The 57671-nt window shown below is 46.3% G+C and carries 30 protein-coding genes, 4 tRNA genes, 6 rRNA genes, 1 pseudogene and 1 riboswitch; of the genes and pseudogenes, 6 read left to right on the top strand and 35 right to left on the bottom strand.

The window, feature by feature from the left end; all coding sequences use genetic code 11:
• Positions 1-11 precede the first annotated feature (11 nt).
• The 18 genes and pseudogenes from tldD to H9L11_RS04740 all read right to left on the bottom strand — a co-directional run bounded on the left by tldD (position 12) and on the right by H9L11_RS04740 (position 24807).
• Entirely contained in the window at positions 12-1457 is a 1446-nt protein-coding gene (tldD, locus tag H9L11_RS04655) for a metalloprotease TldD (protein ID WP_005381134.1), read from the bottom strand.
• 11 nt (positions 1458-1468) lie between these two features.
• The gene (locus tag H9L11_RS04660; RefSeq protein WP_005381136.1) at positions 1469-2290 is read right to left on the bottom strand and encodes a carbon-nitrogen hydrolase family protein; all 822 of its coding nucleotides are present in this window, start codon (positions 2288-2290) and stop codon (positions 1469-1471) included.
• Positions 2291-2323: 33 nt separating this feature from the next.
• The gene (locus H9L11_RS04665) at positions 2324-6205 is read right to left on the bottom strand and encodes a YhdP family protein (protein ID WP_033907412.1); all 3882 of its coding nucleotides are present in this window, start codon (positions 6203-6205) and stop codon (positions 2324-2326) included.
• A gap of 12 nt (positions 6206-6217) precedes the next feature.
• Positions 6218-7687 carry a ribonuclease G gene (rng, locus tag H9L11_RS04670; RefSeq protein WP_005381138.1) on the bottom strand — a complete coding sequence of 490 codons (1470 nt, stop codon included), beginning with the start codon at positions 7685-7687 and terminating at the stop codon, positions 6218-6220.
• 18 nt (positions 7688-7705) lie between these two features.
• A complete protein-coding gene (locus H9L11_RS04675; RefSeq protein WP_005381139.1) occupies positions 7706-8275 on the bottom strand; it encodes a Maf family protein in 570 nt (189 codons plus the stop codon).
• Positions 8276-8279: 4 nt separating this feature from the next.
• Positions 8280-8768, bottom strand: a complete 489-nt coding sequence (gene mreD / locus H9L11_RS04680; protein ID WP_005381141.1) for a rod shape-determining protein MreD — start codon at positions 8766-8768, stop codon at positions 8280-8282.
• Entirely contained in the window at positions 8758-9654 is an 897-nt protein-coding gene (gene mreC / locus H9L11_RS04685) for a rod shape-determining protein MreC (RefSeq protein WP_005381142.1), read from the bottom strand. The genes mreD and mreC overlap by 11 nt, the downstream gene beginning before the upstream one ends.
• 150 nt (positions 9655-9804) lie before the next feature.
• Positions 9805-10848 carry a rod shape-determining protein gene (locus H9L11_RS04690; protein ID WP_005381144.1) on the bottom strand — a complete coding sequence of 348 codons (1044 nt, stop codon included), beginning with the start codon at positions 10846-10848 and terminating at the stop codon, positions 9805-9807.
• A 151-nt stretch (positions 10849-10999) separates the two neighbouring features.
• Complete coding sequence (locus H9L11_RS04695) at positions 11000-14515, bottom strand: DUF6701 domain-containing protein (RefSeq protein WP_205391014.1); 3516 nt, start codon at positions 14513-14515, stop codon at positions 11000-11002.
• 8 nt (positions 14516-14523) lie between these two features.
• Positions 14524-15948, bottom strand: a pseudogene (locus tag H9L11_RS04700) (ATPase, T2SS/T4P/T4SS family); the annotation flags it as partial.
• Complete coding sequence (locus H9L11_RS04705; RefSeq protein ID WP_173646021.1) at positions 15945-17039, bottom strand: tetratricopeptide repeat protein; 1095 nt, start codon at positions 17037-17039, stop codon at positions 15945-15947. The pseudogene H9L11_RS04700 and the gene H9L11_RS04705, both read right to left, overlap by 4 nt.
• The gene (locus tag H9L11_RS04710) at positions 17036-17881 is read right to left on the bottom strand and encodes an AAA family ATPase (RefSeq protein WP_205391015.1); all 846 of its coding nucleotides are present in this window, start codon (positions 17879-17881) and stop codon (positions 17036-17038) included. The genes H9L11_RS04705 and H9L11_RS04710 overlap by 4 nt, the downstream gene beginning before the upstream one ends.
• 44 nt (positions 17882-17925) lie before the next feature.
• A complete protein-coding gene (gene mshL / locus H9L11_RS04715; protein WP_205391016.1) occupies positions 17926-19566 on the bottom strand; it encodes a pilus (MSHA type) biogenesis protein MshL in 1641 nt (546 codons plus the stop codon).
• 20 nt (positions 19567-19586) lie between these two features.
• Positions 19587-19919 (bottom strand): hypothetical protein, encoded by a 333-nt coding sequence (locus H9L11_RS04720; protein WP_005381196.1) that lies wholly within the window; start codon positions 19917-19919, stop codon positions 19587-19589.
• On the bottom strand, positions 19912-20562 hold the full coding sequence (gene gspM, locus H9L11_RS04725) for a type II secretion system protein GspM (protein WP_170894159.1): 651 nt from the start codon (positions 20560-20562) through the stop codon (positions 19912-19914). Before gspM ends, H9L11_RS04720 begins: the two co-directional genes overlap by 8 nt.
• Positions 20559-22004: an MSHA biogenesis protein MshI gene (locus H9L11_RS04730; protein WP_167415479.1), complete on the bottom strand. Its 1446-nt coding sequence runs from the start codon at positions 22002-22004 to the stop codon at positions 20559-20561. Before H9L11_RS04730 ends, gspM begins: the two co-directional genes overlap by 4 nt.
• 11 nt (positions 22005-22015) lie before the next feature.
• Complete coding sequence (gene csrD, locus H9L11_RS04735) at positions 22016-24025, bottom strand: RNase E specificity factor CsrD (protein ID WP_191116183.1); 2010 nt, start codon at positions 24023-24025, stop codon at positions 22016-22018.
• A 242-nt stretch (positions 24026-24267) separates the two neighbouring features.
• Positions 24268-24807: a single-stranded DNA-binding protein gene (locus tag H9L11_RS04740; RefSeq protein ID WP_005381235.1), complete on the bottom strand. Its 540-nt coding sequence runs from the start codon at positions 24805-24807 to the stop codon at positions 24268-24270.
• A gap of 277 nt (positions 24808-25084) precedes the next feature.
• On the opposite strand from H9L11_RS04740, the gene H9L11_RS04745 reads away from it, so the two are divergent.
• The 4 genes from H9L11_RS04745 to H9L11_RS04760 all read left to right on the top strand — a co-directional run bounded on the left by H9L11_RS04745 (position 25085) and on the right by H9L11_RS04760 (position 31579).
• Complete coding sequence (locus H9L11_RS04745) at positions 25085-25729, top strand: LuxR C-terminal-related transcriptional regulator (RefSeq protein ID WP_005381237.1); 645 nt, start codon at positions 25085-25087, stop codon at positions 25727-25729.
• A gap of 159 nt (positions 25730-25888) precedes the next feature.
• Positions 25889-26761 (top strand): UTP--glucose-1-phosphate uridylyltransferase GalU, encoded by an 873-nt coding sequence (gene galU, locus H9L11_RS04750; protein WP_005381239.1) that lies wholly within the window; start codon positions 25889-25891, stop codon positions 26759-26761.
• 149 nt (positions 26762-26910) lie between these two features.
• Positions 26911-29733: an excinuclease ABC subunit UvrA gene (uvrA, locus tag H9L11_RS04755; RefSeq protein WP_033907424.1), complete on the top strand. Its 2823-nt coding sequence runs from the start codon at positions 26911-26913 to the stop codon at positions 29731-29733.
• A 67-nt stretch (positions 29734-29800) separates the two neighbouring features.
• Complete coding sequence (locus tag H9L11_RS04760; protein ID WP_171344983.1) at positions 29801-31579, top strand: PglL family O-oligosaccharyltransferase; 1779 nt, start codon at positions 29801-29803, stop codon at positions 31577-31579.
• Positions 31580-31641: 62 nt separating this feature from the next.
• Here H9L11_RS04760 and H9L11_RS04765 read toward each other — a convergent pair whose 3' ends face one another.
• Positions 31642-32763: an alanine--glyoxylate aminotransferase family protein gene (locus H9L11_RS04765; protein ID WP_005381245.1), complete on the bottom strand. Its 1122-nt coding sequence runs from the start codon at positions 32761-32763 to the stop codon at positions 31642-31644.
• A 220-nt stretch (positions 32764-32983) separates the two neighbouring features.
• Positions 32984-33162: riboswitch (Lysine riboswitch) on the top strand.
• Between the two features lie 101 nt (positions 33163-33263).
• Between H9L11_RS04765 and lysC the strand changes: the two genes are divergently transcribed.
• Positions 33264-34616 carry a lysine-sensitive aspartokinase 3 gene (gene lysC / locus H9L11_RS04770; protein WP_017821324.1) on the top strand — a complete coding sequence of 451 codons (1353 nt, stop codon included), beginning with the start codon at positions 33264-33266 and terminating at the stop codon, positions 34614-34616.
• A gap of 86 nt (positions 34617-34702) precedes the next feature.
• On the opposite strand, the gene metH is transcribed toward lysC, so the two are convergent.
• A complete protein-coding gene (metH, locus tag H9L11_RS04775; protein WP_205391017.1) occupies positions 34703-38383 on the bottom strand; it encodes a methionine synthase in 3681 nt (1226 codons plus the stop codon).
• A 191-nt stretch (positions 38384-38574) separates the two neighbouring features.
• Here metH and H9L11_RS04780 point away from each other — a divergent pair, with 191 nt between their 5' ends.
• Positions 38575-39906, top strand: a complete 1332-nt coding sequence (locus H9L11_RS04780) for a sodium:proton antiporter (protein WP_205391018.1) — start codon at positions 38575-38577, stop codon at positions 39904-39906.
• Between the two features lie 777 nt (positions 39907-40683).
• On the opposite strand, the gene H9L11_RS04785 is transcribed toward H9L11_RS04780, so the two are convergent.
• From H9L11_RS04785 to H9L11_RS04855, 15 genes are all read right to left on the bottom strand, one after another.
• A tRNA-Asp gene (locus H9L11_RS04785) sits at positions 40684-40760 on the bottom strand.
• Positions 40761-40837: 77 nt separating this feature from the next.
• Positions 40838-40954, bottom strand: a 5S ribosomal RNA gene (rrf, locus tag H9L11_RS04790).
• Between the two features lie 93 nt (positions 40955-41047).
• A 23S ribosomal RNA gene (locus tag H9L11_RS04795) occupies positions 41048-43938 on the bottom strand.
• Positions 43939-44239: 301 nt separating this feature from the next.
• Positions 44240-44315: transfer RNA gene (locus tag H9L11_RS04800), tRNA-Ala, on the bottom strand.
• 42 nt (positions 44316-44357) lie between these two features.
• Positions 44358-44434, bottom strand: a tRNA-Ile gene (locus tag H9L11_RS04805).
• 66 nt (positions 44435-44500) lie between these two features.
• Positions 44501-46052, bottom strand: a 16S ribosomal RNA gene (locus tag H9L11_RS04810).
• Between the two features lie 318 nt (positions 46053-46370).
• Positions 46371-46487, bottom strand: a 5S ribosomal RNA gene (gene rrf / locus H9L11_RS04815).
• Positions 46488-46581: 94 nt separating this feature from the next.
• Positions 46582-49471, bottom strand: a 23S ribosomal RNA gene (locus H9L11_RS04820).
• Positions 49472-49764: 293 nt separating this feature from the next.
• Positions 49765-49840, bottom strand: a tRNA-Glu gene (locus tag H9L11_RS04825).
• A gap of 90 nt (positions 49841-49930) precedes the next feature.
• Positions 49931-51483, bottom strand: a 16S ribosomal RNA gene (locus H9L11_RS04830).
• Together the 16S, 23S and 5S rRNA genes with 4 tRNA genes alongside form the textbook arrangement of a ribosomal RNA operon.
• A gap of 580 nt (positions 51484-52063) precedes the next feature.
• Positions 52064-52843, bottom strand: a complete 780-nt coding sequence (locus tag H9L11_RS04835; protein ID WP_005382748.1) for a phosphoadenylyl-sulfate reductase — start codon at positions 52841-52843, stop codon at positions 52064-52066.
• Complete coding sequence (gene cysI, locus H9L11_RS04840; RefSeq protein ID WP_033907310.1) at positions 52836-54572, bottom strand: assimilatory sulfite reductase (NADPH) hemoprotein subunit; 1737 nt, start codon at positions 54570-54572, stop codon at positions 52836-52838. The genes H9L11_RS04835 and cysI overlap by 8 nt, the downstream gene beginning before the upstream one ends.
• A complete protein-coding gene (locus H9L11_RS04845; RefSeq protein WP_033907309.1) occupies positions 54572-56443 on the bottom strand; it encodes an assimilatory sulfite reductase (NADPH) flavoprotein subunit in 1872 nt (623 codons plus the stop codon). Before H9L11_RS04845 ends, cysI begins: the two co-directional genes overlap by 1 nt.
• Positions 56444-56560: 117 nt before the next feature.
• Positions 56561-56791: a hypothetical protein gene (locus H9L11_RS04850; protein WP_005381264.1), complete on the bottom strand. Its 231-nt coding sequence runs from the start codon at positions 56789-56791 to the stop codon at positions 56561-56563.
• Positions 56792-56948: 157 nt separating this feature from the next.
• A complete protein-coding gene (locus tag H9L11_RS04855; RefSeq protein WP_205391019.1) occupies positions 56949-57608 on the bottom strand; it encodes a TIGR04219 family outer membrane beta-barrel protein in 660 nt (219 codons plus the stop codon).
• Positions 57609-57671 lie beyond the last annotated feature (63 nt).

Consider the following 57671-nt stretch of genomic DNA (forward strand, 5'->3'; position numbering starts at 1 on the left):
ATTCGACTGAGTTACTCAGTGCCACCCACTGTCAGTGAGTCCAGCTTCAAGGTCGGCTGACCAACACCAACTGGCACACTTTGACCTGCTTTACCACATACGCCAACGCCCTTGTCGATACTTAGGTCGTTACCGACCATAGAGACTTGCTGCATTGCTTCGATACCTGAGCCAATCAACGTCGCACCTTTAACAGGGCGCGTAATTTTACCGTTTTCAATCAAGTATGCTTCGGATGCAGAGAACACAAACTTACCCGAAGTAATGTCCACCTGGCCGCCACCAAAGTTTGGCGCATACAACCCTTTCTCGACCGTCGAGATTATTTCTTCTGGCGTATGTTCACCTGGTAGCATGTAGGTGTTGGTCATACGCGGCATTGGTAAATGTGCATAAGACTCACGACGACCGTTACCTGTTGGGTTCACACCCATTAACCGCGCGTTTAGCTTGTCTTGCATGTAACCTTTCAGCACACCATTTTCGATAAGCGTGTTGTACTGACCGTTTACCCCTTCATCATCCACATTCAGTGAACCACGAAGGTCTTTTAACGTGCCGTCATCGACGATGGTACACAGCGAAGACGTCACTTGTTGACCCATTTTGCCAGAGAAAACCGAAGATTCCTTCCGGTTAAAATCACCTTCTAGGCCATGACCTACCGCTTCGTGTAGCAACACGCCAGGCCAGCCAGAACCCAATACCACTGGCATCATGCCAGCTGGTGCTGCTTCTGCTTCAAGGTTGATTAACGCCATGCGAATCGCTTCGTCTGCGTAATGAAAAGCTTGTTTCACACCATTGCTTTCCGTTAAAAAGAAATCGTAACCGAAACGGCCGCCGCCACCAGCACTACCGCGTTCACGTCGTTCACCTTTTTGTGCGAGCACGCTAATAGACAAACGCACCAAAGGACGAATATCGCCTGCATAAGTACCGTCTGTTGCCGCAACAAGCATCTGCTCATGCACACCGCTGATGCTGATCGAAACTTCTTTAATCAATGGTTCTTTAGTGCGGATGTAAGCATCTAGAGATTTGAGTAATTCTGTTTTTTGCTGCTTTTCCCATTCAGCTAGTGGATTCACAGCCGCGTAGTACGCTTGGTTTTCGGTGCGTTTAAACGCTTGGACTTTGCCATTTTGCCCTTGCTGAGCAATACCGCGCGCCGCCATTGCACTCTGCTTCAGGCCTTCAGGCTGGATTTGATCAGAGTAGGCAAAGCCTGTTTTCTCGCCAGTTACTGCACGGACACCAACACCACAATCAATGTTAAAAGAGCCATCTTTGATGATGCTGTCTTCTAGAACCAGAGACTCATGCCAGCTGGACTGAAAGTAAATGTCCGCATAATCGATCTGGCGCGTCGCAATGCTGGCAAGCGTGTCAGCAATGTCTTGTTCTGTCAGACCATTTGGGGCAAGGAGTGCCTGTTCTATTTGGTTTGTGCTCATAGTTAGCTCTTTTATTTCCGTCTCAATTCATTTTGAAAGCGACTGTGTTGAGTCAGCGGCATATTCTGCCTTACTTGTTGGCTTTGTGACAAATCTATCTCAGTCACCAATAAACCTACTTCATCCTGAAGCTGTTTATGGATACGTCCCCAAGGGTCAACGACCATTGAGTGTCCCCATGTTTTTCGTCCACATGGATGCGTTCCAGTTTGTCCGCTTGCCAAAATCCAACATTGTGTCTCAATCGCTCTAGCTCGCAATAATACTTCCCAGTGAGCTTGCCCCGTCACAGCGGTAAACGCAGCGGGCACCACAATGATATCCGCCCCTTCTTGACGCAATACTTTATAAAGTTCTGGGAAACGTAAATCATAACAAATACTCAATCCAACACTGCCGATATCAGTTTCCGCAACGACTATTTGATTACCCGCCATAAACGTATCCGACTCACGATAACTACCATAACCATCGGCTACGTCGACATCAAACATATGCAGTTTGTCATAGTGAGCAATGCATTTACCGTGCGGCGGAAATACAAGTGTTGTGGTGGTGACACCTTTTGCGGTTTGAATGGGCATGCTTCCGACAATTAGCGTTAACTGGTTCTTTCTAGCGATTTCACAGAGCCGCTGTTGAATCATGCCACTGCCAAGTGGCTCTGCATGTTGATGATAAGCTTCGCGACTGGAAAATAGCACTGTATTTTCAGGAGTAAGAACAAGTTTGGCACCTTGCTTGCTCGCTAAAGCACACTGTTTTTCAATGAAGTCCAAATTCGCGTTAATATCCGGACCCGAAGTCATTTGAATAATGCCAACACGCTCCATGTGTTTCCTCCCTATTCCATTATATTCGGTGAGTTATTTGGCCTGTTCACGCAGTTTTTCTGGCAGCTTATATTCACCTTTACTTCGCGAAATTTCTTTCACCGTTGGTGAATCTAGTGGGCCTTTCACTTCATAATTGACTTGAGTGAAGACCTCAACCACCGGAGATATCACCGTAGAGATGGCCAAGACATACAAAGCAGTTTGAGGCGCAACGGCAAACGCGGTCAGCATTGGTAGGCCTGATGTGATGTCTGGTGTGAATTTCACTTCCGCATCAACCATTCTGCTGTTCATATTAGCGATGCCGCGGATTTGCATTTCCCCTGCTAACGCATCCATTACGATATCATTGGTGATAAACACACCGTCTTGGATTTTGCCCGTTCCCGTGATCGAGTTGAATGCCATGCCTTTATCGAATACGTCGGTAAAGTCGAGCTGCATCTTACGGATGATAGAATCCAAGCTAAACAAGCCTAACAAGCGTGCCGCACCACTAACTTCACTGATCACGCCTTTACCAAATTCCGTTGAGACGTTTCCTTGCAAGGTTTGTGTCTTCATTGACCAAGGTGCGCCGTCCCATTCCATATTGGCATTGATCTCAAATGGTGCTTGTTGAATGCCTGATGTAATACCAAAGCGCTCCATAAGATCGGTGTTGTTATCACCTTTCATTTTCATGGTTAAGTTGGAATGACTACTCTCTTTCGTCAGGTCCCACCAACCACTCATATCAATGCGGTTTTTGCCGCTACTAAAGGTGATATTTTTCCACTCCAAGCGGTTCTGGCGACGCTGCAAATCAACATTCACTTTGCCCACTTTGTAGCCTTGCAGCCAAAAATCATCAATGTTCAAAGTTAAGTTTGGCATCTCAGCGTGAAACTTGCGGTCAAAATTGGTAATCAAAGGTGCGTTTTGATCTTCACTCGCAAAGATTGAACTGCGCTCTTTGGTCATCTCTTCAAACCCTGGGATGTACAGATGCAAGTGCTCTAGAGAGACCGATAGATCATAGGGTTTCAGATAGTTAGCTTTCCCTTTAACCTCTTGACTGTCCACATCGAGTTGCCAACTCAAATTTTTCTTGCTTGCTGAAAAATCCACATCATGAAACTCAATCCCACCGAGCTGTAAGTTTGGCGTTTCAACTTCAATGCGTGTCGGCAATGGAATGGTCGGCGTTTTCATGCTTGCCAAAACAGACGATGAAGGCTTGCTCTCAGAGACCTGCGCAAGCTCAGCCCATTGGTCTAAATTCAGTTCTTCGACACGCACCGAAGCATCGTGCCCGACAATAGGACTAATCCGGAAGCCACCTTTGCCAACCATTAAATGAGTCGCAGTCAGAACCGGGACATCGCCAGCGATATCTATCTCAGTTTGATACTTCACATTTGGGATCTGTAGTCTTGCTGAAATACTCTCTTGGTTGCCGGATGCTTGCAGTTTCGCTTGCCCAGACTCACCAATTTTTTTCGCTAAAGGATAAGGATATTGACTAGCCAGACGATTTAGTTGCGCCAGCACTTCAAGCTGATAAGTGAAACCAACATCATTGAGTTGCAAGTCAATGTCCATTTGCCACGGCGCATGGCCAGAAACAAGGTTTAACCAACGCTCACCGACATAGGGTTTGAGAGGCTCGACATCCCAATCTCCTAATGTATTAATTGTCACGTTGTAGCCTTGCTCCGCACTCTCTCCATGGAAATCAAGAGAGATAGGCTGTTGTAATAATTCGGCCGACAAACCCGATGTGGTAACCACATCATTGTCGAAGGTGATGCGCCCTGTGGCGTTTTCAAGCGTCATTGGCGGCGCTTCAATATCAACACGATTTTCTGTTAAATCTGCATAACCCCAAGCGCGAGACTCTTTCTCAAAATCAAACGGTATGTTGAGTTGAAACTCAGAGTAAACGGGCCCACTCACTTGCAGCGCTGTCAATGCGGCACCGACTGAATCCACTAATGGCGTCGCCATCATGTAGTCACGGACTTCATTACCCGGCGCGCTTGCTTTCGCTTCAATCTCGATGTGTCCACCTTCTGCCAACTCAGGGATTCGCCCAGTGATACGCTTGGCATGAACGCCATTTAGTGTGGCTGATTTTGAATCCAAATACATGGCATCATTTTCAAACAGCAAGTCTAGCTGCAAATCCGTGATGGTTGGCCATGCCGTATCAAAGCTAAATTTCGCGTCTTTTAATCCAACCCAAGCTTGGAACATGCCATTATGTTCTTTGTAAGGAAAATCACCTAACTCGCCATACCACAACAATTTCGCTGTGTTCACTTTACCGCCCTGAATCGCGGTCGAAAGATAGTCGGTCAAGTCTTGTCCAAGTGCCAGAGTCGGTAGATAGCGCCATGTCTCACCCGCGTTGTAGAGATCCGCTTCGGCATAGAACGATAAAAATGGGCTTTGTTCTTTTGGAAAATCAAGACGGAATGCCCCCAAGACTTGAAGATCAGGCGTTGCTGCCGTCACTTTATCCGCCCACAAACGCCAACCCGCATCATCTTGCTGCCAGATAATATCGACTTCACCTTGTTTGATATTCAGCGGAGCTTGGAATACATCGCCGTACGGAAAGACATCATCAATGACGGTGACTCTTGCTTTAGCTTGATTCACATCCCCCGATACGCTGCCCTGTACGTGATGAAACCCGGGTAGGAGCTCCCATTGTGTCATCGCGAGTTCATCCAGTTCAGCCGAGTAGCGTAAGGTGTCTAAACCACCGTTCATTGACAATCGGACATCTTCGACCCGACCTTTCGGTGCTAGTTTGTTAATAAGGTCACTGGTCGACTCTGACTCTGGAGCCAGCTTAATGAGCGGAATGAGTGCTTCAATGTCGAGTTGAGAGAGATTAAGCATCCAGCCGTTTGGTTGCCAATCAAACGCGACGTCTAGCTCTGGCCAAGGGGTATTATCGGTTCTGATCTGAAGTGAGTGGCCATTTACTTTCCAGCCTTGTTTATCTGGTCGAAGATTGAAAATTCCAGACTCAATAAACAGCTCATGATGTCCATCTTCATTCCACACCAACTCGGAAGGCAGCAATTCAACATAAGCATCATGCGGTTGGCTATGTTTGAGCGTTAGCCAAGTATTTAAGCTGACTTTACCCGACTCTGCTCCTGACTCTTCTTGCATGTAAGTGGTCAGCCAAGGTGTGACCGAGACATCTTGAGCACTCACGTAAAACTCACCAGATACATCGCGCAACGAGCCATGATCTTTAAAGTTAGCGCTTACTAACAATGAGTTCAGGCGAACATCGGCAATGCTAACCGTGCCTTCGGCTACGTGACGTTTCCCTTGATTGCTCCAACGAAGCTGCTCAATATCTAAACGGCGAGTTTCACCAGACACCGACTTATACCAAATCCGTGAATCGCTAATAGTGAAGTCTTCGAACTGACGTAAAAGAAGTGAGTCGAGTTGGTCAATGAGTTTCACTTCGCTCTTATCCACTTCAGGCTTCGGATCTTGACGATGAGAAGTCGGCAGAATGTCTACCGTGTGAATGTCTAAAGCGAGGTTATGAATGGTAAGGTCTGCAACTACAGGTTTAAGTTGAAAAAGAGATTGAATAAGGTCGAACTCAATTTGGACTTCTTCAACAGCGAAGCGTGCATCTTGCACGTTTGGTAGATTTGCCTCTAAACCCAGTAACGCAATTGAGGGATGATTATTGCGCCACGTCCCTGCGACATTGGCAATAGAAACGTCAAAACCTGTGCCTTGTTTGACCCAGGTTTTGATCTCATCTTGGAAATGGTTAAGTTGCGGCAGTGTGACGCGAAGCGTGGTTACTAATATGGCTAATAACACCAATACAGTAACTAAACTCCACGCACAAAAACGCCCAAAACGGTTAACACCAGAATTCACAAATGTTCCAAATTACATCATTACGACGTCAAACTGTTCCTGAATGTACAGGGGTTCAGCCTGAACTCGCACTTGCTTGCCAATAAATACTTCGAGCTCAGCCAACGCATGAGACTCATCGCCCAATAGCGCTTCAGCAACAAACGGCGATGCGTACACGACAAAATTATCGGCGTCGTAAGCACGGTTCACACGAGTAATCTCGCGTAATATCTCAAAGCATACGGTTTCGACCGTTTTCACGCTGCCACGGCCTTCACAAGTAGGACAGCCAGAACACAAGATATGTTCAATACTTTCTCGCGTGCGCTTACGCGTCATTTCAACTAAGCCAAGCTGGGTAAAGCCGTTGATGTTGGTTTTTACTCGGTCTTTCGCCAGCGCCGTTTCCAGTGAGGTAAGTACTCGCTGACGATGCTCTTCGGATGCCATATCGATAAAATCAATAATGATGATACCGCCGAGGTTACGTAAACGTAGCTGACGCGCAATAGCTTGCGTTGCCTCTATATTGGTATTGAAGATAGTCTCTTCGAGATTACGACGACCAACAAATGCACCCGTGTTGATATCGATGGTGGTCATGGCTTCGGTTTGATCGATGATCAAATAGCCGCCCGATTTTAGCTCGACCTTGCGCTCTAAAGAACGCTGAATTTCGTTTTCGGTGTCGTACATGTCAAAGATTGGCTTGTCACCTTCGTAAAGCTCAAGCTTATCTGTTAACTCCGGTACATACTCAGAAGTGAATTCTTTCAGGTTTTCATATTCAAGGCGGGAGTCGACCATGATCTTATCGAGCTCTGTGCCAACAAAGTCACGCAGAATGCGTTGAGCTAAGCCGAGTTCACCGTAAAGTGTTGAACGCGTTTTGTATTTTGAGCGACGCTCCATGACTTTTAGCCACAAACGCTTTAGAAATGCCGCATCTTGAGAGAGCTCTTTTTCATCAGCGCCTTCTGCCGCGGTACGAATGATAAAACCACCGTGCTCATCGCAGTAATGGTTCACCACCTTTTTCAAACGCTCGCGCTCTTTTTCACTTTCAATACGCTGCGAAACACCGACATGGCTGGCCCCCGGCATAAAAACAAGATAACGCGAAGGTAAGGTGATATCCGTCGTTAAACGCGCACCTTTTGTGCCGAGCGGATCTTTGACCACTTGCACAACAATGTCTTGTCCCTGGCGTACCAGCTCAGAGATATCACGGACTTGAAACTGCTGTTTTTCGTTTTCTGCCACACATTCGGTATGAGGAACAATATCTGACGCATGTAAAAACGCCGCTTTATCTAAACCAATGTCGACGAAAGCCGCCTGCATGCCTGGTAACACTCGGCTTACTTTGCCTTTGTATATATTGCCCACAATACCGCGACGCGATTCGCGCTCGATATGTATTTCTTGTAGTACTCCACCTTCAATCATGGCCACACGAGTTTCACTCGGGGTCACGTTAAGCAGCAATTCTGCACTCATGTGCACACCTCAAAACAATTATAAAAATTCTTGAATTAGCTGATCGGTTTCGAACAAAGGTAAGCCTACTACAGCGTGATAACTGCCTTCGATTCGGGTGACAAATCGCCCTCCGAGTCCCTGAATACCATAACTTCCAGCTTTATCGCATGGCTCTCCTGACTGCCAATATTGTTCGATTTCTTCGTGAGTCAGTGGTTTGAACCACACGTCAGTGGTAACGACCACTGAATGTTGTTGTTCCGATGATACAACGCTCACCGCAGTCATCACTTGATGGCGACGACCCGATAAGTCAGTAAGCATACGCTTTGAATCTTCAAAACTTTTTGGTTTTTCTAGCACACGGTCATCGCATACTACGACCGTATCAGAGCCCAATACAACGGAATCAGGCTTAGCCAACGCTAAGCCTGCCTGAGCTTTTTCCAAAGAAAGACGCAACACGTAATCTCGTGCTTGCTCATGAGCCTGTTTGGCTTCCTCAATATCAGGCAATACGATCTCAAAATCATAACCCAGTTGAGCAAGCAGCTCTTTTCTTCTCGGAGAACCCGATGCGAGAACGAGAGATAAGCTTTTCTTCACCGCTTTACCTTACGTGCCATGCACGACGAACTCGTCGCATTAATAAAAACATCCATGGCCAAAGTATACAGTTTATTGCCGCCGTCCACAGAGATAATGGATTAAATACTACGTCCTGGTTCAAATATTCCCCACAGAATATCAAAACTTCCAATAACGCAGTAAAAAAGGCAATTAAAATCGACTGTTGCCACAAAGCCATGTTGCGAATCAACAGGAAATTCAGCGCCACGAGGTAGATAACGATCGACATCATCATGCCACGAATTCCAAGCGTTGAGCCGATCAAGATATCCCATAATAAGCCCAACACTAGCGCAGTTCCGACGTTCACTCGGTGCGGTAGTGCCAACACCCAATAACACGTAACAAGGAACAACCATGAAGGGCGTAACACATCTAACACACCTGGCCATGGAATGGTTTGCAGTACCAGCGCAACGAAGAAACTGACGCCAATCACCATTCGGCTACTCAATACATTATTGGCCATCGGTTACCTCTTGTTCTTGCTCTAACCCTTCATCTACATTGGACCGCAGTACTTTGTGTTGACGGTCTTCATTCGGCCAAATCAGCAGTAGGTAGCGTAAGCGATCAAACTCCACAACCGGCTCAGCCTTGATTGAAGCGAACTCTTGACGCGTATCGTGATCCACATTGGTAACCGTCGCGACTGGGTATCCCTCAGGGTAAATGCCACCTAAACCGGATGTCACCAATAAATCACCAACCTGAATATCTGTGCTGGTTGGAATGTGCTCCAGTTGGATTTCATCCATTTCACCATTGCCCGATGCGATCACTCGGATATCATTGCGGATCACCTGGACAGGAATTGCATTTTTCGCGTCCGTTAGCAGCAGAACACGTGCGTTGTGCGCTGCGACAAACGTGACCTGACCAACGATGCCTTTCTCATTGATAACAGGCTGACCAACGTAAACACCATCAATACGGCCTTTATCGATCACCACTTGATGACGATAAGGTGAAGTATCAACCGCCATTACTTCTGTCACGACTTTCTTTTCATCACGGACAAATGAAGATCCTAACAACTTACGTAAGCGTTGGTTTTCTTCTTTATATTGGTCGAGCAAGATAAGCTCGCTTTTCAGGCGTAGCACTTCTCGCTTTAAGCTGCGATTGCCTTCAACCAATGCCTGATGAGAATTAAAACGTTCAAATACTCCATCGAACATACTACGAGGTAAATTCGCTGCGTACTGAATCGGTGCAACCATACTGTTTAGTAGGTATCGAACGTTGGAAAACGTATCTAGACGACTATCGGCCAGCATTAAGCTCGCCGACACGATGACAGCAAAAAACAGACGTAATTGCAGAGACGGACCTCTGCCGAAAATCGGTTTCATCTTGTTTTTGACCTGATTGCTTCCATGATTATTGAGCCTTACTTGGCAACCTAAAAATACTTAACTAAATACTTTTAGGTATGGAGCATGTTTGAATTACAGAGAGAGCAGAAATGAAGGTGAAGCCCGACATGAGCTTCACCTAAACCTTTATTCTTCAGAGAACAGATCGCCACCGTGCATGTCGATCATTTCTAGAGCTTTACCGCCACCACGAGCCACACACGTTAGTGGATCTTCCGCGATAACCACAGGAATACCAGTTTCTTCCATTAGCAGACGGTCTAGGTCTTTTAGTAGTGCACCACCACCGGTTAGTACCATACCGTTTTCAGAAATGTCTGAAGCAAGCTCTGGTGGGCACTGTTCTAGTGCAACCATGACTGCTGATACGATGCCAGATAGCGGCTCTTGAAGCGCTTCTAGGATCTCGTTTGAGTTCAAGCTAAAGCTTCGTGGCACACCCTCTGCAAGGTTACGACCGCGAACTTCAATCTCTTGAACTTCATCACCTGGGTAAGCAGAACCGATTTCGTGTTTGATCTTTTCAGCCGTTGCTTCACCAATCAAGCTGCCGTAGTTACGACGTACGTAGTTGATCACAGCTTCATCAAAGCGGTCACCACCGATACGTACAGACGATGAGTAAACCACACCGTTTAGAGAGATAACGGCAACTTCAGTTGTACCACCACCGATATCGACCACCATTGAACCTGTCGGCTCAGATACGCGTAAACCAGCACCAATTGCCGCCGCCATTGGCTCGTCGATTAGGTAAACTTCACGGGCACCAGCACCAAGTGCTGATTCACGAATTGCGCGACGCTCAACTTGGGTAGAACCACAAGGAACACAAACAAGAACACGTGGGCTTGGCTTTAGGATGCTGTTATCGTGCACTTGCTTGATAAAGTGCTGAAGCATTTTTTCGGTTACGTAGAAGTCAGCGATTACGCCGTCTTTCATTGGGCGGATAGCGGAAATGTTGCCAGGTGTACGACCAAGCATCTGTTTTGCTGCGTGACCGACTGCAGCAACGCTTTTTGCAGAACCTACACGATCTTGACGAATAGCAACTACAGAAGGTTCATCAAGGACAATACCTTGCCCTTTTACGTAAATTAGAGTGTTGGCTGTACCTAAATCGATAGATAGATCGTTAGAAAACATGCCACGAAGTTTCTTAAACATACTCTTCGCTCATCCTGCAAAAATATAGAAGACAAAAATTGCTCTAAATGTACCAATGCCTCGCTGTCACAGCAAGGTATTGGTACACAAACATGAGCAGAAAGCCTCAATTTCTTGCAGTTTCCTAACTTAAGGGCAAAAACCTAAGTTGTTACTGTCCGGTTAACCCTGGCTCACCACGGTAAATCACGCGATCGTTACCACGATGAATACCAAAGGTGACGACGGAGGATGGGTTTTCTTCACCAGCTTTCTTATTGTCCCAGTTGTACTTGAGCCAAGGTAAGCCATTTTTTGAATCATCAAGATCTAACCAAACGCGTGTTTGCTGACGGTATGGTTCAGCTTGAGTTGCAGTAACAGATCGAGAAGAACCAGAAGACACTTCACCACCAGCTCCTAGTGTAACCGCTTTAGGATCAGCATCAGTACCTGTTGGCCAAATATGCCTTTCAGCGGCAGTGACACCTTTCACATCGGTTTGATTGTCATTAGGGTTGGCGATAAAGCGGCTACCATTCCAGTATTCGATTCTTAGAGGAATATGTAAGGTCGCCCCCTGATTTCCACCAACATCATCAAGAGCGATGCGACCAAAGCGCACATCCGGTTGTGCCAGCAACACTTGTGCCACGCTGGTAGTCAATTGTTCATTGCCGTTAACGCTACTTTTAAACCTGAATAATGTCGGGTCAACATAGCTACTGGTTTTACCACCAGAATTGCTCAGTGATAGGCTAATCGTGGTACTGGTAGATTTGTCCGCCACCACTTTCGAGTTAAACGGCCCATCGGGCAAAATTGGTTTGCTCCATTGAACCGAATTATCCCACTGCTTACGCCACACCGCGCCGCTCCAGTTTTTATCGCCGAGATCCGCATTCGCGATATTCAAGCGATCCGAATGTTCACCGGACAGATAGAAATCGGCTTTTAATCCACTAGCAAACAAACCGTAGTTTTGTGTCGCGCCGCCACTGGCATTATAGGCGGTCACAGCAAAGCTTACCGAATCGAAAGCCTGCCCCATGTAGGCCGACTCGCCCTGGTTATCCGGATAGTCCCAGTTGGTTTCCGTAACGTTAAAGTAAGCCGGATAGAAGCGACCTATTGTCGCTATTGCATCCTTAATTTTGAACGCGCTACTACCTAAATAGCTTGAGGTACCCAGCGGTTTGCCGTTTTCATCACTCGCAACTGGTGCAGCTACGCTAAATTCAAATGCGCCGACTTCCGAGACCGACTGCGGCAGCATCACCTTACCATTGGCCCATTTGCTCCCCTCCGGCAATGAGGTATTCAACAGCGTGGCTGACGCCCCCTCAGCCGGGTATTTCACGCTGTTGGCGATGGTAATGGCCGGCTCCTGGTAGTTTTTGGCGACCTTTTCTGTATTTTCATCCGCCGCCTGATAGGCGGTCACGGTCAGGTCAAACAACTCACCAGCGGCAACAAAACTGTTGCTACAGCCAGAAATGGCCTTGGTGCAGGTACCGTTTTTATCCGCTTTGGTTGCTGTTAGCTTCAGATACTCAGGGAAGCTGACAAAGCTGGCAAAGCCAGCAGAATCGCCCACACCATCGACGCTCGCATTGAGCTTCACTTTACCTGCTTCCGGATACTTAATTTTAAAGTACGCCTTGCCCTGCGAGTCAAAATACACATTTTTCAACACTATACTTTGTGTCTTAAGTAAAGTTGGCTCACTTGTCCAGTCGACCGTGTTGTTGCCGACCTTTCTCTTGTACCAGATCGACACCGGCTGAGTTTTATCAACCGGTGCAACTTCATACGCCATCGACATTCTCACGTTGCGCGACTCACCGTCCGCATCTGCCTGAGCAGAACAGAACGACAAGTGATCCTCACCCTGGCTCTGGCGGTTGGCCACCACATCGGCCACGTTGACCGCTAAAACATTCTTAACGAAAGTCACCTCACAGTTCTCTGCCAAGAGCTCGCCGCCATTAATACGACAGCGTGCACCTTCAAAACCAAACTGCGGTACCGAGCTGCTGGCCACGCCCATGGTAATAGTGCCAGATTCCGAAGCCTGTAGCGCTAATTCCTTCTGGTTTTGAACAGTTACCTGTGTACCACCGACCCAGTTAGCAATGTCATGCCCCGCCGAAGGCGTCAGCGTCACATTGAGTGGCTTAAGCATCCCGTTATTGTATGCGTCGCGCGGATAGCGCTTGCTACAGTCCGCATTCATGCACGCTCGCAGCTCCACTTGAGAGGCCTGACAAGTGCTGCCTGAGCCCGAATAATCAAACTCAAAGTGGTGGATGCCTTCGGTCAGTGGGATGGCCTCATCGGCACATACCTGGAAGTTATCAATCTCATGAGTATTGGTCGACCAACCGGTTGATGCGGTGACAGAAAGGCGGAAGTTCTCTGGCACCGTATTAAAGCTGCCCTGCTGAAGTACATCAAACTTCTCGATTAGTGTTTTCCATTCTCCTGTATCTATTTTTCTTTCGACCGTGAGATAATATTTACCTGACTCACGTGAGTTGAGCACGATTCTGTATTTATGTAAGCCACTGCGGGGACCATCAATATCTTCAACTGGCAGATCTTTTCGACTAGGTTCATAGCCCTTAATGTATTTATAGCCCTTAAGCCACTGACCATTTGAGTCCGTGGAGCCGGGACCACGAACACCTATCAAGTTCTGTTTTCGTGGTGAATATTTATCAACAACCTCTCCACCAGTACGGTAATAGTTACCGTATTCATCAAGACCGATTCCTAGCCAACCTCCAGCAAAGCCTTCAATGTCTTTAGTCACTTCTTCGCTGTGGTTTTTCTGCAGCTTCATCCCGTAGCCCAGCGGGCCGCCAAAGGCACCGGTTTTCGGCAGCACATTGGCATCCGACAGCACCAGAGCTATACCATCAGCACCATCACCACCAAAGGCGTAATGATCAAACTCAATCTGCAAATAGTTTTGTGCCGATGGAAAGACATAATTGTAGGCCGACGCCGTGGCCTGACGACGTATACTTTCATTCAGCCTGAAACGCCCATTGTTCGTCTGCGGCTGGGTACTGCTTTCAAAGCCCATCACTGACCAGTTGGCCAGGCTGCCGTTATCGAAGTTTTCGGGTGGTAATGGCTTACACTGCTTAGGCTGAGGAGGCGTCCAGCACGGCTGCGGATAGTCCGGTTTGACAACTTGAGTTGAGCCTCGCATATCAAGCCAACGGCTTGTGACTGCACCATAAATTTGTTCGCCGGTATCCAGCACCAGGCTCTTGGCAAGAATAAAGCCTTTAAACTGTTGTGACGTGGCGGTTTTGAAATGCACACTCGCCTGTGGCCCATAGATCACCGGCAATACCAAATCACTTTGTGTGGTACGGTAATCAAAATAGGCATCTTCGAGTTTAAAATCAGCATTGTTGCCGGTATACGAGCCGGGCGTCTGATTCGTACCCACCACATTCCAGGTAACGTTGCTACCAAAAATCAGCTTCGGCTTGGCGCCTATATTTTTGAAAGTTTTCACTGTCAGGTTGGTGTTATCGGCCAAATATAGTGAGAGATTGGACTTAGACTCGTAAACCAACTCTTCTATTTTGCGTTCACCAGCGATCTTCAGCTCAACCTTTTGACTGTTTGCACTTTCAATAATCTTTAGTCGTTTAAGGTCGCGCTTCAAGCTGATGAACGCCCAGCTAACCACTGCTGGCGAGACTCATCTAAGTGGTCTTCTGTTTTACAATCGGGGCAAACTCGGCGCACAAGACGCTGCGCCACCACAGCTCTGACTGCACTAGCAACCAAGTAACCCGGCGCACCCATGTCGATCATACGTAACGCACTGTCGACAGCATCGTTGGTGTGGAGAGTACTCAATACTAAGTGACCCGTTAGTGCAGCTCGCAGACCAATTTCTACCGTCTCTTGGTCACGCATCTCACCAACAAGAATGATGTCTGGGTCTTGACGTAAAAAGGTTCTAAGAACACGCGAGAAAGTTAGATCGATCTTGCTGTTAACCTGTACCTGAGTGATGCGAGGCAGACGATATTCAACCGGGTCCTCTGCTGTAATGATCTTTTTCCCAGGTTCGTTGAGCTCACTCAATGCGCCGTAAAGCGTGGTGGTTTTACCGGAACCTGTCGGCCCGGTAACCAAAATCATGCCGTGCGGACGCGCCAACTGTCGACGCAAGCGAGCAAGCAAGTCTGGCGGCAAGCCCGACTCTTCTAACGGACGCAAACCAGCGGACTGGTTAAGCAGACGCATTACCACAGATTCTCCGTACTGCGTTGGTAACGTCGACATACGAATATCAATTGATTGGCCACGAACTTTGATATTGAATCGGCCATCTTGTGGCAAGCGCTTTTCAGAAATATCTAGGTGTGCCATCAACTTCAGTCGAAGAACCAAAGCCGATGCAATATTCACTTCATTTAAGAGCGTTTCATGCAATACGCCATCAATACGCTGGCGCAAACGCAATACTTGATCGTCTGGCTCAATATGAATATCCGAAGCTCCAACCTGTACCGCATCTTCAAACATGGAATTAACCAGCTTTACAACGGTAACCTCTTCACTATCGGCTTCATCAATACCGTAATCAAAGCTTTGTACATCTTTATGCTCCTCATGCAGCTGCTCAGCAAAGGAGGCTATTTCTTTAGTACGGCGGTAATAGCGGTCAAAGCTTGAAATGAGCTGACGCTCTGAAGCCACAATGAACTCAAGGTTGTATTGGCCCAACAAGTTCATCAATGATTCTTGGATGAACAAGTCCGCAGGGTCACTCATAGCAACGCGCAGTGTGTCCCCATTTCGAGCAACGACCATCGCACGTAAGCGACGTGCGTGTACCTCAGGTAGAATCTGCACGGCTTCGGCATCCACAGGCGCACGACCAAGATCGATCAGTGGCAAGCCAAGCTGCTGAGACAAGAAGTCCAACATCTGCTTTTCGGTAATAAAACCAAGGTCAATTAACGCATCCCCTAGCTTCTGCCCGGTACTGCGTTGTGCGTTTAGTGCTTGCTGGATTTGTTCTTCAGAGACGATACCTTCCTCTACCAGAAGATCGCCCAAGCGTTTTCTCAACTGAATTTTCATTGTGCGCTCTCCAACTCTTTCAAGATGCTCAAACGGTCACGGATAAATGCTTGCGATTGATTCGAAATGCCAACTTTACCCAGAGCTTGGTTGTAAGAGTGAATCGCGGCAGTAAAAGCCAGGGCGCGCTCTTGTTGAATAGCCAAACCTAACCACCAGCGCGCGTTTTCCGGCTCACGCTGAGTTAGGAGTTGATAGCTCTCAAGCGCAATGTCATTTTGCTTGTGTTTTTGTGCCAATGCCGCACGCATCGCCAAGTAATCTCGACTTGGTACTGGAGGCAAATGAACAAGCGGGCTCAGCGCCGCTTCAGGTTGATTAGCTTTCACTAACAACTTAGACAAGGCCAAGCGGAGTACTTGGTTGTTCGTATCTAGGTTGATGCCTTCTTGAATAATCTCATATGCTTTACGCGTGTCACCTTTACCAAAGTACAACGCTGATAACTTTTGACGCGTGTCTGCATTCATTGGCTCATAACGCAACGCCTCGGCATAAGCCGATAACGCTGTTTGCATATCGTTAGCATCGAGTGCCTTTTCCGCTCGACTAACAGCCTTAAGGGAAAGCTGACGATGTGTAAGCTCAACCTGCTCAATACGCATTGAGCTGTTTTCTGATGTCGTGCGGGTTACGTGATCGTATTGCTCCTCGCTCGGCATCGTTGCTAACTGCGCGAGTAAAACTTCATCTTCAGAGGCGATATTTATCTCAGATTTTGGCGTGAACCTATCAGTCTCTTGCATGTGAGGCTGTTGCGCGACCGGCTGTGTGGCTGGTTTAGTGTAAACCACTTGAGTTGTATCGGGCGTCATTTTACTCGTTGGCGAGTGAGTGCGCTCCGATGAAACAATTGGTGAGACATTCACAGACGACAATGGCATAGCATCGGTTTGAAATTGTGATAGCTCGCCTGAAGGGACAGGACCGCGAGAAACCGCCCAGCTTCCGACCGCAAGGCTTAACGAAAAACCGGCCACAAGCCAAAGCCAAGGTTTACTGCGTGAGACACTTGGAATCTCCGCACGAGTAAGCTCTGACGGCGATGTTTTTTCAGCAAGTTCTGATAATGCTTTATTGATGGCACTCAAGGTTGACTCCATCCCCAAAATACGGGTGTTTTAAACTTAGGTTTACGGGCATCAAACGTATCGTGCATAGCGGCGTAAACGTGATGATTTTTCAATAGTGTGCAACGCTCATTAAATGCAGCAAGCAACGACTTGTGGCTAATTTGGTTTATCAAGCGCGGAATCCCCATGGATGAACGCCAAATCGCTTTTTTCTGTTCAATAGAAAAAATGTGTGCCCCATTACCTGCTTTATCTAAACGATTATTGATGTAAGCCACGCCTTCATCGATAGAGAGAGGACGTAACTGGCAGCTAAACGTAATGCGTTGACGAAACTGCCTTAGCTCATGGTTAGCCAATCTTTCATCCAACTCAGGTTGTCCGAATAACACCAATTGAATGAGCTTATCTTGTTCCGTTTCTAGGTTGCCAAATAGACGCAATGTTTCTAAAGCTTGTGGGGAAAGAGCTTGCGCTTCATCAACGATCAAGACGGTTTTCTTTCCCAAGGAGTGTACTTGAATCAAGTGCTCTTGAATGAGGGAAACGATACGCAGCGGATCATCGTTCTCGATACCCAACTCTCTGGCGACAGCAAACTCCAACTGTTCCCCATTCAACACTGGATTGGGTAAGTAAATAAGCTCAACTTCAGATTCAATCTGCTCGATCAGCTTACGGCATACCATGGTTTTTCCAGTGCCGACTTCTCCCGTCACCTTAATCACCCCTTCTCCCATTTGCACGGCAGCTAGGATGGTTTGGATCGCCTCATAGTGAGGGACTAACCCCAAGAACATTTCTGTATTTGGGGTTAACGAAAAAGGCTGAACTCGGAATCCAAAGTGTGACAAGTACATACTCGAATCACAAACCTTTTGAAAAACAGAACCTTTCCCAGCGCTTATTGCGCATCTGGGAACCACTCTTGCAGCAGATCACGAGAGCGCTCTAGCTCTTTCTGCCAAGAGTTCACGCCAACTACGGTCGGTTTTAGCAAGATGACCAATTCTGTTTTCTCAGTTACGTTATTTACGTTGCGGAACAAATGCCCCAGTGCTGGTACATCGCCCAAAAATGGGACTTTAGAAACAAGCTCACGATTTTGCTGTTTCATCAACCCGCCGATAACCACAACATCGCCATCTTTAGCACGAATAACCGAGTCTGATTCACGAATAGAGCTTTTCGCTAATGGCAGTTGGATGTTTTGGAAATCTCCGCCCAAGTTCAATTGCTTCACTTCTTCCGTGACTTCAATAACTGCGGGGTGAACATGCAGGAACACATTGCCTTTGTTATCAATTTGCGGAGTCACATCGAGGGAAATACCCGAGAAGAATGGCGTCAGTTCTACTTCAGGAACTGCATTTGAGTTTTCACCGTTGCCTGCATTGCTCGATAGCTCGGTAACAAAGTACTCATCGGTACCCACTTTGATGACAGATTTTTGGTTGTTGGCAGCGGTAATACGAGGGCTCGAAAGGACGTTCAAGTCACCTTGCGTAGACATAAAGCTCAACACGGCATTGAAGTTACCATCAGAGATAGTCACGTTAGTTTGACCGCCCAATAGCGTGCCAATCGCATCCAATGATGGTAATGCCGATTCAGGGCGGTTGACTACGATACTACCCGAGTTACCAATTGACGCCGATAAGTTTGACCAGTTGATGCCTTGTTGGTAGCCATCATTCAACGTCACTTCTAGGATTTTAGCTTCAAGAATGACCTGGCGCTGCATGCGCTCCTGCGATACACCTAAGAACTCGCGTACTTCGCGAATATCATCTGGAAATGCTCGAACCGTAATAACTCCCGCTTGTGGCGTTACAACCACACTTTGCCCTTTGCCTGAACCAATTAGATTCGCAACAGCTTGCTGCAGCATCGGCCAGAAGTCACTTTCAGTGATGGTTTCGATGCGTGTACCGCCCGTAGATGTGGTCGAGCTATCGTTGTTGTTTCCATTGTTAGAGTCTGACGAGTCAGAACTGTCTGAGCTACCACCAGAATTAGACGTACCAGCCGAGGTTACAGAGCCCGTAACAATGCTGGTTAATGAGCGACCAGAACGCTTGAACTGCAGGTAATCGACTGGAATGGTCACCGTACGCATACCTGCTGGGTAGATTTGAATAACTTTGCCAGACTTCACCACGTCATAGCCATACATATTCTGTACGACATTCAGAACTTCATCCAATGTCACATCTGACAAGTTGACGGTGATATTACCTTGTACCGATGGGTGAATCGCCACGCTGTACTCAGTGCCTTTCACTAATGAGGCGAAAAAGCTTCTTGCATCGACCGCATTCGCCTGAATACGAAAACGCTTCGAGGTGCCTTGCTCTGATGCAACGTTCGAGTCTAAATTTGGCATCAAGTCTGCCTCAACAGAAGAAGGGATTTCTTCCAATGTGCGGCTGTTCGCTTGATTGATCGATTCATTGAGCGCTTCTTTAACTTCCACTGGATTCCGATGACCCATTGAACATCCCATTAAAGAAGCAATCGTTATTCCTACAACTAATTTGCGCATATCTGATCGGGCTCTGGTTATTATTGTTTTACGTTTAAATCAAAAAGCTCTAGGTCCCACTGACGGTTACCACGCTTTAAAGTTACAAATTCACTATTAATGCTCGCGACGCGATAACCCTTAAATAGCTCGCCTTTTTCGACAAGTTTGTTATCCATAATCGCGATACAATCAGTACTTGGCTTACACACAATACTGTTGAGCTTAGGCAGTCGGTACCGTTTAACTTTTGGTTTCGCTGACGTTTCAACCGCTGGCTTTTCCCAACCAAGTGGGGCCGTTGGGTCTTGGTTTGCCCAAGCGGTTCCTGCCGCTGCCATAACAAGCAATGAGATGATGAGTTTGTTAACCACCAATAAACTCCTCTCTAGATCCTAGTGTGTAGACTTCTAACACAAGCTTCGCTTTCGGGTACTCTTCGACTTTATAACTAAAGCTTCGCCAGTAATAACTCGCAGGAAGGCTCTCCAATTTATTCAGATAATTAGCAATAGAAAAATAGTCACCAGTCAGTTCCATACGAACAGGATGCACGTAGTAACCAGAGTATTGCGATGCTTCTTTATCTTCCGTTATTGGCTCAGATGGCAAGGTTTGCAGAGACAAAAGGTGAATGCCACTTTGCTGCTCCAACACATTTTCAAGCAGCTCAGCCATTTGCGAAGGTGTAATAAGATGCTCGATGATCTCCGCTAATTGCATCGAAAGATGCTGACTCTCAGCTAACAGATTAGATATCGCGCGATCAATCTCAGCATTTGGATCTTTCTTAAGTTGCGCCTGAATACGTAGCGTGTCGATTTCAATCTTTTGATTGGCTTGCTTTAAATTACTTAGTTGCCTCTCATTACTGATGATCTCGTTAAGCTTTGGCTCCAATACCAGCGTAAAGAGCAACATGATCACGACAACTAAACCGCACAATGCAGTGAGCACTTTTTCACGCTTACTCATTTCGCCAAAGCGCCCTTCTAATGAGAGCCAGAATTCGTTCATTTCTCTTTATCCTCGCGCGTTTTTAGTTCAAACGTCACAATATCCTTATCATTTCGACCTATTTTGACGTCGTCAAACGTTCGGCCAACCAAGCTAATTTCATTTTTAAATTGGCTGACCCAATTTGGCACTGAGCTCGGTTTTTTCGCTAGTCCCTTCAGGTCTAAGGTATGGGTATTGATTCGAATTTCGGACAAAGAAATTTCTTGGTTTCCTAGCTTCGCTAATGATTGCATCACGCCAGAGTAACCCGTGCGTTGCGAGTCATCGTATTTCCCGACAGCTTTAAGCGAGTCTCGCTTCGCCTTGACTTCACGCTCTAAGCGGGCTTTAGCTGCCAGCTTATTATTGTCAGGTTGATGTTTACGTAGCTTGACTTGATAACGTTCAAGCTCTGACTTCATGATATCGCCTTTACTTTTTACAATAGCAATCTCATCTTCCAAACCGCTGCTCTGCCAAGTGACATAACCGTAAGAAAATAGAATTGCAGCCGCCGCAACGCCCCAAGATAACGCGATATTTTTTAGCGTCAGGAGCTCTTTTTTCGGTTTTAAGTAATCGGGATATAAGTTGACGCGTCGAGTATTTGAAGTAGCCGCAGTGTCAGCCAAAACATGTCCTGATAGCTCATGTTCTGGTGGTAATAACGGTGAAACCTTAGTACTTAAACGGTAGTTCAGAGCCTGAACAAGCTCGCTCTCATCCTCTTCATCACAGCACACTTTCAATTGATGTAATTGCACGTGGCGTAACTGAGATGAAAGATAGTCAATCGAACGTTGCAGTTCTAACGACAGACTGTCCATCTGTAAATCGCTAGACGGAACCCCCGTTAACGGTGGCGTCACACTGCGAATAGAGCGGTGGAACGCAATAGTATTTTCGACAAAAGCGCTTATACGGAAATGACCACGCACACTGCGTTGTAATAATAGGAAGTTTCCTAGTTCACCCGCAGTCTCTCCCCAAATATCGTCTTCAGGAAGAATGGCTTCTAATGGTAACTGGGCTCGACTGGCCAGTAACACAATCTTATCCAATATTTTTCGCGATAAGACGTATGCTTGCACTTTGGTTGAATTCGGTAACTCGACCGCATCGGCAATAATGTCGATAGCACGCTCAGAGATCAGTTCTTTCAACAAAAACGGTAATGCGGCTGGCCATTCTTGACGCGGCATGACCGGTTTGTCGATTTGGTACATCTGGTAATAGTTATGAGAAAGAACAACCGTTAATGAATCATACGCACTCGCTGCAACGCTCAATGCTTGCTCAACGGCTTTTTCCCAATTGGACTCAGAAATATCAAATTGGTATGGACGACTACTTTTGATTGAAGATGATAAATAAACGGCGTCTGGCTGAATAACCAAAAAGCAGGAGCGACCACCACTAGATGATCGCTTAAGCTTGTCGAATAGTGCTTTGAAATCCATGATTATTATCTTTATTTTTTCCGCCAGCGATTTCGTCTTCCCAATTTAACTTGGGATTCTGATTGAGAATTCGGCAACGCTTGGGGACGAGGAAGAAACTGCTGCTCCGCAGAAAAGTAACGCCCTTGCCCACCATAAACCCCGAGCTCAATTAATGTGTTGAGCTCGTTCTGATTCTCAATTCCCACTGCTATAATTTTAGTTTTACTGTTTGCCGCCGCACCTAGCATACTGCGGACAAATAGCTGGTTTTCATGTCGTTGGTCGATTTTTGCTACTAAACTGCGATGAAGTTTAAGGTAACGAATGTCCACTTCTTTTAAATAGTGAGTGCTAACGATGGTACGCCCAGCCTGCCCAACCATTAAGTGGCACCCTAAACCGGCCAGCATTTTAGCGACTGGTCGCATAAAGTCTAAGTGTCTTACAAATTGTGCTTCAACAAACTCAAAACTGAGACACTTTCTCTGCTCACGTGACAACTGTAAGAGTTCATCACGAAACCATTTAAAGTACTCTCGGTTAGAAAATGGCGTTACATTCAAATTGAGCGCATACGATCTTGAGTTATCAAAATTACCCTTAAACTCTCTTAAGAATTTATTAATAACCGACTTATCCATTTGCGCTTCATAACCAACCTGTCTGATCGCAGAAATGAACCGAGACGCTTTAACAATCCCATTCTCAGGATCGCGAATCCGACATGTTAACTCTTCATATAATGATTTTTTATGCGTCGCGTCACTTATTGGGTGCACAGATTGTGCGTAGAGTATCACACTTTCAGGTGTAAGTGCTGTGTCAAATAACGTTCTCCACCTCACACTTCCGCGAGCTTCTTCATCGTGGTTCCATTTTTTGAAGCGACTCCAATTATTGTTATTTTGTAGTTGCGCACTACGCAAAGCAGTCTCGGCTTCATCAATGATTTGGCTGTGTCGCTCACCTTCTTTATAAGTGGTGATGCCAATATGGCACCAGTTGTCTGGATCAAGTGGCTCTGGCGGCATTAACTTTTCTAACTGGCGAATGCATTGCGAGGCAAGGTTAGCCACATCTTTCGCACTTTGGTGCGGTAGAAAAAGCGCAAAATCAGCATCGTAATAACGGGAAAATACAACATCTGGGTATCGTTGAACTAAATTGGACAATAAACTCCCAACTTCAACAATAAACTCATCCGTAATTTGCTTATCTTGCTCTTCTTCAACCAGTTTCCAGTCTTGAATACGCACTAGCAACACGGCGCCGCGAGCCCCACTTTCTAGTAACGCCGATTCCAACTTGCTATCAAATAACACTCGGTTAGCGGTACCGGTTAGCTTATCAAGGAAGGTTTGAGTTCGAATAAAGGTATCAAATCGGCTTCGCTCTTGACGCGCATCTTGTAACTCTTCGATTAATACATCGAGCGCTTCACTGGCGGTGTAAGGCCATTCTTTTTTGTCACCTTTGGCATACTGCTCCACCCTACCAGCCAGGATCATTCTGCCTCGCTCTTCGAGCATTTCGGAGCCTTCTAATTGCTCCTTAAGCCATGCCACGCCGCGCATTAAGCAGAAGATGATCAATATAACGGCAAGCGTGATCGACCAAAGCGCCTGCATTGAGTAGCTGTAACCTAAGTAAGGGGGAATTGCTTTAAAGTGAATCGTGTAATCTTGATTGTGAGTCAGCTGATACTCTGCCTCAAACAAGACTGACGCTTCCATTTGATGAGAAGTATCTTTGAAGCGATAAACAACGGCGTTGTTGGTCGACAACGTCATTTCGACAATATTGGAAGCCTGCAGCATTTTCGGCATCCAGCGCTGCATAGAATAAGCGGCGTCAGGATCTTCCATCTCCTTGTCGACCACCTCTACGATCCCTTCTAAATAATGGGTGAGATATTCCTGCCCAAGACGTTTAAAAGAGAGGGTGCCACCGACAAACAAGATAAACATGGCGCAGATAACGATCATGGTGACGAAGGCCACCAGCCGTGTGCTTAACTTAAGAGTTGGGGTATACCTCATGAATACCAAATTCCTTTTTTATTCATCATATACCTTATTGAAATATTTATACTTGATAAGAGTTCATCAAACAATCGGATTAGTCTGATAGTGAGAGGCTGGAGCATAAAGAAAATCACACTCATTGATAAGTTTTATTGTTACGCCTAACCTTGCCAAGATAAGCCTGTGAGATCATTAGATTGCGACAATAAAAAAGGCCGCGATATTCGCGGCCTTTTCGATTCAAGCATAAGCAGAATTTAGAACGGGATATCGTCGTCAAAATCCATTGGTGGCTCATTGTACTGCTGCTGTGATTGCTGCGGAGCCTGTTGTTGTGGTTGCTGTTGCTGAGGCGCATTGTACTGCTGCTGAGCTGGCTGTTGAGGCTGACCCCATCCACCTTGTTGCTGCTGTTGACCGCCCATAGGTGCGCCGCCACCTTGAGCACGACCGCCAAGCATTTGCATCACACCATTGAAGCCTTGAACAACGACTTCAGTTGAGTAGCGATCTTGACCACTTTGATCTTGCCATTTGCGAGTTTGCAGTTGCCCTTCAATGTAGACTTGAGAGCCTTTACGCAAGTACTCACCTGCTACTTCCGCAAGTTTGCCGAACAACACAACACGGTGCCATTCCGTTTTTTCGCGCTGTTCGCCAGTCGCTTTATCACGCCATGAATCAGAAGTCGCAATAGTAATGTTTGCTACTGCACCGCCATTCGGCATGTAACGAATTTCAGGGTCGTTACCTAGATTCCCCACCAAAATAACTTTGTTAATTCCACGGCTGGCCATGATGTGCTCCGTTTCACTCTGGATATATAAAATTTTAGCGCATTAGAATAGCACGCTTTAATGTTTTGATTAAAGTCTAATACCATTGTGATCTATTGAGTCACCCTCTAGAACCCAAATCGTATTTCAACTTACGTGTGTAGCATTTTTGATTCGCGTTGCAGACATCGTTTCGTGAAGCTTTGAATTCGAACGCATTTATTCAGTAAAGCGATGGTTATGGCCTCTCTTTAATGCCAGTTTATGGCTTCTATTGAACCCAGGGAGATTGGAACACGTGAGAAAGTCGGCTTACGCAAGAAAGCTATTTCTGATCAGTATGGAAGATAATGCGCAAAAAAAAGTGGCGGCACTCGAAAAGTACGTTGATATGAGCATCCCGGTGATTTCAACCGCAGCACTCATGGAAGCCAAGCCACAACACCGTAATAAAATTCTACTGATCGACTTCAGTGAACATAAATCACTTGTTCAATCGATCAAAAACTTGCCTCTTGTATGGAAAAACTTTGAAACCGTTGTCTTCAACGTGCCTAAAAGACTAACCACGGATGAACTTCTTTCATTTGGTCAATTAAAAGGTGTGTTTTATTCTGAAGATACGCTAGAGCAAATTGGAGAAGGGTTAAAAGGCATTGTTAACGGTCAAAACTGGCTGCCGCGTAATGTAACCAGTCAACTTTTACACTATTACCGCAATGTCATTAATACTCATACTGCACCAGCTACGGTAGACCTAACCATTCGTGAGCTACAAGTACTGCGTTGCCTACAAGCTGGCGCCTCGAACAGTCAGATGGCCGAGGAGTTATTCGTCAGTGAATTCACCATCAAATCGCACTTGTATCAGATATTCAAAAAGCTATCCGTAAAGAACCGAGTACAGGCAATCGCCTGGGCAGACCAAAACTTAATGTCTTGATGCAATGTGAGCGGCTCTGATAACTGAAATGACGAGTCGCTCATCTTTTTTCCGCACCGAGTCTCACATTTTTTCCTACTTTATTCATGATTCATTGATACCTCTCGTGTTAAAGTTATGCGCAGATTCTTGATAAAAACGAGATAGGATATTCCCCCAATGATAAAAAAATGTCTGTTCCCTGCTGCAGGCTATGGCACACGCTTCCTACCGGCAACGAAATCTATGCCAAAAGAGATGATGCCAGTCGTGAACAAACCGCTTATTGAATACGGTGTCGAAGAAGCAATCCAAGCTGGTATGAACGGCATGTGTATTGTGACAGGTCGTGGCAAGCACTCGATCATGGACCACTTTGATAAGAACTACGAACTGGAACATCAGATTAGCGGTACCAACAAAGAAGAGCTGTTGGTAGATATCCGTGAAATCATTGAATCTGCAAACTTCACTTATATACGTCAACGCGAAATGAAAGGCTTGGGCCACGCGATTCTAACTGGACGAGAATTGGTAGGCGATGAGCCATTTGCTGTTGTTCTTGCTGATGACCTTTGTGTGAACGAGCAAGAGGGCGTACTGGCTCAGATGGTGGCACTATTTAAGCAGTTCCGCTGTTCTATCGTTGCAGTGCAAGAAGTACCAGCCGAAGAAACGCACAAATACGGCGTTATCTCTGGTGAAATGATCAAAGACGACATCTATCGCGTAGACGACATGGTAGAAAAACCAGAGAAAGGCACGGCACCTAGCAACCTTGCTATCATTGGCCGCTACATCCTGACTCCCGATATTTTTGAACTGATTGAAAACACCGAACCAGGTAAAGGTGGTGAAATTCAAATCACTGACGCGCTGCTAAAACAAGCAAAAGCGGGCTGTGTATTGGCTTACAAATTCAAGGGCAAACGCTTTGACTGTGGTAGCGTTGAAGGTTACATCGAAGCAACTAACTATTGTTTTGAAAACCTGTATCTAAAAGATGAAAAAACCTCTGAGCTAGGTAAGCACGCAACACAAAAAGCAGTATAAAGCATCGTTATAGTACGAAATTACTGTATCGAAAGCCCAGCACAACGCTGGGCTTTTTACTTTACTGTTTTTTTATCCAGTAATTTTCTTTGCACATTTCTCACACTATGTAATACTTGCCCCACTTGGTTATACATAGAGCAAAAACGATGGATAAAATAGAAGTTCGCGGTGCCCGAACCCATAACCTTAAAGACATTAATCTTACAATCCCTCGCGATAAACTGATTGTCATTACTGGACTAAGTGGCTCCGGTAAATCCTCTCTCGCTTTCGATACATTGTATGCAGAAGGCCAACGACGCTACGTAGAGTCTCTCTCTGCCTACGCTCGTCAGTTTTTGTCTCTGATGGAAAAACCCGATGTCGACCACATTGAAGGGTTATCACCTGCGATTTCTATTGAACAGAAATCTACTTCTCATAACCCGCGTTCAACCGTCGGTACAATTACCGAAGTCTACGACTACTTACGTCTATTGTATGCTCGTGTGGGCGAACCCCGCTGTCCAACGCACCATGCCCCTCTTGCTGCGCAAACCATCAGCCAAATGGTGGACAAAGTCCTAGAGATGCCGGAAGGCAGCAAAATGATGCTATTGGCGCCTATTGTCAAAGAACGTAAAGGTGAGCATGTTAAAACGCTTGAGAACTTAGCGGCTCAAGGCTTTATTCGTGCGCGTATTGATGGAGAAACTTGCGATCTTTCCGATCCTCCAACCCTTGAACTACATAAAAAGCACACCATTGAAGTTGTGGTAGACCGCTTTAAAGTTCGTCCAGACTTACAACAGCGCTTGGCCGAATCTTTCGAGACAACACTCGAATTATCAGGCGGAATTGCAGTTGTCGCGCCAATGGATGGCGACGGTGAAGAGATTATTTTCTCCGCCAACTTCGCTTGTCCACAATGTGGTTACAGCATGCAAGAGTTAGAGCCGCGACTTTTCTCATTCAACAATCCTGCTGGTGCATGTGGCACTTGTGATGGCTTGGGTGTTCAACAATACTTCGATCCAAGCCGAGTCATTCAAGATGATTCATTAAGCTTGGCACAAGGTGCGATTCGCGGTTGGGATCAAAAGAACTACTACTACTTCCAAATGCTCACCTCATTGGCCGATCATTATGGTTTTGACCTCCATGCCCCTTTTAATTCTCTGCCAAAGAAAACGCAAGATGTCATTCTAAAGGGCTCAGGTCGTACTGAGATTGAGTTTAAATACATCAACGATCGTGGCGATATTCGCGTTAAACGCCATCCATTCGAAGGTATTCTGAATACCCTAGAACGTCGCTATCGTGATACAGAATCCAACTCTGTCCGTGAAGAGCTTGCAAAATACATCTCCACTAAATCTTGTTCAAGCTGTGGCGGTACTCGTCTACGCCTCGAAGCACGTAACGTGTTTATTGCTGATACGACACTACCTGAGATTGTTGAACTCAGCATTGCTGATGCATTGGAGTTCTTCCATTCCTTGAAACTGGAAGGTCAACGAGCCCAAATCGCTGAAAAAGTGATGAAGGAAATCAACGACCGCCTGCAATTCTTAGTTAACGTCGGTTTGAACTACCTAAACTTATCACGCAGTGCAGAAACCTTATCAGGCGGTGAAGCTCAACGTATTCGTTTAGCAAGCCAAATTGGTGCAGGTCTTGTTGGTGTCATGTACGTCTTAGATGAACCGTCGATTGGTCTCCACCAGCGTGATAATGAACGCTTATTAAAAACGCTCACTCATTTGCGCGATTTAGGTAATACCGTACTTGTGGTAGAACACGATGAAGATGCGATTCGCTGTGCAGATCATGTCATAGATATTGGTCCTGGTGCTGGCGTACATGGTGGTAATGTTGTTGCGGAAGGCACCATGGAAGAGATAATCGCAAATCCGAATTCTCTGACAGGTCAGTACTTAAGTGGTGTTAAAGAAATCGCAGTACCGAAAGATCGCACGCCGCGAGATCCGAAAAAAACGGTTGAGCTATTAGGCGCAACAGGTAATAACCTTAAAAACGTTAACCTTTCAATTCCTGTTGGGTTATTCAGCTGTATTACAGGAGTATCTGGCTCAGGTAAATCAACGCTGATTAATGATACTTTCTTTAAAATTGCGCATACCCAACTTAACGGAGCGACAACGGCTCAGCCTTCACCTTATAAATCGATTAAAGGTCTAGAGCACTTCGATAAAGTCATCGATATCGATCAAAGCCCAATTGGCCGTACACCTCGCTCTAACCCTGCAACCTATACGGGGATCTTTACACCAATCCGTGAACTATTTGCAGGCACACAGGAGTCGCGTTCTCGCGGTTACAAACCGGGCCGTTTTAGTTTTAACGTGCGCGGTGGTCGTTGTGAGGCCTGTCAGGGTGACGGTGTTATCAAAGTAGAAATGCACTTCCTACCAGATGTTTATGTGCCATGTGATGTGTGTAAAGGTAAACGCTACAACCGTGAAACGCTCGAAGTACGTTACAAAGGTAAAACTATTGATGAAGTGCTAGAAATGACGGTCGAAGATGCACGCACCTTCTTCGATCCAGTTCCTGCCATCGCTCGCAAACTACAAACACTGATGGATGTGGGTTTGTCGTACATACGATTGGGTCAAGCGGCAACAACACTCTCCGGTGGTGAAGCACAGCGTGTGAAACTGGCGCGAGAGCTATCCAAACGTGATACAGGAAAAACCTTGTACATTTTGGATGAACCAACAACCGGCTTGCACTTCCATGATATCCAGCAGTTGCTCACTGTACTGCACAGACTTCGCGACCACGGAAACACTGTCGTGGTGATCGAGCATAACCTGGACGTCATTAAGACTGCGGACTGGATTATCGATCTTGGTCCTGAAGGGGGTCAAGGTGGCGGCGAGATAATCGCTCAAGGCACTCCGGAAGATGTGTCGCAAATCGAGGGTTCGCACACAGCTCACTTCCTTAAGCCTATGTTGAAGTAGAAAAAACAGGTAAAGTATCGAGACCAGCAAGTGCTGGTCTTTTTTCATTCAAAACAACGCAATAACTATGGCTACTATACATGTAAGTGGAACAAAGCTTTCTCCCGAAAAAGTACAGGTTCCCCTCAATCGCAAGTTTCTCATTGCCTTGGCAACACTATTTGTGTTGGCAATGCACTTTTTCATGCCCAACCCCGGCGGTTCGGGGCTTTCACTTTCGTTCAATGCGACAACTTGGATTGCTTTTAGCTTTGCATTAGGCATTGGGTGTTACCAACTTGCGAATAATCGAGTACTACGTTACTCAAAACTAACCATCGGCTTGTTCATTAGTGCTCTTATCATGACGGTGCCCATTCTGTACCCAAATGCAAATAGCAGTTTGGCAGCCAATAAGCTCATTGGCCTGTGGTGTGGTGTCCTGTTCTTTATTGTTTTACAACAATTTCATTTCAGTAATAAACATCGCCAACGCCTATTATGGTTCATTGTCCTTGCGGTTGTTATCGAAGCCATTTTTGGTCTGACACAATATCTGTATCTCAAACCAGGCAATCCGTTTGGTTACGACACGGTGGCCAATCGTCCTTATGGTATTTTCCAACAGCCCAATGTAATGGCCAGTTTTCTTGCGACAGGGTTGGTGATTGCCAGCTATTTACTTGCACGTCAGCCCTACAAATACGATCGTAAGTTAAGCGATGTTTACCTTCTCTATGCCGTACCAGTTTTAACTTTACCACTAATTGTGGCGTTGGCTTCACGCACTGGTTGGTTAGCCTCGGTCATCGCCGTGTTGTTGGTCATTCCATACATGTACCGCTTTGCAACCAAAGGGCGCTTTATCCGCTGGGTTGTGTCACTTGTAAGTGGGCTCTTACTCTCAGTCGTTGTCATGCATCTTGCCTTTCCTGATGGAGGTGGGTTAGCCGCAGAAAAAGTAAATATGGAGTCTCCTCGAGCGTATACTTTTCCGCAAACATTAGACATGGTGATTGAAAAGCCTTTTACTGGTTATGGATATGGCAAGTTTGAATCTGAGTACATGCTGTATACGGCTCGTCAACATGCCCTTAATGAGAATTACCCAGCAGGTTTGCCTGCCATGGATCATCCGCATAACGAGCTGCTTTACTGGGGAGTAGAAGGTGGCTTACTGCCAATACTCGGCATCTTCTTAGCGATGGCACTGGTACTGTATCGAATCTATCAAGCCAAACGCGGAACTCGTCTTGCGTTGCTGGGCTTGTTTATACCTATCGTATTGCACTCACAACTGGAATACCCTTTCTACCACTCTCTCGTGCATTGGTTGATCTTCGTTATCCTACTGTACTGGGTCGATCAGCGCGTCTCTCGTTATCGACAAGTTGGCTTTAGTAATGTAACCAAAAGCTTGCTGCGTGTTTTTAGTTTGGTACTTCCCGTTGCGTTTACGTTTTACATGGTAAGCGCATTACATACGAACTATGTATTGACGAAGTTTGAGACCACTAGACCAACTAACCCTGATATTCTGAATCAAGTCAGTAACCCTGTAGTTTGGAAAGACAGATTTGATTGGGATGTCTATAGCACGTTTTTAAACCTTGGGCTGTACCAACAAGACGCAACCTTGATTCAGCCTTATATCGATTGGTCGCTAAAAATCATCAAAGATAAGCCTCGCCCTGCATTTTATAATAATTTGATTTTGGCCTACCAAGGCTTAGATGACTCAAGTAAAGCGGAGCAAATTAGAGCTGAAGCGCAGTTTTTGTTCCCGAAGATTGATTTCAGTGACGTCAATTACCAACCACCTTCTCAAGCAATCTCTGCCTCACCAGCCCCCACTTCAGGTGAATAGTAATAAGTACAAAAAAGCGAAGGGATGACCTTCGCTTTTCTTCATCTCATTGCTGTATGATTTTATTCAGTGAGTGACTCTTCTAACGCTTTTAAGCACAGCGCAACGTTTTCAGATCGAGCGCCGTAACCCATTAAGCCAATACGCCACGCTTTACCAGCTAATGCCCCAAGGCCTGCACCAATTTCTAGGTTATAGGTTTCTAGCAAGTGAGCACGAACTTTTGCTTCATCAATTCCTTCAGGCACGTAAATCGCATTTAATTGTGGCAACCGATGGGCTTCGTCCACAACAAATTCAAAGCCTAACTTTTGTAAGCCATTTTTGAGTTTTTCATGCATCAGTTGGTGACGAGCCCAAGCGTTTTCTAATCCTTCATTTTTCAGTATCAATAAAGCTTCATGAAGCGCATACAAGCTATTAACTGGCGCCGTATGATGGTAACTACGCTTGCCTTCTCCACTCCAATACCCCAAAACTAAACTCTGATCGAGGAACCAACTCTGTACTGGTGTTGTTCTTGCTTGAATCTTTTCAATCGCGGCAGTAGAAAACGTCACTGGTGAGAGCCCAGGTACACATGACAAACATTTTTGACTACCAGAGTAAACCGCATCCAGTTGCCATTCATCCACTTTTAACGGCACACCACCAAGTGACGTCACCGCATCAACAATAGATAATGCATTATGCTGTTTCGCCAGCTTACCCAATGCTTGAGCATCACTGACTGCACCAGTTGAGGTTTCCGCATGCACAAAAGCAAGAATTTTTGTATCTGGGTGCTGTTCGAGTGCTTGCTCGACTTTATCAATGGAAACAGGCGTCCCCCATTCATCATCGACGATAACAACTTCGCCACCAGCACGGACGACATTTTCGCGCATGCGTTCACCAAATACACCATTACGGCAGACGATCACTTTATCGCCTTTCTCGATCAAGTTTACAAAGCAGGTTTCCATCCCTGCACTACCTGGCGCTGAAACCGCAATAGTGAATTCATTGTCAGTTTGAAAGGCATACTTCAATAGCTGCTTGAGCTCATCCATCATACCGATAAACAGAGGATCAAGGTGACCTACCGTAGGACGGCTTAGTGCTTGTAACACTTGAGGATAAATATCAGAAGGACCAGGTCCCATTAAAATACGGTGAGGCGGAATAAAGCTTTGGATCGACATGTCAGCTCCTTGATTATCTTTTATCCTGAGCATTCTAAAAGTTCTATTCAATAACATGGCTCAGGTGTAGGGTTCTTCACCCTAATAGATTTTTCCTCTATCAGCAATTAGCCGTAAGTATGGAGGTCAAACCAGTGTCACAAAATCGTTAATAAAAAACACCATAAAGGTTGAAATATTGATTGACATTAAGGCCTCAAAACCGTTCAATGTTTGAGCTTTATGTAGAAGAGGAGCGCTACCCAGGTAGATGATTTGTGGAACCGCAATTCCAACACCAATCATTGAGGGGGAGTAGTGCCGAGGTAAGTCAAAGTTGCAGGATTTGACTTGTCGGTTGAATTGGGCTGAATCCCATCAACTGTCATCAGCGCAGTCTGATGAAGGGCTTCTGAGGGTAAATTTTTCAAATAGCATTCTAAATACCTCTCTTTTTGCTCTGTTCCTTTTCTCACTAAACATTGGATGTACAATTTTTTAGGAAGTCGTGGGAGAACGCAGTGAGCGCATTTAACGTAGCTAAATTCGGTGGAACCAGTGTTGCCAACTTTGAGGCAATGAGTCGTTGCGCCACCATTATCGAAAACAATCCAAATACTCGCCTGGTCGTGAGCAGCGCTTGCTCTGGCGTCACCAACCTATTGGTAGAACTCGCCAACGGCGTTCAGGATCAAACGCACCGTACTGAGCTGCTGCAAAATCTGGCCAACATTCATGACGCCATTTTAACTCAGCTCGAAGACAGCACGAAAACTGCTGCCGAGGTGTATGGCATATTAGATACCGTAACCAGCCTGGCCGAGGCTGCATCTATCCAAGCTAGTGCGAAGTTAACCGATCATTTAGTCGCATGTGGTGAACTCATGTCGACGCACATTCTAACTCAGTTAATGTGTGAGCGAGGCATTCAAGCAGTGCGCTTTGATATCCGCGATGTGCTGCGTACTGATGACAACTTTGGTCGCGCGGAGCCAAACATTGAAGCAATTTCGACGCTTGCGCAAGATAAACTCGTACCACTTTGCCAACAATCCGTTGTTGTTACTCAAGGCTTCATAGGATCTGACGAAGCCGGTAATACAACAACATTAGGTCGAGGGGGCAGCGATTACAGCGCCGCCTTAATTGCTGAGAGCGTTAAAGCGGCAGGGCTAGAAATCTGGACTGATGTTCCGGGAATCTACACAACAGACCCGCGAATTGCACCAAAAGCCTCACCAATTCCCGAGATCAGCTTTAGTGAAGCTTCAGAAATGGCTAACTTTGGCGCTAAAATCCTTCACCCTTCTACGCTAGTACCTGCATTGCGCCACGACATTCCGGTATTTGTAGGGTCATCGAAAGAGCCAGAAAAAGGGGGAACTTGGATTCGCCACCAAGTCGAAAGCTCACCGTTATTCCGTGCGCTAGCTTTGCGTTGTAACCAAACCATGGTAACGCTACGCAGCGCCAATATGTTCCACGCATACGGTTTTTTAGCAAAGGTCTTTGAGATCCTTGCAAAGCATAAGATCTCTGTCGATTTGATCACGACATCTGAAATCAGTGTATCGTTAACACTTGATCAAACTGATACCTCTGGCGGAGCACCACAGCTGCCGCAAGCTGCACGAGAAGAGTTAGAAGAGTTATGTAAGGTAGAAGTTGAACATGACCTATGCCTCGTTGCTCTCATTGGAAACAACATGAGTGAGAGTAAAGGCTACGCGAAACAGGTTTTTGGCACGCTAGAAGATTTTAACCTACGCATGATTTGTTATGGCGCTAGCCCTCACAACTTATGCTTCTTGCTCCATGAATCGGTATCGAAACAAGCCATACAAAAACTCCACACTGAGTTGTTTGAGAAGTAAGTTCAACTCAATAAAACAAAGGGCTGCGTATTTGCAGCCCTTTGTCGTTTCATTAGTTGTTACATTTGGACGAGGTAAACATCAATTTAACCGTTAATGTTTGGCCCTAACCATTTTTCAGCCTCGATCCTATCCCACCCCTTACGATCGGCGTAACTCTCTAGCTGATCTTCTTGGATCTGTGCGATCGCAAAGTAACGTGAGTCAGGATGAGAGAAATACCAACCAGAGACTGACGCGCCCGGATACATTGCATAGCTGGAGGTTAGAGTCATACCAATGTTCTCTTCCACATTAAGTAACTCCCAAAGCGGTCCTTTTTCAGTATGTTCAGGACACGCGGGATAACCCGGCGCAGGGCGAATACCTTGGTATTTTTCACGAATGAGATCATCGTTAGATAAATCTTCATCAGCTGCATAACCCCAAATTTCTTTACGGACACGCTCATGCAAATACTCAGCAAACGCTTCGGCTAGGCGATCCGCCACCGCTTGAATCATAATTGCGTTGTAATCATCTCCCTGTGCTTTGTATTCATCAGCAAGCTCTCGTTCACCAATACCACCAGTGACAGCAAATGCCCCTATCCAATCATGTTTATCCGACTCTTTAGGTGCGATGTAGTCGGATAAACAATAGTTGAATCCTTTTGGTTTCTCGGTCTGTTGTCGCAAGTTACGTAATACTTTCACAACGTCGGTACGAGTTTCATCAGCATAAACTTCAATGTCGTCCCCCACGCTCGCAGCAGGGAATAAGCCACACATTCCACGCGCTTTTAACAGGCCTTCTCGCTCAACTCGATCAAGTAACTCGTTGGCATCTTCGAATAAACGTTTTGCTTCTTCACCAACTTCTTCATGTTGGAAAATTGTTGGATACTTACCCACAAGTGACCAAGTCATAAAGAATGGTGTCCAATCGATGTATTGACGTAATATAGCCACATCAAAATCATCGAAGATATGAATGCCAGGCTTAACAGGCACTGGAGGGGTGTAAGCTTCCCAATCGATAGCAACTTTATTCGCTCGAGCCGCTTCTAATGTCACTGGTTTGGTTCTCGGTTTCTTTCGATTATGTTGATCACGTACTCGTTCGTAATCAGCTTCAAGTTTTTCAACAAACTCAGGGCGACGTTCATCTGACAGAAGAGAAGTACATACGCCCACTGCACGTGAGGCGTTGTTCACGTAAACCACTGGATGCTTGTAATTTTGCTCAATCTTAACTGCTGTATGGGCTTTTGACGTTGTTGCGCCACCGATGAGAAGAGGTAAGTTAAAGTCGAGACGCTCCATCTCTTTTGCAACATGCACCATTTCGTCTAATGAAGGCGTGATCAACCCTGATAAACCAATAATATCGACGTTTTCTTCTTGCGCTACTTTTAAGATCTTTTCGCAAGGAACCATGACACCAAGATCGATAATTTCGTAGTTATTGCACTGCAATACAACGCCAACGATATTTTTCCCGATATCATGTACATCACCTTTGACCGTCGCTAGCAAAATCTTACCGTTTGTTTGTCCCACCTGCTTTTCTGCATTGATGTAGGGCTCCAGATGCGCGACTGCTTGCTTCATCACTCGTGCAGATTTTACGACCTGAGGAAGGAACATTTTACCTTCACCAAACAAGTCTCCGACGACGTTCATCCCATCCATTAGTGGGCCTTCAATCACCTCTAATGGCTTTGAAGCGTTGACACGAGCCTCTTCGGTATCATCAACGATGAACTCAGTTATTCCTTTCACTAACGCGTGCTCTAAGCGCTTTTCAACAGGCCAAGTTCTCCACTCAAGTGCAGAGGCATCCTCCTCTTTACCTACCCCTTTGCCTGCATATTCCGCCGCGATATCTAACAATCTCTCAGTGGCGTCATCATGACGGTTAAGAACGACATCTTCCACAGCCTCACGCAATTTTTCAGGCACGTTATCGTAGATTTCTAACTGACCCGCATTCACAATCCCCATATCCATACCATTTTTAAAACAGTGGTAGAGGAACACCGCGTGAATCGCTTCACGTACATAGTTATTGCCACGGAAAGAGAATGAGACGTTAGAAACACCACCCGAGATCATCGCATGTGGTAAATAACGTTTGATATCGCCAACGGCTTCAATGAAATCCACCGCGTAGTTATTATGCTCCTCGATCCCCGTAGCAATGGCAAAAATGTTTGGGTCAAAAATGATGTCTTCTGGTGGAAAGCCCACTTCATCAACAAGAATTCGGTAAGCGTTGGTACAAATTTCTACTTTGCGCTCACGTGTATCTGCTTGCCCAATCTCATCAAACGCCATCACAATCACAGCCGCACCGTAACGGCGGATCAACTTAGCTTGTTCAACGAATTTCTCTTTGCCTTCTTTGAGAGAGATCGAGTTAACAATGCCTTTTCCTTGGATGCACTTAAGACCGGCTTCAATAACCTCCCACTTGGAAGAGTCAACCATGATTGGTACTTTTGAGATTTCAGGTTCTGACGCACAAAGGTTTAAAAAGCGAACCATACAAGCTTGTGCATCCAACATGCCTTCATCCATGTTGATATCGATAATTTGAGCGCCATTTTCAACTTGTTGACGAGCCACATCGAGCGCTTCATCGTACAGTTCTTCTTTAATCAAGCGCTTAAAACGCGCAGAACCGGTTACATTCGTACGCTCACCGACATTGATAAATAAAGAGTCTTTATCAATAGCGAGTGGCTCTAGGCCAGACAAGCGACAAGCAACGGGAAGTTCAGGTAATTGACGAGGGGCGATATTTTCAACCGCGAGTGCCATTTGGCGAATGTGCTCAGGAGTTGTACCACAACACCCACCAATCAAGTTTAAAAAGCCACTTTGAGCCCACTCTTTAACATGCTTAGCCATATCTTCTGGCGACAAATCGTATTCGCCGAATGCATTCGGAAGCCCAGCATTTGGGTGAGCGGAAACAAAAGATTCTGATATACGCGAGAGCTCTTCAACATAAGGACGCAGTTCATCCGGGCCAAGTGCACAGTTCAAACCAAACGAAATCGGTTTAACATGACGTAATGAGTTGTAAAACGCTTCTGTGGTTTGACCGGATAATGTTCTACCGGAAGCATCAGTAATAGTCCCCGAGATCATCACAGGTAACTCAATACCCATCTCTTCAAACACACTTTCAACAGCAAATGAACAAGCCTTAGCGTTAAGAGTATCGAAGATGGTCTCGATAAGAATAAGATCAGAACCACCTTTAATCAGCGCTCGAGTCGATTCAGAGTAAGCCTCAACTAACTCGTCGAAAGAAACATTTCGATATCCAGGGTCGTTTACATCAGGAGAGATAGAACAAGTGCGGTTCGTCGGCCCTAAAACCCCTGCGACATAACGCGGTTTATCGGGTGTTTTTTCGGTCCATTCGTCTGCAACTTCACGTGCAAGCTTGGCAGCTGCAAAGTTAATTTCTTCACTTAGGCTTTCCATCTCGTAGTCAGCCATCGCAATGGTTGTTGCGTTAAACGTGTTGGTTTCGAGAATATCTGCACCCGCTTCTAAATATGCAGCGTGAATTTCCTTGATAAGTTGAGGCTGACTTAGAACCAACAGGTCGTTGTTACCTTTTAGATCACAATGCCAATCCGCAAAGCGCGTTCCTCGATAGTCTTGCTCTTCAAGTTTGTATCCCTGAATCATGGTTCCCATACCACCATCAATCAAAAGAATACGTTGCTTCAATTGAGCTTCAATCTGTTGTCTTACGTTACTTCCCACAGTACAGCCTCATTCCTTTAGTTATCTTTCCATCCTATCACACAAACTTCAGGAGTCTAGACGTCTAAACGTGGAATTAATGATTATTTTATCTCCTTCTTAACTTACAAAATAATCACGAAAAAATGTTTGCTATTTAAGCAGCATCAGCCGAGAATTCCATTCATAAAATGTTACAAATAGAGAGCTCTATGTCGGTCTATCATACTTTATGTTTTCTATCCGCAGCTGCGATGCTAATTGCTTTTGTAAACAGCAAGATAGGAAAGATGCAAACCACCATTGCGATTACCGCAGGTTCAATGGTGCTTTCACTTCTAATCTTAATTGCGGGTCAAAACAACTGGTTCCATCTCACCGAAATTGCAACGGAGACGGTCACAAGGATTAACTTCGAAGATTTCTTGCTCAAAGGCATTCTTGGCTTCTTACTATTTGCTGGTGGACTAGGCATCAAACTCCCGAACCTTAAAGATCAAAAGTGGGAGATCACTGTTTTAGCCCTTGGAGCTACACTGTTTTCTACGTTCTTTATTGGATTTGCGCTGTATGGGTTTTGTCAGTTAATTGGCATCCAATTTGATTTGGTCTACTGCTTACTATTTGGTGCTCTAATATCGCCAACTGACCCAATCGCTGTATTGGCTATTGTGAAAAAACTAGATGCTCCTAAACGTATCTCCACTCAGATTGAAGGAGAATCGCTCTTCAATGATGGCTTCGGTTTGGTTATCTTCGTCACTCTATTTACGATTGCATTTGGCACTGAGGCACCAACTGTAGGTAGTGTCACCTTGCTCTTCATCCAAGAAGCTATCGGTGGTATCACATATGGTTTCGTCCTCGGTTTGCTATTCCACTACTTGATCAGTGCCACCGATGATCACTCAATGGAATTGTTACTTACCATTGGTGTCCCAACGGCAGGTTACGCATTTGCTGAATACATCCATGTATCAGGCCCACTCGCAATGGTTGTATCCGGTATTATGATTGGCAACTGGACACGCTTTATTGGCTTTTCAAAAGAGAGTGAAGATCACCTTGACCATTTTTGGGAGCTTGTTGATGAGTTCTTGAATGGCGTGTTATTCCTACTGATCGGCATGTCGATGCTGCTATTTGAATTCCACAAAGAAGACTGGATCATGATGGCTATTTCAGTCCCTCTTGTACTAGCAGCTCGCTATCTAAGTGTATTTCTTTCTTACATAGGCTTTAAACGTTACAGAAAATATAATCCATGGTCAGTGCGTGTTTTGACGTGGGGCGGCTTACGCGGGGGCCTTGCATTGGCAATGGCACTTTCCATTCCATCTGGTATTTGGGTGATTCAAGATAAGTTAATCGATGTAAAAGAGATTATTCTTGTAATGACCTACTCCGTCGTTGTTTTCTCTATCCTCATTCAAGGCTCAACAATCACTCCAATGATTGAAAAAGCAAAAGCAGAAGAGAAGAAGATGGAAGAGAACAACCAAGCAATAACCACTCCGGAACATACGGAGCCAGTGGACTCTTAAAGACACGTAACTTAATAAAAAAAGCAGCTACCTAGCTGCTTTTTTCATAACTAATTTTCAGACTCCCCTTCAAGAACGAATGCTCCTTATTCTTTGATATACCTTCAAATATACTAAGAATCGCTACGCTACATTTTCATAGATACTAACTATTGCCGATAGATAGTATTCATAGACGAGCCTTTTAATTTACCCATTTATCACTTCTCTTCTCTTCTCTTCTCTTCTCTTCTCTTCTCTTCTCTTGGCAATATAGGCTCCTCGCAAATATCAAAGCTAAACTTCCACAATACTTAGCAATGAGCGAGTTTGTATTTTTATGAGAAAGATACATTTAGGGTGATTGCGTTCAGAACCCAAACAGGTTAGCAATCTCACCAAGATAAAACTGAGCTAGCATTCAGGTAGATCAAAGCCTTAACAGAAATTTAGTCCCCCTCTCTCTTGATCTCAGTGAGACTAAACTTGTATTCAAAGTCGTCCTGTTTTCAAAATTGGAACAAGTGACACCTCAAACAATTAAACTCTGTCACATACCTAGATTTTCTAATATCGAACAAAAGGAGCTTTGGTGAATGAAGAGGCTCAAAACTAGCGCTCGAGACTGCAGAAACCACACAAAACTGCGTTCCACTTCACTCATAACAGGGCTTAGAAAGCATCGCCAGAGGGAAGCCGGCCTCTCGATGCAAGGTTTCAATATGAAAGTGGGTTTAAGGTAAGTCGGGGAACCAAAACGAAAAAAGCCTCAGTCTTTCGACTGAGGCTTAATATAAGTGGCGGAGTGGACGGGACTCGAACCCGCGACCCCCGGCGTGACAGGCCGGTATTCTAACCAACTGAACTACCACTCCGCAGTGGTATCACTCGCTTTAATAAGCAAGTGTCCGCTTTTGTCTTCACTTTTCAAAAAAGTGAAAATAAAACTAAAGCCTGGCGATGTCCTACTCTCACATAGGGAAGCCCCACACTACCATCGGCGCTATTTCGTTTCACTTCTGAGTTCGGCATGGAAATCAGGTGGGTCCAAAACGCTATGGTCGCCAAGCAAATTCTTTAATCTGGAAAGCTGTTTTTTAATTCTCGTTCTTACACATTCAATGTTCTTTCATTGAGTCCATCAAAACCCCTTGGGTGTTGTATGGTTAAGCCTCACGGGCAATTAGTACAGGTTAGCTCAACGCCTCACAACGCTTACACACCCTGCCTATCAACGTCGTAGTCTACGACAACCCTTTAGGATACTTAAAGTATCAGGGAGAACTCATCTCAAGGCTCGCTTCCCGCTTAGATGCTTTCAGCGGTTATCGATCCCGAACTTAGCTACCGGGCAATGCGTCTGGCGACACAACCCGAACACCAGAGGTTCGTCCACTCCGGTCCTCTCGTACTAGGAGCAGCCCCTTTCAATTCTCCAACGCCCACGGCAGATAGGGACCGAACTGTCTCACGACGTTCTAAACCCAGCTCGCGTACCACTTTAAATGGCGAACAGCCATACCCTTGGGACCGACTTCAGCCCCAGGATGTGATGAGCCGACATCGAGGTGCCAAACACCGCCGTCGATATGAACTCTTGGGCGGTATCAGCCTGTTATCCCCGGAGTACCTTTTATCCGTTGAGCGATGGCCCTTCCATTCAGAACCACCGGATCACTATGACCTGCTTTCGCACCTGCTCGAATTGTCATTCTCGCAGTCAAGCGGGCTTATGCCATTGCACTAACCTCACGATGTCCAACCGTGATTAGCCCACCTTCGTGCTCCTCCGTTACGCTTTGGGAGGAGACCGCCCCAGTCAAACTACCCACCAGGCACTGTCCGCAACCCCGATAAGGGGTCGACGTTAGAACATCAACACTACAAGGGTGGTATTTCAAGGACGGCTCCACGCAATCTAGCGACTGCGCTTCAAAGCCTCCCACCTATCCTACACATGTAGGGTCAATGTTCAGTGCCAAGCTGTAGTAAAGGTTCACGGGGTCTTTCCGTCTAGCCGCGGGTACACTGCATCTTCACAGCGATTTCAATTTCACTGAGTCTCGGGTGGAGACAGCGTGGCCATCATTACGCCATTCGTGCAGGTCGGAACTTACCCGACAAGGAATTTCGCTACCTTAGGACCGTTATAGTTACGGCCGCCGTTTACCGGGGCTTCGATCAAGAGCTTCGACCGAAGTCTAACCCCATCAATTAACCTTCCGGCACCGGGCAGGCGTCACACCGTATACGTCATCTTGCGATTTTGCACAGTGCTGTGTTTTTAATAAACAGTTGCAGCCACCTGGTATCTGCGACTCTCAATAGCTCCATCCGCGAGGGACTTCACCGTCGAGAGCGTACCTTCTCCCGAAGTTACGGTACCATTTTGCCTAGTTCCTTCACCCGAGTTCTCTCAAGCGCCTTGGTATTCTCTACCCGACCACCTGTGTCGGTTTGGGGTACGATTCCTTACAATCTGAAGCTTAGAGGCTTTTCCTGGAAGCATGGCATCAATGACTTCACACCCGTAGGTGCTCGACGTCGTGTCTCAGCCTTAAAAAGAGCCGGATTTACCTAACTCTTCAGCCTACGCACTTGAACCTGGACAACCGTCGCCAGGCCCACCTAGCCTTCTCCGTCCCCCCATCGCAATTGTAAGAAGTACGGGAATATTAACCCGTTTCCCATCGACTACGCCTTTCGGCCTCGCCTTAGGGGTCGACTTACCCTGCCCCGATTAACGTTGGACAGGAACCCTTGGTCTTCCGGCGAGGAGGTTTTTCACCCCCTTTATCGTTACTCATGTCAGCATTCGCACTTCTGATACGTCCAGCATGCGTTACCACACACCTTCAACCGCTTACAGAACGCTCCCCTACCCAATGCACTAAAAGTGCATTGCCGCAGCTTCGGTTTACTACTTAGCCCCGTTACATCTTCCGCGCAGGCCGACTCGACCAGTGAGCTATTACGCTTTCTTTAAATGATGGCTGCTTCTAAGCCAACATCCTGGCTGTCTGAGCCTTCCCACATCGTTTCCCACTTAGTAGTAATTTGGGACCTTAGCTGGCGGTCTGGGTTGTTTCCCTCTCCACGACGGACGTTAGCACCCGCCGTGTGTCTCCCGGATAGTACTTACTGGTATTCGGAGTTTGCAAAGGGTTGGTAAGTCGGGATGACCCCCTAGCCTTAACAGTGCTCTACCCCCAGTAGTATTCGTCCGAGGCGCTACCTAAATAGCTTTCGGGGAGAACCAGCTATCTCCAGGTTTGATTGGCCTTTCACCCCTAGCCACAAGTCATCCGCTAATTTTTCAACATTAGTCGGTTCGGTCCTCCAGTTGATGTTACTCAACCTTCAACCTGCCCATGGCTAGATCACCTGGTTTCGGGTCTATATCCAGAGACTGAACGCCCAGTTAAGACTCGGTTTCCCTACGGCTCCCCTAGATGGTTAACCTTGCCACTGAATATAAGTCGCTGACCCATTATACAAAAGGTACGCAGTCACAGGACAAGCCTGCTCCTACTGCTTGTACGTACACGGTTTCAGGTTCTATTTCACTCCCCTCACAGGGGTTCTTTTCGCCTTTCCCTCACGGTACTGGTTCACTATCGGTCAGTCAGTAGTATTTAGCCTTGGAGGATGGTCCCCCCATATTCAGACAGGATATCACGTGTCCCGCCCTACTCGATTTCACTGAACACACGTCGTCAACTACGGGACTATCACCCTGTATCGTCGGCCTTTCCAGGCTGTTCGTCTAACGCGTGTAAAGCTTAAGGGCTAGTCCAATTTCGCTCGCCGCTACTTTCGGAATCTCGGTTGATTTCTTTTCCTCGGGGTACTTAGATGTTTCAGTTCCCCCGGTTCGCCCTGTTGAGCTATGTATTCACTCAACAGTAATACCTTATGGTATTGGGTTTCCCCATTCGGAAATCCCAGACTCAAATGGTTTTTACTACCTAATCTGGGCTTATCGCAAGTTAATACGTCCTTCATCGCCTCTGACTGCCAAGGCATCCACCGTGTACGCTTAGTCACTTAACCATACAACCCGAAGGAGTTTCGAGTTGATAATCAAATCACCAAAGTTGTCTCTCATTATTTGAATGAGCGAGAGACATATCGATTTTGCCGGACTCATCTCTTTACCTTCATTTTTAGAAAAAATGAAAACAAAAAGCCAAGAACACTTGAATGTGTTTTTTGGTGTTTGTCTTAAAGACAAACATTGAGAACTTTACAAACAACAATAAATTGTTGTTTTGTCAGCTTTCCAAATTGTTAAAGAGCTAGATTTTCTGATGAAAACCATTTTTAAATATTCTTTTTTAAGAACACTTAAAGATGGTGGAGCTATGCGGGATCGAACCGCAGACCTCCTGCGTGCAAGGCAGGCGCTCTCCCAGCTGAGCTATAGCCCCATCAAGGTGTCGATACTGTCGCCAATTCCTTGGGAAAGAAATTGGTGGGTCTGAGTGGACTCGAACCACCGACCTCTCGCTTATCAGGCGAACGCTCTAACCACCTGAGCTACAGACCCAGTATCGTCTCTTTACTTTATAAACCGTATCAATCTGTGTGAACACTCATCGCAATAATCATCGTATAAGGAGGTGATCCAGCGCCAGGTTCCCCTAGCGCTACCTTGTTACGACTTCACCCCAGTCATGAACCACAAAGTGGTAAGCGTCCCCCCGAAGGTTAAACTACCTACTTCTTTTGCAGCCCACTCCCATGGTGTGACGGGCGGTGTGTACAAGGCCCGGGAACGTATTCACCGTGGCATTCTGATCCACGATTACTAGCGATTCCGACTTCATGGAGTCGAGTTGCAGACTCCAATCCGGACTACGACGCACTTTTTGGGATTCGCTCACTTTCGCAAGTTGGCCGCCCTCTGTATGCGCCATTGTAGCACGTGTGTAGCCCTACTCGTAAGGGCCATGATGACTTGACGTCGTCCCCACCTTCCTCCGGTTTATCACCGGCAGTCTCCCTGGAGTTCCCGACATTACTCGCTGGCAAACAAGGATAAGGGTTGCGCTCGTTGCGGGACTTAACCCAACATTTCACAACACGAGCTGACGACAGCCATGCAGCACCTGTCTCAGAGTTCCCGAAGGCACCAATCCATCTCTGGAAAGTTCTCTGGATGTCAAGAGTAGGTAAGGTTCTTCGCGTTGCATCGAATTAAACCACATGCTCCACCGCTTGTGCGGGCCCCCGTCAATTCATTTGAGTTTTAATCTTGCGACCGTACTCCCCAGGCGGTCTACTTAACGCGTTAGCTCCGAAAGCCACGGCTCAAGGCCACAACCTCCAAGTAGACATCGTTTACGGCGTGGACTACCAGGGTATCTAATCCTGTTTGCTCCCCACGCTTTCGCATCTGAGTGTCAGTATCTGTCCAGGGGCCGCCTTCGCCACCGGTATTCCTTCAGATCTCTACGCATTTCACCGCTACACCTGAAATTCTACCCCCCTCTACAGTACTCTAGTCTGCCAGTTTCAAATGCTATTCCGAGGTTGAGCCCCGGGCTTTCACATCTGACTTAACAAACCACCTGCATGCGCTTTACGCCCAGTAATTCCGATTAACGCTCGCACCCTCCGTATTACCGCGGCTGCTGGCACGGAGTTAGCCGGTGCTTCTTCTGTCGCTAACGTCAAATGATAGTGCTATTAACACTACCACCTTCCTCACGACTGAAAGTGCTTTACAACCCGAAGGCCTTCTTCACACACGCGGCATGGCTGCATCAGGCTTGCGCCCATTGTGCAATATTCCCCACTGCTGCCTCCCGTAGGAGTCTGGACCGTGTCTCAGTTCCAGTGTGGCTGATCATCCTCTCAGACCAGCTAGGGATCGTTGCCTTGGTGAGCCATTACCTCACCAACTAGCTAATCCCACCTAGGCATATCCTGACGCGAGAGGCCCGAAGGTCCCCCTCTTTGGCCCGTAGGCATCATGCGGTATTAGCCATCGTTTCCAATGGTTATCCCCCACATCAGGGCAATTTCCTAGGCATTACTCACCCGTCCGCCGCTCGACGCCGTTATCGTTCCCCGAAGGTTCAGATAACTCGTTTCCGCTCGACTTGCATGTGTTAGGCCTGCCGCCAGCGTTCAATCTGAGCCATGATCAAACTCTTCAATTTAAGATTTTGTTCGGCTCAATGAATACTGAACATTACATAAAGTAATGTTTGAATTGACTGTGCTGAATCCGAAGATTCAATGGTCACTTCGTTTCATTGAAACCTAATTTGATACCGAGGTATCGAATTGGATTATCATCAACGAGTGCCCACACAGATTGATAGGTCTATATTGTTAAAGAGCTTGGCTTTCAGTGCCTTAGCACTTAAGCGAGGTGCGTATAATACGCTTTCCACTTTGAAAGTCAACATAAAATTCTAAACTTTTGTTTAAAACCTTATGTTGACTCGTCTATATTCAGACAAGTCGGAAATAAAGCCTGGCGATGTCCTACTCTCACATGGGGAAACCCCACACTACCATCGGCGCTATTTCGTTTCACTTCTGAGTTCGGCATGGAAATCAGGTGGGTCCAAAACGCTATGGTCGCCAAGCAAATTCTTTAATTCGGAAAGCTGTTTTTTTAATTCTCGTTCTTACACATTCAATGTTCTTTCATTGAGTCCATCAAAACCCCTTGGGTGTTGTATGGTTAAGCCTCACGGGCAATTAGTACAGGTTAGCTCAACGCCTCACAACGCTTACACACCCTGCCTATCAACGTCGTAGTCTACGACAACCCTTTAGGATACTTAAAGTATCAGGGAGAACTCATCTCAAGGCTCGCTTCCCGCTTAGATGCTTTCAGCGGTTATCGATCCCGAACTTAGCTACCGGGCAATGCGTCTGGCGACACAACCCGAACACCAGAGGTTCGTCCACTCCGGTCCTCTCGTACTAGGAGCAGCCCCTTTCAATTCTCCAACGCCCACGGCAGATAGGGACCGAACTGTCTCACGACGTTCTAAACCCAGCTCGCGTACCACTTTAAATGGCGAACAGCCATACCCTTGGGACCGACTTCAGCCCCAGGATGTGATGAGCCGACATCGAGGTGCCAAACACCGCCGTCGATATGAACTCTTGGGCGGTATCAGCCTGTTATCCCCGGAGTACCTTTTATCCGTTGAGCGATGGCCCTTCCATTCAGAACCACCGGATCACTATGACCTGCTTTCGCACCTGCTCGAATTGTCATTCTCGCAGTCAAGCGGGCTTATGCCATTGCACTAACCTCACGATGTCCAACCGTGATTAGCCCACCTTCGTGCTCCTCCGTTACGCTTTGGGAGGAGACCGCCCCAGTCAAACTACCCACCAGGCACTGTCCGCAACCCCGATAAGGGGTCGACGTTAGAACATCAACACTACAAGGGTGGTATTTCAAGGACGGCTCCACGCAATCTAGCGACTGCGTTTCAAAGCCTCCCACCTATCCTACACATGTAGGGTCAATGTTCAGTGCCAAGCTGTAGTAAAGGTTCACGGGGTCTTTCCGTCTAGCCGCGGGTACACTGCATCTTCACAGCGATTTCAATTTCACTGAGTCTCGGGTGGAGACAGCGTGGCCATCATTACGCCATTCGTGCAGGTCGGAACTTACCCGACAAGGAATTTCGCTACCTTAGGACCGTTATAGTTACGGCCGCCGTTTACCGGGGCTTCGATCAAGAGCTTCGACCGAAGTCTAACCCCATCAATTAACCTTCCGGCACCGGGCAGGCGTCACACCGTATACGTCATCTTGCGATTTTGCACAGTGCTGTGTTTTTAATAAACAGTTGCAGCCACCTGGTATCTGCGACTCTCAATAGCTCCATCCGCGAGGGACTTCACCGTCGAGAGCGTACCTTCTCCCGAAGTTACGGTACCATTTTGCCTAGTTCCTTCACCCGAGTTCTCTCAAGCGCCTTGGTATTCTCTACCCGACCACCTGTGTCGGTTTGGGGTACGATTCCTTACAATCTGAAGCTTAGAGGCTTTTCCTGGAAGCATGGCATCAATGACTTCACTACCGTAGTAGCTCGACGTCGTGTCTCAGCCTTAGAAAGAGCCGGATTTACCTAACTCTTCAGCCTACGCACTTGAACCTGGACAACCGTCGCCAGGCCCACCTAGCCTTCTCCGTCCCCCCATCGCAATTGTAAGAAGTACGGGAATATTAACCCGTTTCCCATCGACTACGCCTTTCGGCCTCGCCTTAGGGGTCGACTTACCCTGCCCCGATTAACGTTGGACAGGAACCCTTGGTCTTCCGGCGAGGAGGTTTTTCACCCCCTTTATCGTTACTCATGTCAGCATTCGCACTTCTGATACGTCCAGCATGCGTTACCACACACCTTCAACCGCTTACAGAACGCTCCCCTACCCAATATACAAAAGTATATTGCCGCAGCTTCGGTTTACTACTTAGCCCCGTTACATCTTCCGCGCAGGCCGACTCGACCAGTGAGCTATTACGCTTTCTTTAAATGATGGCTGCTTCTAAGCCAACATCCTGGCTGTCTGAGCCTTCCCACATCGTTTCCCACTTAGTAGTAATTTGGGACCTTAGCTGGCGGTCTGGGTTGTTTCCCTCTCCACGACGGACGTTAGCACCCGCCGTGTGTCTCCCGGATAGTACTTACTGGTATTCGGAGTTTGCAAAGGGTTGGTAAGTCGGGATGACCCCCTAGCCTTAACAGTGCTCTACCCCCAGTAGTATTCGTCCGAGGCGCTACCTAAATAGCTTTCGGGGAGAACCAGCTATCTCCAGGTTTGATTGGCCTTTCACCCCTAGCCACAAGTCATCCGCTAATTTTTCAACATTAGTCGGTTCGGTCCTCCAGTTGATGTTACTCAACCTTCAACCTGCCCATGGCTAGATCACCTGGTTTCGGGTCTATATCCAGAGACTGAACGCCCAGTTAAGACTCGGTTTCCCTACGGCTCCCCTAGATGGTTAACCTTGCCACTGAATATAAGTCGCTGACCCATTATACAAAAGGTACGCAGTCACAGGACAAGCCTGCTCCTACTGCTTGTACGTACACGGTTTCAGGTTCTATTTCACTCCCCTCACAGGGGTTCTTTTCGCCTTTCCCTCACGGTACTGGTTCACTATCGGTCAGTCAGTAGTATTTAGCCTTGGAGGATGGTCCCCCCATATTCAGACAGGATATCACGTGTCCCGCCCTACTCGATTTCACTGAACACACGTCGTCAACTACGGGACTATCACCCTGTATCGTCGGCCTTTCCAGGCTGTTCGTCTAACGCGTGTAAAGCTTAAGGGCTAGTCCAATTTCGCTCGCCGCTACTTTCGGAATCTCGGTTGATTTCTTTTCCTCGGGGTACTTAGATGTTTCAGTTCCCCCGGTTCGCCCTGTTGAGCTATGTATTCACTCAACAGTAATACCTTATGGTATTGGGTTTCCCCATTCGGAAATCCCAGACTCAAATGGTTTTTACTACCTAATCTGGGCTTATCGCAAGTTAATACGTCCTTCATCGCCTCTGACTGCCAAGGCATCCACCGTGTACGCTTAGTCACTTAACCATACAACCCGAAGGAGTTTCGAGTTGATGTTCAAATCACCAAAGTTGTCTCTCATTATTTGAATGAGCGAGAGACATTCGATTTTGCCGGACTCAATTTCGAATAATCACTGTAAAAGTGATATTCCCAAGAACACTTGAATGTGTTTTTTGGTGTTTGTCATAAAGACAAACATTGAGAACTTTACAAATAAACTTAAAAGTTTGTTTTGTCAGCTTTCCAAATTGTTAAAGAGCTAATCACTTCTAATGAAGTAACCATTTTTAAAAGCACTCATTGAATGCGCTTAAAGATGGTATCCCGTAGGGGAGTCGAACCCCTGTTACCGCCGTGAAAGGGCGGTGTCCTAGGCCTCTAGACGAACGGGACACTAAGTGAACATCTTGGGGGATGTTCTATCTCTTAAACTTCATAAACCGTATCAATCTGTGTGGACACTCATCGTGAGTAATCATCGTATAAGGAGGTGATCCAGCGCCAGGTTCCCCTAGCGCTACCTTGTTACGACTTCACCCCAGTCATGAACCACAAAGTGGTAAGCGTCCCCCCGAAGGTTAAACTACCTACTTCTTTTGCAGCCCACTCCCATGGTGTGACGGGCGGTGTGTACAAGGCCCGGGAACGTATTCACCGTGGCATTCTGATCCACGATTACTAGCGATTCCGACTTCATGGAGTCGAGTTGCAGACTCCAATCCGGACTACGACGCACTTTTTGGGATTCGCTCACTTTCGCAAGTTGGCCGCCCTCTGTATGCGCCATTGTAGCACGTGTGTAGCCCTACTCGTAAGGGCCATGATGACTTGACGTCGTCCCCACCTTCCTCCGGTTTATCACCGGCAGTCTCCCTGGAGTTCCCGACATTACTCGCTGGCAAACAAGGATAAGGGTTGCGCTCGTTGCGGGACTTAACCCAACATTTCACAACACGAGCTGACGACAGCCATGCAGCACCTGTCTCAGAGTTCCCGAAGGCACCAATCCATCTCTGGAAAGTTCTCTGGATGTCAAGAGTAGGTAAGGTTCTTCGCGTTGCATCGAATTAAACCACATGCTCCACCGCTTGTGCGGGCCCCCGTCAATTCATTTGAGTTTTAATCTTGCGACCGTACTCCCCAGGCGGTCTACTTAACGCGTTAGCTCCGAAAGCCACGGCTCAAGGCCACAACCTCCAAGTAGACATCGTTTACGGCGTGGACTACCAGGGTATCTAATCCTGTTTGCTCCCCACGCTTTCGCATCTGAGTGTCAGTATCTGTCCAGGGGGCCGCCTTCGCCACCGGTATTCCTTCAGATCTCTACGCATTTCACCGCTACACCTGAAATTCTACCCCCCTCTACAGTACTCTAGTCTGCCAGTTTCAAATGCTATTCCGAGGTTGAGCCCCGGGCTTTCACATCTGACTTAACAAACCACCTGCATGCGCTTTACGCCCAGTAATTCCGATTAACGCTCGCACCCTCCGTATTACCGCGGCTGCTGGCACGGAGTTAGCCGGTGCTTCTTCTGTCGCTAACGTCAAATGATAGTGCTATTAACACTACCACCTTCCTCACGACTGAAAGTGCTTTACAACCCGAAGGCCTTCTTCACACACGCGGCATGGCTGCATCAGGCTTGCGCCCATTGTGCAATATTCCCCACTGCTGCCTCCCGTAGGAGTCTGGACCGTGTCTCAGTTCCAGTGTGGCTGATCATCCTCTCAGACCAGCTAGGGATCGTTGCCTTGGTGAGCCATTACCTCACCAACTAGCTAATCCCACCTAGGCATATCCTGACGCGAGAGGCCCGAAGGTCCCCCTCTTTGGCCCGTAGGCATCATGCGGTATTAGCCATCGTTTCCAATGGTTATCCCCCACATCAGGGCAATTTCCTAGGCATTACTCACCCGTCCGCCGCTCGACGCCGTTATCGTTCCCCGAAGGTTCAGATAACTCGTTTCCGCTCGACTTGCATGTGTTAGGCCTGCCGCCAGCGTTCAATCTGAGCCATGATCAAACTCTTCAATTTAAGATTTTGTCGGCTCAATGAATACTGAACATTACATAAGTAATGTTTGAATTGACTGTGCTGAATCTTTCGATTCAATGGTCACTTCGTTTCATTGAAACCTAATTTGATACTGAAGTATCGAATTGGATTATCATCAACGAGTGCCCACACAGATTGATAGGTCTATATTGTTAAAGAGCAACTCTTCTTTGTGATTGACATCACTTCGGAAGAGGCGGCCATTCTAGCGAGATAATTTATCGTGTCAAACACTTTCTTCAAATTATTTCGTTTTTCTTTTCAGCCTTATCAACTTCGCTTAAACCCTTCTGAGCCCTTGCCCTGTCGACGAGGAGGCATTATAGAGATCGCGCTCACATTGGCAAGTGTTATTTTTCAAAAATTGCAAAAATAATGGTTAAACGATGAGTTTTCGATCAAACCTTTATTTATTCAACTTTACCCCAAACTCTCACACAACTTATCCACAGAGTTGTGCTTTGAGACGTATTTTTCAAGTACCATAAATAAAGAAAGCTGCTTTATTGCAGCTATCTTTATTAAACTTAACCTAAACTCTATTTAAAGAGTATTATGGCTATATGCCAGACCCATCTTGTTCAGAGCCATCATCTTCGTGTAGGCCACATTCTCGCTTTAAGCCAAAGAATCGAGTTTCTTCCTCTGACATTCCCGGCTCCCATTTACGAGTGGTATGTGTATCACCAACTGAAAGGTAACCTTCATCCCACAATGGGTGGTATTTAAGGCCGTGTTGTTCTAAGTAGTAATGAACGTCTTTATTAGTCCAATCAATTACTGGTAGAAATTTAAACACACCGTTCTGAATGGATAGAATCGGTAAACCTGCACGAGATTTACTTTGCTCTCGACGCAATCCAGAGAACCACGTTCCAACATTAAGCTCTTTTAACGCTCGACGCATCGGCTCAACTTTATTGAGCTTGTTGTATTTTTCAATTCCCTCTACGCCCTGCTCCCATAATTTTCCATATCGAGCTTCTTGCCAATTCGCACTTTCTTTGGCTCGATAAACTTTTAAATTTAGGTTGAGAGCATCTGTCAGCTCATCGATAAATCGGTACGTCTCAGCAAACAGGTAACCAGTATCGGTTAGAATGACGGGGATGTCCGCTTTGGCGCGAGTAACTAAATGAAGCATAACCGCGGCTTGAATACCAAAACTAGAAGAAACCGCGAACTCGCCTTCTAGATTATCTAAAGCCCACGCTACTCTCTCTTGTGCTGAAAGCTTTTCGAGCTCGACATTAATTTGAGCAAGACGGAGGATTTGCTCCGTCTTTGTTAATGTCAGTAACTCTGTGAGCTCCAGCTTGGATGCTACAGAATCAAGCATGAAAGTCCCTCTTTGATACGAGCACTTCTTGGATAATGCCAGCACGAATAGTGAAATCGCCAAAGGCTTCGCCTTCTTCACGCTCTTTCGACCATCGAGCCACCAGCAGATCAATCTCTTCTAAGATTTGCTTATCCGTGATGTTCTCTTTATACATTTTAGGTACTCGAGTACCAGCACGGTTACCACCTAGGTGCAAGTTGTAACGACCCGGCGCTTTGCCAACTAGACCAATTTCAGCCAACATTGCGCGACCACAACCATTTGGACACCCAGTTACACGCAAAATGATGTTGTCATTTTCTGGTAGGTTGTGCTTCTCCAGAATCCCCTCCACATCAGTAACAAACTGAGGAAGGAAACGTTCAGCTTCTGCCATCGCTAGCGGACAAGTTGGAAAAGCAACACACGCCATTGAGTTCTTACGCTGTTCACTTACGCCGTCGTCCATTAAGCCATGTTCACGAGCGATCTTTTCAATTTTCGCTTTTTCGTTTTTAGGTACACCCGCAACAATTAGGTTTTGGTTCGCTGTCATGCGGAAATCGCCTTTGTGGATTTTGGCAATTTCAGCAACACCCGTCTTAAGTGGTTTACCTGGAAAGTCTAATAAGCGACCGTTTTCGATGAAAAGCGCTAAATGATATTTACCATCAATTCCTTCTACCCAGCCAATACGGTCACCACGTTCTGTGAATTCATATGGACGGCTTTGCTCAAACTTAACACCAGCACGTTTCTCGACTTCCGCTTTAAAGACATCGCTACCTACACGATCCAATGTGTATTTGGTTTTTGCGTTCTTACGGTTTGAACGGTTACCCCAGTCGCGCTGAGTTGTTACTACAGCTTCGGCAACATCAAGTGTCTTGTCCAGCGGAATAAAGCCAAAGTCGTCAGCGCGGCGCGGATAAGTTGATGTATCGCCATGCGTCATCGCTAAGCCGCCGCCGACCAGGACGTTAAAACCAACCAGCTTGCCGTTATCTGCAATCGCTACGAAGTTGAGATCGTTAGCGTGTACATCTACGTCATTTTGCGGTGGGATAACCACTGTGGTTTTAAACTTACGTGGTAAGTAGTTCTTGCCTAGAATCGGTTCGTCTTCTTCCGTGCTTTCTACTTTTTCACCGTCTAGCCAAATCTCTGCATAAGCGCGTGTTTTCGGAAGCAGGTGTTCACTGATTCTCTTCGCCCATTCGTAAGCTTCTTGGTGTAACTCTGACTCCACTGGATTAGTGGTACACAACACGTTACGGTTTACATCACCCGCGGTTGCAATCGAATCAATACCAATACTGTTGAGCGTTTGATGCATCAACTTAATATTCGGTTTTAATACCCCATGAAACTGGAACGTTTGGCGAGTCGTCAGACGAATACTTCCATATAAAGAGTGCTCCGTTGCGAACTTGTCGATCGCTAACCATTGCGTTGGCGTGATGATGCCTCCAGGCATACGAGCACGAAGCATCACATTATGTAATGGTTCCAGTTTTTGCTTTGTGCGTTCATTACGGATATCACGATCGTCTTGTTGATACATACCGTGGAAACGAATTAACTGGAAGTTGTCGGCAGTAAAGCCACCAGTAATACGGTCCTGTAAATCTTGCTCAATGGTGCCACGTAATAAGTTGCTTTCTCGCTTCAGGCGCTCGTTATCAGATAGCGGCCCTAACTCTTCACCTAATACAACCTGCTTATTATTGTCCGTAGAAAAAGTCATTAGTACACATCCCTCTGATAACGTTTCGCTTTACGTAGGTCATTAATAAATTGTTCTGCATCGTCACGCGGCATCTTGCCTTCTTGTTCAGCAACGATAACCAATGCGTCGTGCACATCTTTTGCCATACGCGTTGCATCACCGCAGACATAGATATAAGCGCCTTCTTGGATCCACTGCCACACTTGAGCTGCGTTTTCTAAGATGCGATGTTGTACGTAAACCTTTTCTACTTGGTCACGACTAAAGGCAACATCCAATCGGCTTAGTACTCCTGACTTGAGATACTTTTGCCATTCCACTTGGTACAAGAAGTCTTGAGTGAACGTGCGATCACCAAAGAACAACCAGTTTTTGCCTTCAGCATCGCGGTTTTCACGCTCCTGAATAAAGCTACGGAATGGTGCGATCCCTGTGCCAGGACCAACCATGATAATTGGAGTGCTATCATCTTCCGGCAGTTTGAAGTTGTTGTTATGCTCAACAAATACTTTAACTTCACCCCCCTCTTCGAGACGCTGTGCTAAGAAACTAGACGCACCACCATATCGTTTTTCGTCGTTTTGTTCGTACTCAACCAAAGCAACCGTTAGGTGTACTTCTTCATCGACCTCTTCTTGGCTTGATGCAATAGAGTAAAGGCGTGGAGTAAGGCGACGAAGCAAACCAATCAATTCATCTGCGGTTAACTTGGTTTTCTTTTCTGCCAGTACATCAACGATTTGAGTATTTGCAGAGTACTCGCGAAGCTTATCTTTATCTTCAACTAACTTTTGTAGCTTCTTGCTACCGGATAACTCGGCAAACTTTGTGATGAGCTGCGGGTTAGATGTTGTGATTTCATATTTACTCACAAGAGCACTGTGGATTGACAAGCTTTCACCATCAACGTCAACAGTCTCAACCCCAGACAAACCGACCTTACCAAGAATGGCATTTGCAAGTTCCGAGCTATTTTCAAACCACACACCTAGTGCATCACCAGGCTGATACGTTAAGCCCGAGCCTTCTAAGTCGATTTCTATATGACGAACGTCTTTTCCAGAGTCACGGCCCGTGATTTTTTGACTGGTCAGTAACGTCGCAGTGTACGGATTTTGTTTATTGTAAGGAGAGTGAGCAGTCGCAGCTTGACCCACAGGAAGTTGAACCACATCCGCTTCAGAGCCAGAAGACAGTGTATCTTTTACCTTGTCTAACGCATTCTTACGCCATTCAGTTGCAGGGGCTTCATAATCCACATCGCAATCAAGACGCTCGATAAATGGAGTCGCGCCTAGCTTTGATAGGTAAGTGTCGAAGTCTTTACCGGTCTGACAGAAGAACTCGTAGCTAGAATCTCCCAATGCAATAACACCATATTGCAGGTTTGGCAGCTTTGGAGCCTTCTTCGATTGCAAAAACTCATGTAGCTCAATGGCATTGTCTGGCGCTTCGCCTTCGCCGTTAGTCGATGCCACAATAATGACATGCGTTTCTTTGGCTAAGTTTTTACCTTTGTAATCGCTTGCATCAAAAAGTTCGACTGCAATTCCTTCTGCTTTTGCTTCCTGTTCCAGAGCTTCAGCAACACCTTTAGCATTGCCCGTTTGGGAAGCAAAAATAATACTCAACTTACCTGCTGGCTTCGCTGATACGGCTGCAGTTGCTTGTGCAATTGGCGTTACCGCTGTGTTTGGTTGATTTTGAGCTAATCCCCAAAAATACCCACTGACCCAAGCAAGTTGCTGTGGAGACAACTCAGAGACAGTTTGTTGGAGTGAGCTAATTTGTTGGTCATTCAGAGGGCTTGCGATTGGAGGATTTCCTCCTTGCCCATTATTATCTTCAGACACATTCTTGTGAGAATACTCATTCTTTTGAAAAGACATTATCACGACATCCCTATTCATTGCGTGACGATAGAGTACCCACTCTCCTTAATAACAAGAAAGAATAGAAGTGAATGTTTTATAACTTTTTGGAAGTAAGAACGGCTTACTTTTTGCTCATCGATCTTCAATGCGGACTTGTTGAAAGCCTACTGCCATTGCCGATTTTGACGCAGTATCCAAATCTTCATAAAGACATTCTTCGCCGTGACTGTCCGTTAGAAAAACAAAACCACCGCGCGCATGTCTGAACTCTACAACCCAACCACCCTCTTGGATTGCAGGCTCAATAATCGCTTCGATAAGCTGATTTTCACGGAATAGATGTCTTAGTTCATTTATTGTCATCGCTATCCCTGCTTTAACTTTCACATTGCTCCTGGGTAAGCATGGTCTAAGTCAGCCAAATAGGGAGAAATTTCGATTAGATATAATGAAGTGATATAAAAAAACGCCGCTTATAAAGCGACGTTTTAAGTAAATCGAGTATCTAACATGGCTGAATTTAGAACGCGTATTCCGCACTCACAAAGAAGCCGTTAGCAAAAATAAACTCTTTCCCTAGATCCGACATGAATTTATCGGACTCTAAATCAATCACACGGTAACCTCCACGAAAAGCCAGTCGAGCTTTTTCGAGCGGTACATTGTATTGTACACCTGCCATGAAATCGGTGCTTTTGATACCTTTGTTGTCACCAAAGTTTATCTCACCAATCACATCAAAGTTTGTATCCGGAACTTGAATTTCTGCGTAACCATACCAAGCCCAAATCAGCTCATCAAATTCTTCTACACGCCTGCTTGAGCCAGCATCAATGTATTTAGTGTCACTTAAATTACTTAACGTGAGACCCGCATCAAAGTGCAATAAATCATGCTCTAGAACGTGGTAATACAAGGTTAAATCGAGCTTATCGAACCCCATGTAATCCGCATCAACACTTGAGTAACGAAGGCGCGGATTAGGGACGTATTTAACATCATGTTCAATCGCCGCGTAAAAAGTGCCCGCGGTACTGCTATCTCGTCTCACTTCATTAACTTTAGTGTCGGCAGCCCATACCTCTGCGCCGACTTTTGTCGATACAGAGTACTCTGCAAAAACAGGAAAAGATACTGCCAACGATAATGCCGTTAAAGCGATGTTCGCTTTATTTGTCATGTAGTATTTACTCCGAGATAGCTGATATTCACGTAGAGGACGTGGGAGGAAATATACCATATT

Source organism: Vibrio sp. sp1 (genome assembly GCF_016920955.1).
Lineage (GTDB): Bacteria > Pseudomonadota > Gammaproteobacteria > Enterobacterales > Vibrionaceae > Vibrio > Vibrio alginolyticus.

Coding starts and splice junctions, on each gene's coding strand:
- tldD (WP_005381134.1), bottom strand. CDS start 1,457: ATGAGCACAAACCAAATAGAACAGGCACTCCTTGCCCCAAATGGTCTG.
- H9L11_RS04660 (WP_005381136.1), bottom strand. CDS start 2,290: ATGGAGCGTGTTGGCATTATTCAAATGACTTCGGGTCCGGATATTAAC.
- rng (WP_005381138.1), bottom strand. CDS start 7,687: ATGAGTGCAGAATTGCTGCTTAACGTGACCCCGAGTGAAACTCGTGTG.
- mreD (WP_005381141.1), bottom strand. CDS start 8,768: ATGGCCAATAATGTATTGAGTAGCCGAATGGTGATTGGCGTCAGTTTC.
- mreC (WP_005381142.1), bottom strand. CDS start 9,654: ATGAAACCGATTTTCGGCAGAGGTCCGTCTCTGCAATTACGTCTGTTT.
- H9L11_RS04690 (WP_005381144.1), bottom strand. CDS start 10,848: ATGTTTAAGAAACTTCGTGGCATGTTTTCTAACGATCTATCTATCGAT.
- H9L11_RS04710 (WP_205391015.1), bottom strand. CDS start 17,881: ATGTACTTGTCACACTTTGGATTCCGAGTTCAGCCTTTTTCGTTAACC.
- mshL (WP_205391016.1), bottom strand. CDS start 19,566: ATGCGCAAATTAGTTGTAGGAATAACGATTGCTTCTTTAATGGGATGT.
- gspM (WP_170894159.1), bottom strand. CDS start 20,562: ATGAACGAATTCTGGCTCTCATTAGAAGGGCGCTTTGGCGAAATGAGT.
- H9L11_RS04730 (WP_167415479.1), bottom strand. CDS start 22,004: ATGGATTTCAAAGCACTATTCGACAAGCTTAAGCGATCATCTAGTGGT.
- csrD (WP_191116183.1), bottom strand. CDS start 24,025: ATGAGGTATACCCCAACTCTTAAGTTAAGCACACGGCTGGTGGCCTTC.
- H9L11_RS04740 (WP_005381235.1), bottom strand. CDS start 24,807: ATGGCCAGCCGTGGAATTAACAAAGTTATTTTGGTGGGGAATCTAGGT.
- galU (WP_005381239.1), top strand. CDS start 25,889: ATGATAAAAAAATGTCTGTTCCCTGCTGCAGGCTATGGCACACGCTTC.
- uvrA (WP_033907424.1), top strand. CDS start 26,911: ATGGATAAAATAGAAGTTCGCGGTGCCCGAACCCATAACCTTAAAGAC.
- H9L11_RS04760 (WP_171344983.1), top strand. CDS start 29,801: ATGGCTACTATACATGTAAGTGGAACAAAGCTTTCTCCCGAAAAAGTA.
- H9L11_RS04765 (WP_005381245.1), bottom strand. CDS start 32,763: ATGTCGATCCAAAGCTTTATTCCGCCTCACCGTATTTTAATGGGACCT.
- H9L11_RS04780 (WP_205391018.1), top strand. CDS start 38,575: ATGTCGGTCTATCATACTTTATGTTTTCTATCCGCAGCTGCGATGCTA.
- H9L11_RS04835 (WP_005382748.1), bottom strand. CDS start 52,843: ATGCTTGATTCTGTAGCATCCAAGCTGGAGCTCACAGAGTTACTGACA.
- cysI (WP_033907310.1), bottom strand. CDS start 54,572: ATGACTTTTTCTACGGACAATAATAAGCAGGTTGTATTAGGTGAAGAG.
- H9L11_RS04845 (WP_033907309.1), bottom strand. CDS start 56,443: ATGTCTTTTCAAAAGAATGAGTATTCTCACAAGAATGTGTCTGAAGAT.
- H9L11_RS04850 (WP_005381264.1), bottom strand. CDS start 56,791: ATGACAATAAATGAACTAAGACATCTATTCCGTGAAAATCAGCTTATC.
- H9L11_RS04855 (WP_205391019.1), bottom strand. CDS start 57,608: ATGACAAATAAAGCGAACATCGCTTTAACGGCATTATCGTTGGCAGTA.